The sequence below is a fragment of the Proteus sp. G2626 genome (genome assembly GCF_009915985.1).
Lineage (GTDB): Bacteria > Pseudomonadota > Gammaproteobacteria > Enterobacterales > Enterobacteriaceae > Proteus > Proteus vulgaris.
Genome location: NZ_JAABNH010000007.1, coordinates 57672 through 115342 on the forward strand (window position 1 = coordinate 57672; position 57671 = coordinate 115342).

Genomic DNA, 57671 nt, shown 5'->3' on the forward strand with positions numbered 1-57671 from the left:
ATACGTGTTTGAATAGCCATTTTCACCATATACTCGCAAGCGTAAAGAGAAAGCTTTTGTTTAGCGCGCGTTAAAGCAGTGTACAACAATTCACGGCTGACTACGGGCGAAAATTTTTCAGGTAATACCAATGCGGTGTGTGTAAATTCAGACCCCTGCGATTTATGTACTGTCATGACATACGCCGTTTCGTGTTGAGGTAATCGGCTAGGTTGAATAGCTTTCAAGGTACCATCTGGTAATTGGAAAAAGGCTTTCATTTCGCCTTCATCATTATTGAGCATAATTCCGATATCACCATTAAACAGCCCAAGAGTACTGTCATTTCGCTGGATCATAATTGGGCGCCCAATATAGTCACTCTGATAGCTATTTGTGGGGCGACGAATTAATCGTTGGCGATGCAATAGCATTTCAATTCGCTCGTTTAATCCGCTGACACCAAAAGGCCCTTCTCTTAATGCGCACAATAAACGATATTGGTTAAATGCGTTAAGAATAGCATCAGGAGAGGCTTTTTCTGCTATCAATGAGAGATACTGACGATAGGCTTGTGCCGCATCTTGTATCATCAGTAAATAGTTTTCATCACTCTCTAATGGAATAAAACTCACATCTTGAGTATCTAGTGCCATTTCAATTTGTTGAGGTGTAATTTTTGCTTTCTTTAACAGTGTTAGGGCTGTTTTGGTCTGTCCTTGGTTTACAGCAAAAGCAAGTTGGCCAATGCCTGAACTGGAGCCAAATCGATAACTTTTTCGTAATAAGCAAAGCGAATCACTGACAACTGAAACCGGTGTGTTAGAAACAGAAATTGCATTTGCTGATTTTGATAACTCACCTTGTGTTAAATAATCAATTTTTTCAAATCGCTTTTGGCTTAAACCATCATCCGCAAAACGACAAATATCCCCTAACACAGCCCCAGCTTCAACAGAAGCTAACTGATCTTTATCACCCAAAAAAATAACATGGCATTGCGTTGGAAGTGCATCAATTAAGCGAGCCATCATAGGTAAATCAACCATTGATGCTTCATCAATAACTAAGATATCAAGCTGTAATGGGTTATCTTTATGGTAACGCACTTGTTGACTTTCGGGCTGAGCCCCTAACAAACGATGAATAGTTTGTGCCTGTTTTGGCATCCATTTATTTTCTTCTTCGCTTAAAGCAAGTTGTGCAAGTGCTTTACCTAAAGATTCTGTTAATCGAGCTGCTGCTTTTCCAGTTGGTGCGGCTAGTTGAATAATGGGTTTCTCATTTGAAGTAAGCATCACAAAAGCAGCTAAAATTTTAGCCACGGTTGTGGTTTTCCCTGTTCCTGGCCCTCCTGAAATAATAGCGATAGGACTCGTTATAGCAACACTGGCAGCTACTTTCTGCCAATTGGTTTCTTGATTTTCTTTTACTGTTGGAAAAAGCTGATTGAGGGCTACAATTAATGCCTTTTCATCATTATCGACAATGGGGTGTTCTCGCCTAAAAAATTGAGCCACTTTTTCTTCGTAGCTCCACATTCTTTGTAGATAGAGAAGCCCATTATCTAAAATGATAGGTGACGGAGAATTATCGTCACCTTGTGTCACACAATGACTATGCATTAACGCTTCTATTATTTGATGAGTCGAAGGCTCCCCCATTCTTTGCCAAATTTCACGGGAAAGCTCTTCTTGTCTACCATCAAACAATTGATTTTCTTTGATAATATTTAATGGTAAACAAACATGCCCCGCCCCTGTTTGAGCACTTAAATAGGCAAATATAAACAGTAAAATCGGATTTTCATCTTCCACCAGCATTTGTGCAAATCGAAGATCTAACGGGCGTAATACATTTTGTGTAATCGCTTGTTCTAATAGTTTGATCATTTTGATTTCTCATCGACTACATCAGAAGTACTACTTTTCATACTTTTTCCTGTAAATAGTGCATCTAGCGCTAAAACAAACGCTTCATCAGGTAAATAGGCATAAACTCCATTTCCAGGGTGTGCTTTATCTATACCACGTAAAAAAAGGTAATAAATTCCCCCAAAATGTTTTTTGTAATCATAATCTGGAATACGTTGCTGTAAAAAACGATGTAACGCTAACGTATAGAGTTGGTACTGCAAATCGTAACGGTGATCTATCATTGCATTAACCATCGCTTCTTGAGTATAGTCCTCACTCGATTCACCTAGCCAATTCGATTTATAATCCACCACATAATATTTCCCTTCCCAACAAAAAACTAAGTCAATAAAGCCTTTTAACATGCCTTCTACTTGCTGAAATTGTAAAGGTGCACAACGCTTTGATAAGGGATCAAACTGACTTATTAATTGAGTCAACTGAGATGATGAGACTGCTTGTTCAATCGGTAAATAGAATTGCAATTCATCAAGTTGTTGTGTATTAGGGATATCAGCAAGGCATAACCCATCAGCATTAAGAGGGGTATGAAACAGGGTTTCCATCCAGGTTACTAATAATGGTGCCCACTTTTCATCAAAGCCTTGAGCCATTAATTGCTCTTGCATCCATTGTTCATCAATGGGTTGAGAAAAATCCAAAACTTCAAGCAAACCATGTAAGAATGTTCCTGCAACTGCACCTCGAGGGAAATGATGAATCGAATGGGCTCCAACTTCTTCTCGTTGTTTCTCACCTTTGGCATCAGTATCCAGTCCTGGTGCAATAGACTGCACCAAATCCTCAATATCGCCAACATCAAAATGATATCCGCGATTTGAATGTTGATACGTTAATCCTGAATAGCTGGTTATGCGCCAATTATCATGAATTTTACGTTTAAATACCGCAGCCTCTAATTTTTCGTCACTGACTAACTGAGGTTGGTAACGATGTGCTGAAACACCATTAAGCGTGCTCACACTAATATTTTCATCGAGTAATGCATGGATGGATTGATGTAATAATTCACTATTTCCTTCTTCACCTTGCTGTAATAAATACCCTAAAGCATTTTTATGGAGATCGGTGTTCCCCGATTTACGTTTATTCCCTTTCACCAACGGTGCAACACCGACATAGCAACAAAATTTAGAACGTGTTAATGCCACATAAAGTAGGCGTAAATCTTCAGCTAAACGCTCTTCATCCGCTAAACGCATGCTTTCCGGTCGACTAAAAATATCTAACTTAGCGTAAAATTTTTCTCTGTCATGATAAAGCGCCCCTTTTTGCTCTTGATAATTACAAGCAAAAGGCAGGCAAACAATAGGATATTCAAGACCTTTGGATTTATGAATAGTACAAATTCGCACAAGATTTCGATCACTTTCCAAGCGCATTTGTTGACTTTCTGATTGTGCATCAGGATGAGAAATTTGTTGTGCTAACCAACGTATAAGCGCATGTTCACTATCAAGTTGTAATGAGGTTTCTTGTAATAATTCACCAAGATGCATAATATCAGTGAGCCTTCGTTCCCCCTCGATACTGGCAAGTAGATCCTCGGCAATATGATGATCCATCATAATTTTACGCAACATCGGTAAAACGCCACGTTTTTGCCATAAAACATAATAATCAGCAAATTGCTCTACATAACTATTCCAGCGCTGCTCATCATGATTTAAGCTATCAATTTCTCTTGCACTAAAACCAAATAACCGACTAGCTAAAGAGGCTCGTAAAACGCGCTCTTTCTCTGGCGTTACAACTGCTTGCAGTAACCAAAGCAAATCTTTAGCTTCATTCGTTTCAAATACACTTTCACGGTTTGATAAAAATACAGATTGTATAGAGAGTAAATTTAGTGCATCACGAATAAGTAATGCTTCTCTACGACTACGAACCAGCACCATGATATCGGCCGATGTCAGTGATTTTTTTTCACCTTGCTCTAGGAGCCATGCTTGCTGTTGATCGCCTGCTGATAACCAATCACGAATTTGAGCTGCACATTGCGTTGCCATCATTTGCTCATAATTTCCCGCTGATAGACTTTCACCTTCAGCAAGCCAAAAGTTAAAAGGTGAGATCGATTTACCATGATAAATAAAAGCCATGTCTTGGTTTTTTTCAGCAGAACTCACCTCAATAAAAGGAATATGCTCAAATAAAAACGGAGCACTGGAGCGCATAAAAAGTTTATTAACTGCATTCACCATCCCTGGAGCAGAGCGCCAGTTAGTGTTTAAAGTGTAATGGTGTGTTGTTTGTTTTCGTGCTTGAATATAAGTAAAAATATCAGCACCACGGAAAGCATAAATTGCCTGTTTAGGATCACCGATAAAAAGTAATCCACTGTTTTCATGCTCACCATAAATAGCATCAAAAATACGGTATTGTTGAGGATCGGTATCTTGAAACTCATCAATCATTGCAACGGGATAACGCTCACGTATAGCCTGCGATAACGCGTCTGCACCTTCGCGTTTTAATGCTCTGTCTAAACGTGTTAAGAGATCATCAAACCCCATTTCACCCCGACGCATTTTTTCATTTTCAATACCTTGGCGTATTTCAGGAATAGCGTTTACTAAAATAACATCACGCAGTGTTAAGCTTTGTTTTGTTAAATGCTCAATTTCAACAAAAAGAATATGTTCTGGAGCTGGGCCTTTGGTGGCTTTTTCATTTAAGGTTTCTTGAGAAAAACGAACCAAGCAATCAGGTAGTTGATAGCTTTTCGTTTCAAATGTTGCTGCCCACAGCGTGATTTCTTCAATCCATTTAGGTAAAAAACGGCTACTATAACTTCGTTTATCCACGCCTGAGGCCGTTATCCACGCTTCAACTTCATGATGATGTTCATTCCAGCGCGCTTTCACCTTGTTAATGGCTTCAATAACAGCCTGATGACGCTCTTTTACTGATTCATTTTCACTGTCTAATGCCACACCTTCAATTTCTGGCATTTCACCTTGTAAATAAGGTTGTATTTCATAAAGCAGTTGCTCTGGACCAGACCAAATCTGGCTAACCGCATTAGCAACATCATAAGAAAGGGGATAACAGTGGCGACGCCAAAAATCAGCACAAACACGTTTTTTCAGCTCATATTCATCTTGGATCAAAACTTGTTCAAACAATACACCTGACTCAAATGCATTGTTTGCCAGCATACGCTGGCAAAATCCATGAATAGTGTAAATAGCTGCTTCATCCATTTGACGCTCAGCTTCTAATAACCACTGCGCGGCTAACTCTTTATTCGGAATTTGTTTGAGTAACTCTTGGTATGTTTTGTCACCACTATCAACATCATGGCGGATACAGGCAAGCCTTAGTTCATGGATATTTTTACGAATACGTGCACGTAATTCATCAGTGGCCGCATCTGTAAATGTCACAACCAAAATCTCTTCAACGCTGAGAGGACGATAAAACGCAGAATCTCCCCCTAAGCCAAGAAGTAATCGCAAATACAGTAGTCCGATGGTATAGGTCTTACCTGTACCTGCAGAAGCCTCAATAAGGCGCCTTTGATATAAAGGAAGTGTATAAGGATTTAATGGCTGTGCCTGTATCACTTCACTCACTCTTTAATTTCCTCAATTGGTAACGTTTTTTGTAATTCACTGACGGTTGTATAACGTTTCCATTTTTTATTTTGCGCATAATCAGCATCTTTACCATCTTTGCCAATTATTTGAGAAACAAACACAAAACCATTTGGTTTTATTACTGCTTTTTCATAAAACTCAATAGCTTGTTTTAACGTCACTTTATTAAGCTCAGCTAAGAATTTCTCTCGTCCATCATATTTTAAATTATTACGATGGAAATCATTTCGATAAAGAGAGACTTCTTCATAGAAAGTTTGAGGTGGTTGTTTAACTTCAGTAATAATTGCTTGCTTATACTGATTAAAATCAGCCTCACTCATTTTTTTCAAACGTTCGTAGGCTTGCTGATAAAATGCGTTATAACGTTCATTTAAGTAAACTGGCGGTTTAGCATTACTTTGCAATAAGAAACCTAAGCCAGACTGTTCACCCATTGTGCCTTGATAAGCAAATACAGCATAACCGAGTTGTTCTTCTGTTCTTAATTGATCATAAAACCAAGGCTTAATAACCGAAGCTAATACAGAAGAAATAGCCTGACCTTCAAGGCGACTATACCCTGTAGGAATATAAAGCTCGCCTAAGGCATTATCCGTACTGTTCGATTTATTTTGAAATTCAACTGCATCAAATTTATTGAAAACTAATGTTTCACCAATCCAGTATTCTGTCCCTTGATTACCTAATAACTCATGCGCAGATTTCACAATATCACGGCTTTGCTCTGGCGTTAAATTACCAACAATCAACGCTTGAAGTGCGGCGTTTTTAATCACTTCACGACGATTATCAATAATATCTTGCAGTGTAATTGACTCTAATGCTTTGAGTTTGTCAGCTTCTTCATAATACGGGATCGTATTTAATTGGCGAGCGGGCAACATTGCTGCTTCAAATGCTTTTAGGTTATGAGTAACTTCAAGTTGTTCGCGATACCAAGATTTAGCCTGATCTAGCTCTTCTTGAGTCGATTCAAAACTCATATAGCTTTTTAATGTCGCATTCACTAACTCAGGTAAATGTTGAGTATAACCATTCATTGAAAAATCAATACCTTGTCCTGATGAGGATGAGATGTTCATACCTGCAACAGAGGCCTGGTAAGATAATTCACTGAGCGCTAAGCCCGCGAGATAATCTGTTAGAGCTTGTGTAACTTGCTGTTTAACCGTAATGTCTGATTTCTTATTTACCAAACTTAATGTCACACTGGCTTTTGGCTCATCAGAAAAATAGTGTGATGGCATATAGAACAAGCGAGCACTTTTATCTTGCCACAATAATTGTGGTTTGGTGATTTTACTATCTGCATCAATCAACGACAGATTATTGGGGATATAGGGATTAAGTGTTGGTAAAGATAATGAAATATCATCCGACAATATCTGCCATGTTTCTAATTGTTTAGCTGTGATTTTATCAACTTGATAAGGTGCATTAACAAAATAGGCTTGCTTGTTAGACGGTTCATTAGGACTTATCACCCAAATACGCGCTTTCTCTGGCGTAAGTGATTCTAGACGAGAAAGAATTGCTGAAGGCTCATAATTATCGGCAATATAATCTGCATTCAAGATATTTTTGATTGGATAACGCAACATCATATCTGAAATGCTTTCTATATAATTCATATCTCTAACAATCGAACCATAACGGAATGAGAGATCTAAAACATTCGCAATTTCATTAAAATAACGCTGACTAATACCTTGCGACTCTATTAATCGAAGGTATGAGAAAATAGCTGCAATGACTTTATCTTTTTGCGCTAAACCTTTATCTGTTAGCGCAACATAAATTGTAAATGAGCCTTGATTACGATCGATATAAGGCTCTGAAAATGCGCTGATACTTTCAGCTAAACCTTGATCTTGTAACCATGTTGCAAGTGTTCCTGAACTACGATTACTGATTAAATAACCAATATACGCATCAGATTTACTGCGAAATTCGGCAACATTATTATCAATATTAAATTCAATTTGTAAGGTTTTTTGTGGTAAAGCGGGCACCAGATGGATCATTAACCCTTTTTCTTTATCCGTCATCGCAGGCACCGTGGTTACAGGGATATCTGCTTTTTTATTTGGAATACGAGCAAAGGTTTCTGCGGCTAATTTAGATAATTCATCAAGTGATTTATTACTATAAATCACCCCATTCATTAAGTTGCCAGAATAGTGCGTTTGATAGAATTTAATTAATTCATCTTGAAGTTTACTATTTGGCTTGTCACTCAGCGTTTCTAAATTTCCGCCCATAAAACGAGAACTTGGATGTGCTGGGTTTAAGGTTTCTGCTCTAACCTGCCAAAAACGCATACCATCACGTGCACGCGCCATGGTTAATTCAGCATTAACCGCATTACGTTCGCGATCTGCATTTTTAGGATCAAGTAAAGGTTCAGCTAAGGCATCAGCAAGACGATCAACGGCTTCATTAATGGCACTATTTTCCACTTCTAAATAAAAAGCAGTACGATACGTTGTAGTACTCGCATTATGAGATCCCCCATTCTTTTGTAAGAACTCTGACATACTGCCAGATTGAGGATATTTCACCGATCCCATTAGCACCATATGTTCCAAATAGTGCGCCAGCCCTTGCTGACTATCAGGATCTTCTAATGCGCCAACAGGTAACGCAACTGCCGTTAATGATTTAACTGCTTTTTCGTCAGAAACCAGTAATACAGTCATATCATTAGGCAATTTAATCGCTTGATATTGCCGTGGATCACTTTCACTTTTTTCAATACTATCTGGCAATACTTGCCAAAGAGGATCAGCAGCAAAGCTGTTGATACTCACTAGCATCAATAGCAACATGATCCATAGTTGCGATAAGTATTTTCTCATCTGATATGAGCTCCCTTATTTTTTTAAAAATGGAATTATTGGTTTAAATATCGTTAATGCCGTCTTTTTTACTGTTTGTAAAAAATGCTCGTCTAATTGAGAAAAAGCACGCTGAACATACATATCGCTCATTTCACCATCTCGATTATAGCTATCCGTTAAATGTTGTAGCAGCACTAACTCCGCTTTTGCGAGAGTCTCTTCATCATCCAGTAAAAATTCTTGTGTTTTTTTATCATAGCAAGCTTGTAGCCAAGCCCAGCCACTTTTTGCAAACAATGCTAATGGGCTATTTAGCCCTTGTTTATAATCGTGAATTAAATTATCTAAAGTTGAATAGGCAAATTCAGGCTCAACCGGTAATAAACACCATTGCGTCTCTTTTCTGCCATAAAACCGACTTTCGCCAGTCCCCTCTTTCAAACAATAAACCAGATGTTCAATCCACAGTTGCAATAAGTCATTAGCCGTTAAGCTCGCAGGTCGCCAACGTAGTAAGCCATCTGCTTGCACTTCATTTAAACGTCCAATCAACGGCATCGCACTAAAGCGTTGCTCTAGTGTGACAGAATGCGTAGCTAATCGTTCACTTCTCACCTTTTCCGCTAAAGGAAGTAGCTCTTCTATTTGTTGTTCCCAATAAATTTGACCAAATGCACTTGCTGGAAGTTGCCCTGCTGCTTTAATACGCTCAAATAACGATTCCGTTGACGTTTGATCAATCAAAGCTTTCAATAGCCATTGATTTAATAAATAACGTTGAAGTGCATTTATCACAAAAGGCTCTTCTTCGGGCAATTCTGTTTCTTCAATAACAAAGTTGGTTTTTAATCTTTGTTGGAAGAAAGCGCGGATAGGATGGCGATAAAAACGAGAAAGTGCATCAACGGAGACTTTATCTATTGATGCATCATCATCTAGTGATTCCGTAAAACCTTGATGAGCAGCCCCTTGTCCACGGGCTGCTGGTAACCATTCTGAGGCATAAGAACGAGAAGATGCCTCAATGTGGAAGTTTTCTTGAGCAAAAGGAACCCTGCTATGCTGTGTTAATAAATGCTGGTTAATGCGAGTTGCACTGTCATCAACATTAAGTTTTCCATCATCAGGTAGGCGGAAATTTTGGCCAATATAATCTTGTAGCTCTTTGATTAAGACGGACGGGTTACACTCACGATCGTCACGGATTGATTTACCGATGTAGCTGATATAAAGGTATTTTTCGGCCGAACTAAGCGCCTCAAGGAATAAATAACGGTCATCATCACGGCGTTTTCTGTCACCACGACGGCGCTTTTCTGCCATTAAATCAAAACCTAACGGCTGTATATTACGAGGATAAACACCATCGTTCATTCCTAATAAACACACTGCTTTAAAAGGAATTGAGCGCATAGGCATTAACGTACAAAAGTTCAAGCTTCCTGCCAAAAAACGCTGGCTGATCTTTTCATCATCAAACCGTACTGTTAATTCATCGCGAATAAGCACTAATGGAATTTCATTTTGATATCGTGCTTTTAATCCGTTCTCAATCACTTTTTGCCACTGTTGTGTTATCAACGCTAAAACTAACTCGGTCTCTCCATCAGCTTCAAAAAAGGCATCAACCAATTGTTGTCCAATTTCTAACCACGCTTCTAAGGAACGTGTTTCACTTAAACGTGTACGCCATTCACTTAATGTGTAAAGAAAATCAGCAAGATGCCCTGCAAGTTCTGCAACTAGACCGCTGGATTCATCATAAGGAAGTACACCTTTCCAAGGGCCATTTTCGCTTTCCATTGCGTAACCAAGCAACATACGCAATAAACCAAATTCCCAGGTATTTTTACCAGTGATAGGGAGTAAAAATGAAGCTACGTTTTCATCATCCAATCCCCAACGTATACCTGATTCATCGACCCATCGGCGTAGTAATTTTAATTCACTTTCAAAAATAGAAAAATGTCCTGCTAATGCAGGCACTTCAAGTAAAGCTAATACTTGTTCTGCGGTAAAACGACTTTGAGGAAGTTCTAATAGTGTAATAAAGGCTTGTAATACAGGGTGTGCTTGACGTGCTTTTCTATCAGAAATCGCAAAAGGAAGATAGCGTTCAGCAGGTGCATTACCAAAAACAGCCTGAATATAAGGCGTATAACTATCTATATCTGCAACCATCACAATAATATCTCGTGGTAGTAATTCAGGATCTTGCTCTAGCAAATGCAATAATTGATCTTGCAATACTTCCACTTCACGTTGTGGGCTATGACTTGCATGAAAGGTCAGAGAGTGATCATCAGGCGAAATAACACGTTTTTTCTCACTACATTCATAAGTTTTAAGAGTTGTGCCTAATTGTGAAAAATCGTCTAAATCAAGGATATCTGCTTGTAATTGATGAAGTAAGCAATCTCTTGGAATATCAACAAAAGCATCCAACACATCAGTATATTCAAGCTCAGAAAGAAAATAGAGGTTATCTTTACCCAGCTTTCCCCATGAGGCTAATAGCGGATTACCGATATTTTGCTCTCCCTCTTCATTAAATAATAAAGAGGCATTTTTTTCATCTTTAAACCAAGGCGATTCATGTAATTGCTGATAATGACGAGGTTTTCGACTATTAAGACGAGCAAGAAATTTAGGATCTTGAATATCTCCCCAATAGTAACGGCAAGGGTTTGTAAAAAGTAAATAGATCTCTGTATGACGCCCAATTGCTTGCAGTGCCTGCAAATAGACTTGAGGTAATGCAGAAATTCCACAAATAAAGATACGAGGTGGAAAACAGTGCTGAAGTTCTCCTTCTTTTGCACCATTTAATGTCGAAATAAATTGTTGATAAAGATTAGAACGATGCCATTGAGGCTGATTGAGATCTTTGGTGTATTGCTGTAATGCTACCCACAATATTTTTTGCCAGTGCTGATTTTCACTCAACCCTTCTATCAATTCATCGTTTTCCCATGCGGCCAACCAATCTGACCGATACACTAAATATTGGTCAAATAAGTCAGCAACACGTCCCGCTAATTGGTGTAATTTACGTTTATCTTCATCATCATCAAGATAATGAAGTAGTGGCTTAAATGCTTCATGGACTAAATATTCAGGTAGTAATGCCATTAATTTCCATGTCATGGCATCTTTAGAAAAAGCACTTTCTTTAGGTATACCTGATAGTACTCGCGTAAACATTTCCCAAATAAATGTTGCAGGTAATGGATAGCGAATATTTGCTGCAATTCCTAAACTTTCAGCAAGCTGAATTTGCAACCACTGGGACATTCCAGGGCTTTGTACTAAGATCACTTCTTGTTCAAAGGGAGAAGAGAGTGGCCTGGTCTGCATAAAGTGCACCATAAGTGACTTTAATAATGACAACTGATTTGAATGATATATATGAAACATCAGACCCTCATCTTATGGATTGCATGACCAGTAGTATAGGCTTATCGCAGGTAAAACATTATTACCAACATAACCTTCTATTTGCTGACAACCTTCAGAATATGAAAGAGAACGTGTCATTATTTTCTGGTTATAAGCAAAATAATAAGGTGATTTATCAGGCAATATTTCAAATAAAACAAAAATCCCTTGCCCTGTTTGCTGTAATTGAATTAACCGCTGAAAATCAGCTTTTAATGATTGACTATACCCTATAATAGCGACAAAACTAATATTAAAAAATAGTAATACAAACATTGTATTAAGTAAGATGGACCCCTTTTCTGATCTATTTTGACCTTTTTTTATGATACACACTCCTTATGCACAAATGGGCAATAATCTAACCACCCATTTGGTTCAGTAACAATCACTTTATTTTTTCCCTTTTTAAAACTAACCCATTGATAATGATATATTTTATAACCTAATAAGCTTTCTGCTTGTCCTTGAAGTAAAGCCTTATCTGTAGAGATTAAAAATAAGCAGCTCTTTATTTTGGGATCGGCATAAAAATGACGGCATTGCCATTTGTTTAATTGTATTGATGAAAGATCCCAATCCTGTGTTATTCCCCATTTCAATGCAGATTCAGCAAATAAAAAGGCCTGTCTTGCTTGTAACTCTTGCATCACTATTTGTTCAGATTGCCTGTAATGGTAAGAAAAATTTCCAAGCATAGATAAACTCATGCCAATAAAACCTATCACGACAAATATACCCGCTAAGCCCTGTTCATTGCTCCTGTGAGTGAAATAAATATTCATAGTGCAGTCACATTCCTTAAACGGATGGTATTTTGATAATGTGATTTTATTTCAGGCTTTTGTTTTAAATGAAATTTTAAAGAAACAGAAAGATAAAAATACGGATTTGCTTTCACAGAATAAATTTTTGTATAGGGCTGTAAGATAAACTCTGTTACCTCAATCTCATTATTTTCGAAAAATTGTTGCCAGCCTGAAGAATCACAATCTTTTACGCCTCTTAATTGCTCTAATTGACCCTTTTTAAGGCGATACCCAAAATAATCACTCTCTTTTGACGAAGGTGGCTCCCATCGACCATTACTGTTGATGTCGTAAGCAAAAATAATGCAGGAATTTTTTTCTTGATGAGGATATTGCCCTAACTTTAGAGGTGATACCTGCAACTGATTTGACTTCAACCCATTAACACAGTCACCATAACAATATCCTGTACGCCTTAACTGCGTTTCAAGTACCAATAATCGTTCTCTTAAAAAAACATCTAATTGATATTGTTGATAGGAATAGAACAATGTATTCATTATTTGAGGATAAGCTCGACTGATACAAAGGAATAATATGCCACTTATCGCGATAGCGAAAAGGCATTCCATCAACATCATTCCTGATGAAAAAGAAAATACAGAGCGCTTTAACATGATGCAAATACCTTTATTTTCTGACTACATGCTCTTATCCGTCCTAACGATGAAATAATAATTTTTACTTCCCCCTCTTCACTTTGAAGTACAAAACTCATGGGTCTTAACGTTTGACGAATTCCACCAAACGTAACATTTGAGATTGTTGATTGCTTAAGTTGAATGCCTGGAGCTAAAGAGAAAATTTCTTGTTGCACAGGCAAATAATGAAGAGGTGTCGCCATTATTTTATTATGAGGCGATAGCCAAAATACTATTTTAATTTTGACATTAAACAGTAACGCTTGCTGTCGCTGATAAGAAAGAAAAGCGATGGTTTCTCGCACATTCTGTATTAAATGGCGTTGTTTGATAACATGTTGATAAGAAGAGATTGATAGATAACTTAAAATAGACACTATCAACATCACGATAAGTATTTCAAGTAAGCTAACACCTTGCTCACTTTCTTTCTGAAGCGCTTTATTTAGGCTTATTTCCCTGTTGTTGTTCATTTGTTTCTCCTTTTAGCCTGCGATGAGCATGCAGATGACAAGCTTAAAGGTAAACAAAGATAAACGTTTTTCTCGAACAGCTACGCAATAATAATATTTTCAGAGAAAATACAAAATAAACGTATTTATAATTAATAAATAGTGACAACACTTTAATTTTAAAATAAAAAGCCCTTGCTTATGACTAAACAAGGGCTTTAAAAGCAATAGGAGGAATTATACTGTAAATGGGTATTTTATCGCTTCATGGCATTGATAGCCTTCAACAGTAAAATCATCCGTTGTTACCCACGTTTCGATATCTTCCAATGTTTTGATTTTGGGATTGATATGCAACGTTGGTAACGGTAATGGCTCCCTTTTTAACTGTACATCGCGCATTAGAGGTAATTGATTTTCATAGATATGTGCGTTGATTATCTTATGAAATGCCTTACCTGGTTTATGTCCTGTGATTTGAGCCACTAGCGCTAATAAAACAAAGCACTGAATTTGGTTAAAATTTAAACCTAATGGCACATCACAGCTGCGCTGATAAGAGGTTAAATAAAGCGTATCACCGACAAGTGAAAAAGTATGCGTATGCATACAAGGACGTAAACACCCTAGTTCAGTTTCACCCGGATTGTAAAACGTGATGATTTCACCACGATCATCAATACCTTTAGCCAAGTTATCTACCACTTTACGCAGTTGATCAAAATGAGAACCATCAGGACGTTGCCATTGGCGTCCTTGAACGCCATAAACACGCCCCATATCGTCTTCACCTTTGCGATAAGGGTTATTTAACCATGCACTATTTTCATTCGCATTGGCATTCCATGTATTACAACCAATTTCACGAAATTGTGCAGCATTATCATAGCCACGCAAATACCCTAACAGTTCTGCTATTGCGGCTTTATAAAAACTTTTTCGTGTCGTTATCAGCGGAAATTGGTTATTCGCAACATCATATTCCAGATCGGCATTAATCACCGTTAAACAACGGGTTCCTGTCCGTTTATTATCAATCCATTGTCCTTCATCGATAATGCGTTGACACAATGCCAGATACTGCTTCATGTTGTCTCTCTCGTTAATTAGCTAATAATAAAAAATTCATCTCACACTATTTGTGAGCAGATGTTGAGTTTTGTGGTGCTCTTTTATCTTGACGATAAGCCCATACCATAAAAATAATACCCAACAAAATCATTGGAATTGAAAGTAATTGCCCCATACTCACACCACTAAATAACCCTAATTGCGCATCAGGTTGACGGAAGAATTCAACAATAATACGGAATGCACCATAACCTATCAGGAATAGACCCGATACACTGCCTACAGGGCGATTTTTGCGTACAAAAATATTAAGGATAATAAATAGCACCACACCTTCTAACAGCATTTCATAGAGCTGTGATGGGTGGCGAGGTAAAACCCCATACTCTTGAATAATAGGCAATAGCGTTGATGGATCTTGAGCAACAAGCTGAAGATCTTCTGAACGAGAGTTTGGAAATAAGAAGGCCCAAGGCGTATCTAATGTGACGCGTCCCCATAATTCGCCATTAATAAAGTTACCAATTCGGCCTAAACCTAAACCAAATGGAATTAAAGGCGCAACAAAATCAGCCACTTGAAAAAATCTACGTTGAGTGCGTTTTGCAAACCAAATCATGGCACAAATTACCCCAATTAAGCCACCATGGAACGACATACCGCCATCCCAAACTTTAAAGAGGTAAAGAGGATCATTTAAAAAGACAGGCAGATTATAGAATAAAACATAACCTAAGCGCCCTCCGATAAACACCCCCACAAAACCGACATAAAGTAATGTTTCAACTTCATTTTTATTCCAACCACTATTCGGTTTTGCCGCTCGTCGGTTTGCAAGCCATAAGGCAAAAACAAATCCAACTAAATACATCATACCGTACCAGTGTAATGACACCGGCCCGATAGAAAACATAACGGGATCAATCTCTGGAAATTTAAGGTAGCTTATACTCATTATTCCCTACTTCACTTAATTAATAATTTCTGTGTTTGCTCTTTATCACTAACACAGAAAAGGCTTATACAAAGGCATGTCAGATGCCTCCGCGAATTAATCCACCTAATCCCTGCCTTTCCATAAATTCAGAAGACAATTTTTTGATTTCTGTTGCTGTTTCAGCTTGCAACACTTGTTGCATAAAAGGCTGTAACACCACAGGATCAAGATGGCGTAATAAGTATTTTACCCTAGGTAAACTACGTCCACTCATGCTTAACTGCCTAAAACCAAGCCCTATTAACAGCAATGCCCCGATAGGTGTTCCTGCCATTTCACCACAAACACTGATGGGTAACTGGTAATATTGGCATTGTGTCGCAATCAAACTCAGTGAACGTAATAACGCAGGATGCAAATTATCATAGAGTGATGCAACATGGGTATTATTACGATCGACAGCAAGCAAATATTGAGTTAAATCGTTTGTTCCAATAGAGATAAAATCAACCCGATGAACTAATTGTGACAGCATAAACACCAACGAAGGGACTTCAAGCATAATACCTAACGGTGGCAAAGCACATTCACATTTTAATTCTCGACTCACTTCATCACATGCGCGTAATAACAATGTTCTCGCTTCGTCAATTTCATCAATACTTGTCACCATCGGCAACAATATTTTCAAATTTTTAAATTCGAGGTTTGCTTTTAGCATAGCACGGAGCTGAATAAGGAAAATTTCAGGTTGATCGAGTAATATTCTTATTCCTCGCCAACCTAAGCAAGGGTTTTCCTCATTAATGGGCATGTAAGGAAGTTGTTTATCTGCGCCAATATCTAAAGCTCGTAACACAACGGGTTTATCGGGGAAGAAAGAGAGTATTTCACGATAGCGATTTTTTTGTTCATCTTCTGATGGAAAACCGCTTTGTAACATAAATGGAATTTCTGTTCGATATAAGCCAACACCGTCTATTCCGAGACTAATACGTTGCTCATATTTAATATTCAAACCCGCGTTCAATTGAACGCTAACCGCTTCACCATTTTTTAAAACTGCCTGCTGTTCTAGCTGATCTTCTGCAATCTGACTTAATACACTCTCTTCATCAATAATTTGTTTGTACTCTTGAGTAATAAAAGGCTCTGGTTCAATAAAAATCTCACCACGATAACCATCAAGAATAAGCATTCGATTATGTAAAAGCTCAGGTTGGATATCCGCCCCCATAATCGCGGGGATCCCCATTGCTCTAACAAGAATGGCAGAATGTGAGTGTGTCGCACCATCTCGCACAATAACACCTGCGAGTTGTTGTTCGGGTAATTCTGCCAATAAACTCGCACTCAGTTCATCTGCCACTAAAATAAAGCGCTCAGGCCAAATATTAGTTGAGCTTACTTCATCATCTAAATGAAATAATAAACGCCGTCCTAATGCTTTAAGATCAGAGGCTCTTTCTCGCATATAGCCATCTTTCAAACTAGAAAACTGTGCCGAAACTTTCTCAACAACCACTTTTACAGCCCACTCCGCAACATATCCTTGAGTGATAATCGCTGTCATTTTGTGTTTAAGCTGGGGATCGTTGAGTAAATGCGAGTAGAGATCAAAAATGGCAGCACTCTCTTTTTGAGCATTCGCCATAAAACGTTTACTAAAACGGCGACATTCAGCAGTAGCCTCTTCTAAAGCCACTGTAAGTCGATTTAATTCTGCTTTTATATCAAGGGCACTGGCTTTAAAGACATTTTCAAGGATAGGTTGAGAGACTTCTTGCCAACCATAGGCCATGACTACGCCAGTGGATACCGAAAGAGCTTTAATACGACTTTGACGATATTGTCCAAAAAGCCCTTTAGTTTGTACTTGTGACAATGTGGCACCAAGCTGTGTTGCCAGCGTCACCATAAAAGACTCTTCGCTTTCGTTAAATAAGCGACGCTCTTTTTGTTGAACCACTAAAATACCTAGGAGTTGGCGACGATAAACAATGGGCACTCCAAGGAAAGCGCGGAGGTCATCTTCTTTAACTTGAGGGAGATATTTAAAACTAGGATGCTCACGAATATCTGCGAGATTAATAAGCTCAGAAAGGCGTCCAACTTCACCAACAACACCTTCATCAAATGAAAGGCTAACAGCCCGCCCTCTGGGTTTTTTAAGCCCTTTTGTGGCCATTAGATAAAAACAACGACGTTGCTTATCGGCAAGATAAATAGAACACACATCCGTGTGCATTGCCTGACACGTTTCCTTGACTAAGAGTTCAAGTGCTTCTGGAAGCCCGGCTGCCATAGCCACTTTTTCTACAATTTCTCGCAAACGTGTCAGCATAGTGTTATCTAATACCTTTTACGCCGATATCCATACGATGGACGAGGTAAAGACACTTGTTCTTGCAATGGCATGACTACTGGTGCGAACTCTTTCATTACACGACGATAGACATCACGTTTAAAAGAGACGACTTGTCGAACGGGATACCAATAGCTCACCCAACGCCAACCATCAAATTCTGGCGTTTTGCTTTGTTGAACGTTAATGTCCTTATCATTACTTGTTAACTGCAAAAGGAACCAACGCTGTTTTTGTCCAATACAAACAGGTTTTGTGTCCCAACGCACCAAACGCTTAGGTAACTTGTAACGTAACCAGTTACGCGTGGAAGCAAGAATTTTAACATCCTTGCGACTTAACCCAACTTCTTCGAACAACTCTCGGTACATTGCCTGCTCTGGCGATTCTCCAGGGTTAATTCCTCCTTGAGGAAACTGCCATGAATGTTGCCCATAGCGACGAGCCCAAAGCACTTGCCCTTGCCGATTACAAATTACAATCCCTACATTCGGGCGGTAGCCATCATCATCGATCACTAGACTACCTCAATAACCAAATTTGAAAGATAACTCATTGTTTCATACTACTCACAGACGGTAAACCTCTATCAACAGACTTTGCACAACGCGTGGATTTATCTACAATGGGAAAGTCTCAACGGGGTGCCTTTTTAGGCTGAGAAAAACCCGTGGAACCTGATCCAGATAATACTGGCGTAGGGATTTGAGTCAGGATGTTGCAATATTTATTGATTTGCCATCCTCACTCCTCAGATCCTACCTGACTTTTTACTGAGGAATTAAATGTGTTAACTACATCACTTCGCTTTACTTTCTTACTGGGTGCACTGGGTATAATAAGCTCTTTTTCAGCGCAAGCTGCCCCCCAAAAACCGACACTCACGATATATACTTATGATTCATTTACCGCAGATTGGGGCCCAGGACCTGCTATTAAAAAAGCATTTGAACAGCAATGTGATTGTGAATTAAAGCTTGTCGCACTTTCTGATGGTGTTTCTTTGCTTAATCGCTTACGTATGGAAGGTAATAAAAGTAAGGCCGATATTATTTTAGGGTTAGATAACAATCTGATCCACGCAGCCAAAGAAACGGGGCTTTTTGCACCTAGTAATATCGATACATCGAAACTCGCCTTACCTGAAAAATGGACTGACGATACCTTTGTGCCTTATGACTACGGTTACTTTGCGTTTATTTATGATAAAAACCGCATTGCTAACCCGCCCAAAAGCATGGCTGAACTGCTAAACAGTCAAGAAAAATGGAAAATACTGTATCAAGATCCTCGCACTAGTACACCAGGCTTAGGTTTAATGTTATGGATGCAATCCCTTTATCCTGAAAATACCGCGACACAATGGAAGAAACTGTCCGAGAAAACCCTTACAGTGACAAAAGGTTGGAGTGAATCTTATGGCCTATTCTTAAAAGGGGAAGGTGATTTTGTACTCAGTTATACCTCATCTCCGGGTTATCACATTTTAGCGGATAAAAAAGATAACTATGCAGCTGCTATTTTCTCTGACGGGCATTATTTACAAGTAGAAGTTGCAGCAAAACTCAAATCAAGCAAACAACCTGAGTTAGCTCAGCAATTTATGCAATTTATGCTAACCCCAGCTTTCCAAGAAACTATCCCTACCACCAATTGGATGTATCCCGTAATAGATATGCCATTACCTGAAGTCTACTCTGCGATGCCTAAACCAGAAAAATCACTACAATTTGATGCTGAAATTGTTGCAAAAGAGCGCCAAACCTGGACTCGTAACTGGCAATCAGCGGTTAGTCGCTAATGGGAAGATGGCTTATCCCGGGGCTATGTGCTTCGGGTTTACTGCTTATTGTGGCATTGTTGTCATTTGGCGCACTGTGGTTTAATGCGCCAAGTGACGAGCTGTCCTCTATTTTTGCTGATGATTATTTATGGCATGTTGTCCGTTTTACTTTCTGGCAAGCCTTTTTATCTGCCCTGTTTTCAATATTACCCGCCATTTGGCTCGCAAAAGCACTTTATCGACGTCAATTTAGAGGAAGAACCCTCTTCTTACGTTTATGTGCCATGAGCCTTGTATTACCCGTTTTAGTGGCACTTTTTGGGATTTTAACAGTTTATGGCAGAGTGGGGTGGATTGCTCAAATTTGTGAGTGGTTAGGGATTCATTACCAATTTACCCCTTATGGTTTACAAGGCATTTTATTGGCACACATATTTTTTAATATGCCATTAGCAACCCGAATGCTATTGCAAGCACTCGAAAGTATCTCACCAGAGCAACGTCAATTAGCCTCACAATTAGGTATGAATGGCTGGCAACGTTTCCGCTTTCTTGAGTTTCCCTATTTATGGCGACAAATACTCCCCACTGCATCACTAATTTTTATGCTCTGTTTTGCAAGCTTTGCCACGGTACTGGCATTAGGTGGTGGCCCTGCGGCAACAACGGTTGAACTCGCGATTTATCAAGCATTAAGTTATGACTACGACTTACATAGAGCAGCTCTTTTAGCCCTTATTCAGCTTTTTTGCTGTTTAGGTTTAGTGCTGATTAGCCAAAAGTTAAAAGGCTCACTCTTTGTCGGGAATAGCCACAAACAACATTGGCGTGATCCATACGACCCTCTCTTTAGCAAAATCACAGATACTCTAATTATTACGCTCGCAATCCTCTTTTTAGTGCCCCCCATTTTAGCGGTAGTAACTGATGGTCTTAACAGCGAATTAATACGAGTCATACAACAACCCATACTTTGGCAAGCCTTTACAACGTCTCTCATTATTGCCGTCGGTGCAGGTATTGTCTGCGTTGTACTAACGATGATGTTGCTATGGAGTAGCCGAGAGCTTCGCCTACGCCATTTTAAAAAAGCAGGGCAAGCCATGGAAATGAGTGGTTTGATCATTCTGGCGATGCCCGGCATTGTGTTAGCAACCGGCTTTTTCTTGTTATTAAACAATACAACTGGCCTCCCTGAATCACCGTATGTATTAGTCATTTTAACCAACGCATTAATTGCCATTCCGTATGCCTTAAAAGTGCTCGAAAATCCAATGAATGATATTGCTTCACGTTATGGTCTTTTATGCCAATCACTTAATATTCAGGGTCTCAATCGACTACGTTGGATAGAGTTACGGGCATTAAAAAAACCGATTTCACAAGCGCTTGCTTTTGCTTGTGTTATTTCTATTGGTGATTTTGGGATTGTTGCTCTATTTGGTAATGAAACATTTAGAACATTACCCTTCTATCTTTATCAGCAAATTGGGGCTTATCACACACAAGATGGTGCTGTCACAGCCATGATCTTATTACTACTTTGCTTCTCTCTTTTTAGCCTAATAGAACGATTGGCAGGAAAATCTCATGATTAAATTAGAGCACCTGGCTTATACCTATGAACATCAACACCTTATGTTTAACTTAACCGTAAACGCAGGTGAACGTATCGCCATATTAGGCCCCAGTGGCGCAGGGAAAAGCACCTTACTCAGTTTAATTGCTGGTTTTTTGCCTTCTGAAAAAGGAACCCTTTTTCTTAATGGTCGCGAACACACTAAAACCGTCCCCGCCAAACGCCCTATTTCCATGTTATTTCAAGATAATAATTTATTCCCTCATTTGACCGTTAGGCAAAACATTGGCTTGGGGTTAGATCCCGGTTTAAAACTCTCAGATACACAAAAAAACCTGTTAGAAAACCGAGCCAAGCAAGTTTCTTTAAATGACTATCTTGACCGTTTACCTTCACAATTATCAGGCGGTCAGCGTCAACGTGTTGCCATTGCACGTTGCCTTGTACGAGAACAACCTATCTTATTGCTCGATGAGCCTTTTTCTGCACTCGATCCTGCTTTGCGTATTGAAATGCTGGCCTTACTAGAACAACTTTGTGATGAAAAAAACCTGACCTTACTGATGGTGTCACATAGCTTAGAAGATGCTGTTAAGATTGCATCAAGAGCGATTGTGATTGATAACGGAACAATTGTGTATGATGGGAATACACTGTCTTTGATAAATGGTGAAGTGGATCAATCACTTATTTTAGGCATTCCCTTCAATTAAACCTGACTTAAATTAACTGTATAAAAAACCACTATTTGACTATAATAAATGCATCTTTAGCGAATTTTTTGTGTTTATTAGGTGTTCATGATGGGTCATACCGAACAAGGCTTTATTCTTACCCGCCATTGGAGCGACACCCCAAAAGGTATTGTCGTCTCCTATTGGCTTGCAACGGATAATGGTCCTCGTAAAGTCACTGTTCCTATACAACACGCTATTGGTTTTGTTGCTCGCCAACATGAAACCATTTTACGTTCTCTCATTAATAAAAATCCTGATATTGAAATTCGTCCTCTTGATTTAAAAGACTTTGAAAGACAGCCTGTTTTTGGTGTCTACTGCAAACAATACCGACAACTCGCTCAACTTGAACAACAACTTAAAGAGCACCAGATTCGCCTTTATGAAGCCGATATACGCCCTCATGAACGTTACATGATGGAGCGTTTTATCACCGCACCAATTTGGTTTCGTTACCAACAAAACAATACCGTGACATTAAAACCTGCACCAGATTATCGTCCTACACTGCGAACGGTATCTTTAGATATTGAAACCAGTGAATATGGTGAACTTTACTCTATTGGCCTTGCGGGTTGTGGCGATAATGTCGTATTTATGCTGACCGATGATTTACCTATAGGGCATGAAAGCCAGCAATTCAAAGATTATCGATTATGTTATGTCAGTAGTCGATTACGTTTAATTGACAAACTTAATGAGTGGATACAGCATTACGATCCCGATGCTATTATTGGCTGGAATTTAATTCAATTCGATTTACGTATTTTACATACCCATGCTCAACGCTATGGTGCAAGCCTGTTACTTGGCCGTCAAAACAGCCCACTAGAGTGGCGAGAGCATGGATTTAAAAAAGGACATTTTTTTGCCTCTGCACAAGGCCGTTTAATTATTGATGGTATTGAGGCACTGAAAATGGCCACATGGAATTTTCCCTCATTCAGCCTAGAATCAGTCGCGCAAACACTGTTGGGTGAAGGTAAAGCCATTGACACACCTTATGCCAGAATGGATGAAATTAATCGCCGTTTTAAAGAAGATAAGCCCGCATTAGCCTACTATAACTGGCAAGATTGTGTCTTAGTTAACCGTATCTTTGATGCCACATCTCTTATGGCATTCTTATTAGAAAGAGCTTGTGTCACGGGGCTTTCTGTTGATAGAAGTGGTGGCTCTGTGGCCGCGTTTACACACCTTTATCTTCCTTCTATGCATCGCATTGGATATGTCGCGCCTAATCAAGGTGAAAAACCAGAAGAGCATAGCCCTGGAGGCTTTGTTATGGACTCTGCTCCCGGTTTATATGATTCAGTTGTTGTACTTGATTACAAAAGCCTTTACCCCTCCATTATTCGTACCTTTTTAATTGATCCAGTAGGAATGATTGAAGGAACACATCAACCCGATGAAAAACGGGCTATCCCCGGGTTTCGCCAAGCGTGGTTTTCACGGGAGCAACACTGTTTACCTGCTATTGTGTCGCAAATTTGGCACGAAAGAGATAACGCAAAGTTACATAAAAATGCCCCACTTTCTCAAGCTCTCAAAATTATTATGAATGCTTTCTATGGTGTTTTAGGCTCGGTGGGATGTCGTTTTTTTGATCCTCGTTTAGCTTCTTCAATTACCTTACGCGGTCATGAAATTATGAAAAAAACTAGGGAGTTAATTGAAGCTAAAGGCTATCAAGTTATTTATGGTGATACAGACTCTACTTTTGTTTGGCTTAAATCGCCACACACTGAACAACAAGCACAACAAATTGGGCATCAGCTAGTACAAGACGTTAACCAATGGTGGAAAACACACCTTTTTGAAACTTACCAACTTGATTGCAAATTAGAGCTTGAATATGAAACACATTATCGTCGTTTTTTAATGCCAACCGTTCGAGGTATGGAAACGGGAAGTAAAAAACGTTATGCGGGGTTAAGCAATGATAAAATGATATTTAAAGGATTAGAAACCGTTAGAACAGATTGGACTCCCCTCGCCCAAAAATTTCAACAAGAACTTTATACGCGGATTTTTCATCAACAACCGTACCAGCAGTTTATTCGTGATTATGTCGCAGATACGCTTGCGGGAAAATATGATGATAGATTAGTCTATCGTAAACGGTTACGTCGAAAATTATCAGAATATCAGCAACACGTCCCTCCTCATGTCAAAGCAGCGCGTAAAGCTGATGAATATAATTTATCCAAAAATAGACCTCAACAATATCAGCAAGGCGGTTGGATTAGTTATATAATTACTCTCCTGGGACCTGAACCATTAGAGCACATGACCGCTGCACCTGATTACGAACACTATATCAATAAGCAGTTAATGCCGATTGCAGATGCTATCCTGCCTTTTATACAAGATGATTTCTCAACCTTGTTAAATGGACAAATGACACTCTCATTTTAAGATGTGTCATTTTGCAGGTGACGGTTTGCTTTGCATCTATTAACATAACGCCCCTTTGGTGATAATTAACTTTTCTTTTTTAGAGAACAGACACTTTTTATCCCACAAATTTTAATGACAACACCGCAATACTGCATTCATTAATAATTCCTAAATTATATATTTGAGAGCTGAGTTTATATATATGCCTTTTACTCTTGGTCAACGTTGGATTAGCGATACAGAAAGCGAGCTTGGACTGGGTACTGTTGTGGCCGTTGATGCCCGCATGGTCACCTTACTTTTTCCTGCCTGTGGCGAAAACCGCCTTTACTCCCGTCATGATGCACCAATAACACGGGTGATGTTCAATGCAGGAGACACTGTCACCAGTCACGAAGGTTGGAAACTCGCCATCGATAACGTTGTAGAAGATAATGGCCTTCTTATCTACCATGGTGTCCGTCTAGACACCGAAGAACCAGCACAATTACGTGAAGTGTTCTTAGATAACAAACTCACTTTTAATAAACCGCAAGATCGCCTCTTTGCAGGCCAAATAGATCGTATGGATCGCTTTGCATTGCGCTACCGCGCACGTAAATTCTTAAGCGAACAGTTTAAGCAAGCGCAAAGCGGTTTACGTGGTATTCGCGCAAGCCTTATTCCTCATCAGCTTTATATCGCCAATGAAGTCGGTAAGCGCCATAATCCTCGCGTTTTATTAGCGGATGAAGTGGGCCTGGGTAAAACTATTGAGGCAGGGATGATTATCCACCAGCAACTAATGGATGGTCGTGCAGAACGTGTGTTAATTATCGTGCCTGAAAGCTTACAACATCAATGGTTAGTTGAAATGTTACGCCGTTTCAATCTGCGTTTTTCACTATTTGATGATAGCCGTTATAGCGAATCCTTATTAGATAGCGATAACCCATTTGAAACTGAACAGATGATTATCTGCTCTTTAGATTTTGTGCGTAAAAACAAACAACGTTTTGAACACCTCGTTGAAGCAACATGGGATATGCTGGTTGTCGATGAGGCGCATCACCTTGTGTGGAGCGAAGATGCTCCAAGTCGTGAATACCAAGTAATCGAAGAATTAGCCGAATCTATTCCTTCTGTATTGCTATTAACCGCAACCCCAGAACAGTTAGGTCAAGAGAGTCACTTCGCCCGTTTACGTCTGCTTGATCCAAGTCGTTTCCATGACTACAACGAATTTATTAATGAGCAACAAAAATATCGCCCTGTTGCCGACGCCGTTACTATTTTACTCTCAGAAGATGATTTAAATACTGAACAACAAAATATCATTAGCGAAATGATTAGTGAGCAAGATGTTGAGCCATTACTAAAAGCGGCAAATACACAAGGCGAAGAACGCACTAAATCACGCCAAGAGCTTATTCATATGTTAATGGACAGACACGGAACGGGCCGTCTGTTATTCCGTAATACTCGCTCTGGTGTTAAAGGTTTCCCTAATCGCTTACTTCATGCGATTAAAATGCCTCTGCCAACACAATATCAAACAGCGATTAAAGTTGCTGAAATTATGGCTGCGAAAAAGAGTCTCGAAGTTCGTGCTAAAGAGATGCTCTATCCTGAACGTATTTACCAAGAATTCGAAGGTGAAAACGCAACATGGTGGAACTTTGACCCTCGTGTTGAATGGTTGCTCAACTTCTTAACTGCAAATCGTAATGAAAAAGTACTAGTTATTTGTGCTCAGGCGGCAACAGCCTTGCAATTAGAGCAAGTTTTACGCGAGCGTGAAGCTATTCGAGCTGCCGTATTCCATGAAGGAATGTCTTTACTTGAACGCGATCGTGCTGCAGCTTATTTCGCATCTGAAGAAGAAGGTGCACAAGTTCTATTATGTTCTGAAATCGGCTCTGAAGGACGTAACTTCCAGTTTGCGAACCAACTGGTTATGTTTGATCTACCATTTAACCCTGATTTATTAGAACAACGTATTGGTCGTCTTGATCGTATTGGTCAAAATCGTGACATCGATATCAGTGTTCCTTATCTTGAAGGCACAGCTCAATCAGTCTTGTTGCGTTGGTATCACGAAGGATTAGACGCCTTTGAACATACTTGCCCTACTGGCCGTACTATTTACGACAGTAAATATAATGCATTAGTTAATTATCTTGCTCAACCTAATGAATTAGCTGACTTTGACGAGTTTATTGCTACATGTCGTCAACAGCATGATGAAATGAAACTTAAACTTGAGCAAGGCCGTGACCGCCTATTAGAAATGCACTCTAATGGTGGCGAAGTGGGCGTTGAATTAGCGGGTGAAATTGCAGCACAAGATAACGATCCTGAATTAGTGAATTTTGCACTGAACTTATTTGATATCGTCGGTATTAATCAAGAAGATCGCAGTGATAGCTTAATTATTTTAACACCATCTGACCATATGTTAGTCCCTGATTTCCCAGGATTACCACAAGATGGTTGCACTATCACATTTGATAGAGAGCAAGCGCTATCTCGTGAAGATACCCAATTTATTAGCTGGGAACACCCCATTATCCGTAATGGTCTAGATTTGATCCTGTCCGGCGATACTGGTAGCTGTGCAGTGTCTTTATTAAAAAATAAAGCATTGCCAGTGGGAACACTGTTAGTTGAACTGATTTATGTCGTAGAAGCTCAAGCGCCTAAACATCTGCATTTAAGTCGTTTCTTACCGGCAACACCAGTGCGCTTATTACTTGATCTAAAAGGTAATAACTTAGCCTCTCAAGTTGAGTTTGAAAGTTTTAACCGCCAATTAAATGCGGTTAACCGCCATACTTCTAGCAAACTGGTCAATGCGGTACAAAGCGAAGTACACCATGTACTCAAAGCCTCTGAACCGTTAATGGAAGTCGAAGCGAAAGGGCTTATTCAAAAAGCGAAAGAAGAAGCTGATCGCGTATTAACACATGAATTATCACGCCTAGAGGCTTTACGCGCTGTAAACCCGAACATTCGTGATGATGAAGTTGAAGCAATTGAAAATGAACGCACCCATATTCTTAATCATTTAGATGAAGCAAACTGGCGTTTAGATTCAATTCGTTTAATTGTTGTTACCCACCAATAATCAATGTTAAAGCGGGGGGTATTTTACTCCCCGTTGTTTTGATGAGATATCCACTATGATGGAAGTGTATAACCCGCCAACCGATCCCTGGTTACATGTTTTATATCAAGATGAGCATATTATTGCTGTCAATAAACCCAGCGGATTACTGTCAGTACCAGGTAAAGCACCAGAGCATAACGACAGTATTATGTCGCGCATTAAGACAGAGTTTCCTAATGCCGAATGTGTGCATCGTTTAGATATGGCAACCAGTGGGGTCATTGTTGTTGCGTTAAACAAAGAGGCAGAACGTGAACTAAAACGTCAGTTTCGTGAGCGTGAACCGAAAAAAACCTATATTGCTCGCGTATGGGGACACCTCGAAAAAGAAGAAGGATTAGTTGATTTACCTTTGATTTGTGATTGGCCCAATCGACCAAAACAAAAAGTCTGTCATGAAACAGGGAAAGCAGCACAAACTTTTTATGAAGTACTGGAGTATGAAGAGAATGCAACAAGAGTAAAACTCTCGCCAATTACGGGGCGTTCACATCAATTGCGGGTACACATGTTAGCGTTGGGGCATCCTATTTTAGGGGATCGCTTTTATGCATATCCGCAGGCAAAAGCGATGGCACCTCGCCTGCAGTTACATGCTCAGGAATTATTTATTACTCATCCTGCTTTTCGATCCCCGATACATTTTGAATGCCTTGCCGATTTTTAATGTCTTATGACACTAAAACAGTCACTGAACTCAATGAAGCAAGGAGCAGGCAAAGCGCTAATCCCATAACCCCAACAAGAACACGGACGTTTGACATGGATATAGTTCCTTTTTTAAGAGAAGAGAGAATGAAATAATTAATTTCACTTATATTTTACCGTGATAAATAATAAACTCAACTCAACCTAAGTTATCTCTATCACGAAATAATTCTCTCTTTTCTCATCTTTATTTACAAGATGTTAACGAAATCCTTTTTCTTTCTTAATCAAATCATAAGCAACTTGTATAGACTGTGCTTTTTGTTTTGCAATTTCCATCATTTCCGGTGGTAAACCTTTTGCAACAAGTTTATCTGGATGATGTTCTCCCATTAATTTTCTATAAGCTCTTTTTATGGTTTTAACATCATCGCTCTCATTAACACCAAGTACCTTACATGCGTCAGAGAGTGTTGGGCCTTGAGGTTGAGGCTGATAGCCCTGCCTATTTTGATAATGAAAATTTTGGCCAGCCTGCATCATTGCTAATATATGTTCAAAATGTGCCCGCGAAAAACCCAACTCATCAATAATGATAAACAGCATTTTTCTTTCATTCGGATGCAATTGACCATCGGCAAAAGCAGCTTGTAACTGAATTTCCAGAAACATCTGAAGCAAGTCTCTACGCCCCGCACAAATTTGTCGAACACGTTGTAAAGTCGCTCTTAAGGGAAAATCGGGTGATTTACCTTCTCTGAAAGCTTGTTGAGCAGCTTGACGTCCAACTCCATGCAAATTCATCCGATCCATCAATTCAGTTGCAAGCGAAATATCTGTTTGAGTGACTCGCCCTTTTGATTTTGTCAGGTGTCCTAAAACTTGAAAGGTTGCAGCAAAGAAAAACGCTTGTCTATCACGTGTATAGCGCCCACCACTTCCTAATTTACCTCGTTGCATGTCATAGAGATGCCCAAGAAAAACACCAATAACAATGCCCCAGAAGCCTACCCCCGCAAAACTCCCGATGATAAGGCCTAATAATTTTCCCCAATAGCGCATAGACTCCTCAAATCTTCAATGCTCTGCCTGCAATTTTGCATTATCATACTATTCATTTGCTTACACACCTAACACCAAGCGACGTCTAAATAGACTTTTTCTTAAAATGAAGAGATTTACTGTTTCTCTTTGGACTGAGGTAATGCTGTTTTCGTTTAAATTGTGTTAAAGTAAAATGAGTGACCAAACGAATAACTTTAGCGTTGTTATACAGCACGAAATACCGCATCAGCGCGGTGTTTTTTTGTTTCTAATAAGGCTATAACCCTATTTCAACACAGAAACATCGAAAAAATGAGGCTTATGCCTGTTTTTCGGTTACCGTTAGAACAATGTTCAGAACGTTGGGCTGGTGTCGCATAACTCCCTGCGTTAGTTTCTGGCTGTTTATCAGCATGAAGCCACTGATGACGGAAGCACATAAATACTTATGAAAAAAAGTTATCCCACACTGCTGGCCACCTTAGTTTGGGCCACAATATACGGTCAGCCCGCCTATGCTGACCTTGCCTCCCAATGTTTACTGGGAGTTCCCGTTTATAACAAACCATTAGTACAAGGCGATCCTAATAGCTTGCCCGTCACTATCACTGCAAATGATATGCAAGGTGAATATCCTCGCATGATCAAATATAAAGGTGATGTTGATATTAAACAGGGGAACCAAACCTTAAGTGCAGACAGTGTTGAACTGACACAAACTGAGGGAGAAACACCATTAAGAATGGTGACAGCTACGGGCAATGTCTCTTATGATGATCCTCAAATCATCTTAAAAGGCCCTCGTGCTTGGTCTAATCTTAATAATAAAGATACGGATATTGAACAAGGTGATTACCAGATGGTTGGTCGCCAAGGCCGTGGTTACGCCGATAAGATGCAAATGCGTGGCGAGAACCGCTATACCATTATGGATAAAGGGATGTTCACCTCATGTTTACCTGGCGATGATAGCTGGAGCGTTGTCGGTTCTGAGGTTATTTTAGACCGTGAAGAACAAGTTGCTGAAATTTGGAATGCACGCTTTCGCGTCGCTAATGTCCCTATTTTCTACAGCCCTTACCTTCAATTGCCTATCGGTGATAAACGTCGTTCTGGTTTCTTAATACCAAACGGGAGCTATTCCCGTAGTTCAGGTTTTGATTTCCAACTCCCTTACTATTGGAATATCGCTCCTAATTATGATGCCACTATTACAACCAACTATATCAGCCGTCGTGGTTTAAAATTAGATAACGAATTTCGTTATTTAACAACGCCGGGGCGCGGTACCATCGCTGTAGATTGGATTAATCACGATAGCCAATACAATAAAGATAAAGCAGAAAATAAAGCTGGCTATCTTCCTCGTGATACCGCTACACGTTGGTTATTCTATTGGGGTCATAGTGGTGTGATGAACAATGTGTGGCGATTTAATATCGATTACACCAAAGTCAGTGACAATAAGTATTTCACTGACTTTACCTCACAATATGGTAATACCACTGATGGTTATGCTACTCAGAAATTTAGTACAGGTTATGCACAACAAAATTGGAATGCGACCTTAACCACTAAGCAGTTCCAAATCTTCTCTGATAATAAAGATGCAAGAGCTTATCGTGCAGAGCCACAGCTTGATCTCAATTATTATAAGAATGATGTAGGACCATTTGATTTTCGGACTTACGCTCAATTTGTGCGTTTTACTAGTGTGGGGGAGAATACCCCCGAAGCGAATCGTTTCCATATTGAGCCAACAATTTCACTCCCAGCCTCTACAGGATGGGCAAGCTTTAATAATGAGTTGAAAATCATGGCAACTCATTATGATCAAGACATTCCAGATGGTTATAAAGCCAAACCCAATAATCAAAAATTAGATGACAGTGTTAATCGTGTATTGCCACAGTTTAAATCTGATATGAAAGTGGTCTTTGAGCGTCAATATCAAACCAAAGATATTACTCAAACCCTTGAGCCACGAGTGCAATATCTTTATGTTCCTTATAAAGATCAGTCTAATATCAATAACTTTGACTCCGCGTTATTACAGTCAAACTATGGCGGACTTTTCCGCGACAGAATGTATGGTGGCTTAGACCGTATTGCGTCTGCAAACCAATTAACAACCGGTATAACTTCGCGTTTTTATGATAGCGAATTAGTTGAACGTTTTAACGTTTCTGTGGGTCAAATCTACTTCTTTGAACGTCCGAAAACAGGTTCATCAAACGAAATCATCAATAGCAAAGATGAAACAGGTTCAATGGTATGGGCTGGTGATGCCTACTGGCGGATCACTGATACCGTGGGTATGCGTGGTGGTTTACAATATGACCGTCGTTTAGGTAGCGTATCGATGGGTGATGCAATTATGGAATATCGCGCCGATAGTGATCATCTACTACAGTTGAGCTATCGTTATGTTGATCGTGATTATATCCAAGCAACACGTGTTCGCCCTTATGATGGAAAAATGAACCCTCTACCTGAATACCAAAAAGGTATTTCACAAGTGGGTGTTGTAGGCAGTTGGCCATTAGCAGAACGTTGGGGCCTTGTGGGTGCCTATTACTTTGATACTAAAGAGTCCGAACCTGTTAGCCAGATGGTTGGTTTACAATATAACACCTGTTGTTGGGCGGTAAATGTAGGTTATGAACGAAAAATTGTTGGCTGGAAAGTTGACCACAGCGATATTGATAATAAATGGTCTATCAATGTGGAACTCAGAGGCCTAAGTAACAATCATAGTTTGGGTAGCCAGAAAATGCTTGAACGCGGTATCTTACCTTATCAAAGAGCATTCTGATTTAATCAGACTACGGAATTGGCTGAATAAATATGTCAACCCGCAATAAGATGCGGAAAATACATAATGGGAAACTTATGAAAAATTGGAAAACGCTGTTTATCGGCTTAATGATCACGGTCGGTGCAGCTACCAGCTCAACAACGTTTGCTGCACAAGAATTAAACCGTGTATCGGCTATCGTCAATAACGGTGTCGTTCTAGAAAGTGACGTCAATAGAATGCTACAGACTGTCAAAATGAACGCAAAAAATGCCGGACAGGAAATGCCTGATGAGCAAGTTCTTCGCCAACAAATTCTAGAGCGTTTGGTAATGGATAACATCATTTTGCAAATGGCACAACAAATGCAAATTGATATTCCTGATGCAGCAGTGGAATCTACTATTCAAGGTATTGCTGCTGAAAATAAAATTTCACTTGATCAACTGAAAAAGCGTCTCGCTGCTGATGGTATTTCTTACAACGATTATCGCCAAGATATTCGTAAAGAAATGATGCTAGCAGAAGTACGCAACAATGAAGTTCGTCGCCGTATTACTATCTTGCCTCAAGAAGTTGATTCTCTTGCTAAGCAAATTGAAGATCAAGCAAGCCAAAGTATTGACCTGAATCTGAGCCATATCTTAATTCCATTATCTGAAAATCCAGCGCCCTCAGAAATAGAAAAAGCGAAGCAAGTGATCGCTCGGATTATGAATCAACTAAAAAATGGTGCTGATTTTGGTAAGTTAGCTGCAACTTATTCTGCTGATCCACAAGCATTAAATGGCGGTAATATGGGTTGGGCATCTATTGATGAATTACCAACACTATTTGCTAAAGAATTAGCAAATGCACAAAAAGGTCAAATCGTAGGACCTCTACACTCTGGTGTCGGTTTACACATTATCAAGGTAAACGATATTCGAGGCGCATCAAATACACTCTCTGTTACCGAAGTTAAAAGTCGTCATATTCTGCTAAAAAGCTCTCCAATCATGAATGATGAGCAAGCCTATGCCAAACTACAGCAGATCTCTGCCGATATTCGTAGTGGTAAAATAAGCTTTGCTGATGCAGCAAAAGAGTACTCTGAAGATCCAGGTTCAGCACTACGTGGCGGTGAGTTAGGATGGTCAATGCCTGATGTTTACGATCCCGCATTCCGTGATGCGTTAATGCGCTTAAATAAAAATGAATTAAGCCAACCTGTTCGCTCAAACTTTGGCTGGCATTTAATTGAATTAGAAGACACGCGTAGTGTTGATAAAACTGATGCTGCAAATAAAGAACAAGCATACCGTTTACTCTTCAATCGTAAGTTTAATGAAGAAGTGCAAAATTGGATGCAAGAGCTACGTGTAGGGGCTTATGTGAAAATAATGAACGAGAATAATGCAAACTAAGCAAATAAAACCACTTGTTATCACCCCCGGCGAACCAGCCGGGGTTGGTCCTGATCTGATTATCTCATTAGCACAAATGAGTTGGGATTTACCTTGGGTTGTTTGTGCTGATCCTCAGTTACTTAAAACAAGAGCAGAATTATTAAATCTGCCTCTTTCATTAGTTGAATACAATCCAGACAAGCCACCTCAAGCACACACACCTAGTCAAATTTGTGTACTCCCTATCACACTTCACTCTAATGTCATTCCAAGTACATTAGATACGCGCAATGGATTATACGTTGTAGACACATTAGCTCGTGCTTGTGATGGTTGCCTAAACGGTGAATTTTCAGCACTCGTGACGGGACCGGTTCATAAAGGTATTATCAATGATGCAGGTGTGCATTTTACAGGACACACCGAATTTTTTGCTGATCGGAGCCACTGCGAACGTGTTGTCATGATGCTGGCAACAGATACTTTAAGAGTCGCACTTGCAACGACACATTTGCCTTTACGTGATGTGGCGGATGCAATTACAGGTGAGCTACTGCATGAAATTATCACCATTTTAAACCACGATTTAAAAACAAAATTTGGTATAGCAGAACCTCAAATTTACGTTTGTGGTCTTAATCCTCATGCAGGAGAAAGCGGTCATATGGGACGTGAGGAAATTGACATTATTGAGCCTGCGTTAACACAATTACGTCAGCAAGGTATTTGTCTCCATGGGCCTTATCCTGCTGATACCCTTTTTCAGCCTAAATATTTAACACATGCTGATGCTGTATTAGCGATGTATCACGATCAGGGATTACCTGTGCTAAAATATGAAGGTTTTGGTCGTGCCGTGAATATCACTCTTGGCCTTCCTTTTATCCGTACTTCTGTTGATCATGGCACCGCCCTTGAGCTTGCAGGTACGAAAAGCGCAGATGCTGGCAGTTTTTGCACCGCATTAAATTTAGCCATTAATATGATACAAAATTGTAATGAATAATAGAGTCCATCAGGGGCACTTTGCCCGTAAACGCTTCGGGCAGAACTTTTTAACAGACAGCTATATTATTGAAAGTATTGTTGAATCTATTTATCCACAACCCGGCGAGGCTATTGTTGAAATTGGCCCCGGTTTAGGTGCTATCACAGAACCCGTTGGCGCCAGAATGGATAAAATGACAGTCGTTGAAATCGACCGTGATTTAGCTGCTCGTTTAGAAGTTCATCCTACATTAAAAGACAAGCTGACCATCATTCAGCAAGATGCAATGACGATTGATTTTGCACAATTAGCAAAAGAACGTCAGCAGCCTCTGCGTGTCTTTGGTAACTTGCCTTATAATATTTCGACACCACTTATGTTCCATCTTTTCAGTTTTGCCGACGCAATTTCTGATATGACCTTTATGTTGCAAAAAGAAGTAGTTAATCGCCTTGTTGCAGGTCATGGTAGCAAAACTTACGGTCGCTTAAGTGTAATGGCGCAATATTATTGCCAAATCATTCCTGTACTTGAAGTTCCACCAACTTCATTTAAACCGGCCCCCAAAGTTGATTCAGCGGTTGTTCGCTTGATCCCTTATAAAGAAAAACCTTATCCAGTTACGGATATTGCGATGCTAAGCCGTATTACTTCACAAGCCTTCAACCAACGTCGAAAAACATTACGTAACAGTTTAGGTGGATTGCTAACAGCGGAAGATATGGTGGCACTAGGTATCGACCCGACTGCTCGCGCAGAAAATATTTCTGTTGAGCAATATTGTAAAGTGGCAAACTGGTTATCGCAAAAGCAAGAGACACAAGCATAAGATAAAGCCAGAGACAGGAGGCATTATGTTCACCTCATCAAAAGTGGCGATACAAGTACAAAGTGTTTACATTGAAAGCCAATCATCTCCCGAAGATGAACGCTATGTATTTGCTTATACTGTATCAATTCATAATTTGAATAAATGTGCAATTCGCCTCCTGCGCCGTTACTGGTTAATTACTAATGCACTAGGTAATACGACGGAGGTTCGAGGTGAAGGTGTTGTCGGTGAGCAACCATTAATTGAACCAGGTACTCACTACCGTTATACCAGTGGTGCTGTTCTTGAAACACCGATGGGAACAATGGAAGGCCATTATGAAATGATTGATACTGACGGGCGATTATTTCAAATCGAGATCCCTGTTTTCCGCCTTGCACTTCCAACATTGATAAATTAATTATGGCAACTTATTTAATTGGTGATATTCACGGGTGTTACTATGAACTGCGCCACCTTCTGGATAAAGTGAGTTTTGATCCTACAAAAGACACATTGTGGTTAACGGGTGATCTTGTTGCTCGAGGCCCTCATTCACTTGAAGTGCTACGTTTTGTAAAAAGCTTAGGCTCGTCTTTAAAGCTTGTTTTAGGTAATCATGATCTTCATCTTCTAGGTGTATTTGCAAAAATAAGTCGAAATAAACCAAGAGATAAACTTAATGAATTACTCAGTGCCCCAGATGCCGATGAATTAATTAATTGGTTAAGACGCCAACCAATACTACAAGTCGATGAAGAAAAGAAAATGATTATGGCGCATGCTGGGATCACACCGCAGTGGGATTTAGAAACCGCTAAGATGTGTGCCCGTGAAGTGGAAGCCATTTTAAGCAGTGATAGTTATCCTTTATTCATTAACTCAATGTATGGCGATCTCCCCAATAATTGGTCATCAGAACTCACAGGTTTAGCACGACTACGCTTTAGTACCAATGCATTCACTCGAATGCGCTACTGTTTTCCTAATGGTCAGTTGGATATGATTTGTAAAGACAAACCATTAGAAGCCCCTGCACCATTAAAACCTTGGTTTGATTTACCGAGTCAGCTTCCTGAAGGTTATAGCATTATTTTTGGCCATTGGGCCTCTCTTGAAGGAAAAGGCACCCCTGATAATGTATATGCTCTCGATACAGGGTGTTGCTGGGGAGGAAACCTCACTTGCTTGCGCTGGGAAGATAAACAATATTTCACTCAAGCTAGTCTATCTGCACCTAAGTAACCCTTTTCATTATCTTCATTTCAAGCGCAAGAAATAAATGCTCTATTTTTGCGCTTTGCCATTCCGCTTTATTTCTTTTTACCTAATTTACTTTTTTTGATACTAAAGAGAACATTTTTCATACAAAAACGAACAACACAAAAAAAGACAAGAATAAAACCTTACTAATCAATAAATTATTTTTTTTCGACAATAAATAAGTAGGAAAAATTACAATATTAAGAATAAAAAATCTCTATATTGATTAATATCTCATATATTATCCTTATAAAATGAGTTTATTAAAATATAAATAATGATTACCTTTAAATAATGTTTTTTTATAAATAAAATTCTTAGTTAGAATAATAAATCTTATTTCTTATAATTCTTATATTAATAAGATAGGAATAATAAAAAGGGAGATATTTAATCTCCCTTTTTATTTAATTCTTGTTATTTTCTTCTTTTTAATATTTCGAAGCAGTAGTTATGAGAATTGTTTTCATCTGCTTCATGATATTCCATAAAGGTAGAATCCCATTCATCAGGCTCATAATCAGGGAATGTTGTATCACCAATTACTTCAGCATCGATGTGTGTTAGATAAAGTGTATTAGCCATAGGTAAAAATTGCTCATACACTTTACCACCACCGATTACCATAATTTCATCATAATTTTCAGCAGCTTGTAAAGCTTCGTCTACAGACTTAACCCAAACAACGTCACTATCTGTTCCTGGTTGGCTACTTAAAACAATATTAAGACGATTTGGTAGAGGACGTCCAATAGATTCATAAGTCACCCGGCCCATAATAACGGGTTTATTTAACGTATTCTTTTTAAACCATGCGAGGTCACCTGGTAATGTCCAAGGCATTGCCTTTTCCATACCAATAATGCGATCCATCGCTAATGCTGCGATTAAACTAATATTCATTTACACACCTACGGGTAAAGATGGGAAAAAAACTGCTCACACTATACGTAAAGCTAAAACCTGAGTCGATACAAATTATGCTTCCTTGATAATAAATAATTGCTTTATACTCGAAGTGTTAACTTAATCATATAAGATTCAATCATTATAATATTGTTATATACAAGGCGCTATTATGCTTGAAACTTCTTTAGTCGTTTTTACAATAGCTTTACTTGGCATGATCTCACCAGGTCCTGACTTTTTTCTCGTTGTAAAAAATGCGGCACGTTATCAACGATCTGCAGCAATGATGACAGCAATGGGCATTGTGGCGGCATTGCTTGTGCATATGTCATATTGTGTTGCAGGTATTGCTGTTCTGATTACAACAACACCTTGGCTCTTTTCTATTTTGAAATATGCAGGTGCCATCTACTTACTATGGATTGGTTTTCAGAGCTTACTCTCAAAATCTAATCATTCGATTAATGAAAAAACTGATAAACATTCACAAGTCAGTTTTAAGAAAGCCTTTATGCAAGGTTTTCTCTGTAATTTGCTTAATCCTAAAGCAACCTTGTTCTTTCTTGCCGTTTTCACTCAAGTATTAAGTGTTGATTCCAGCATCGGCGAAAAGTTGTGGTATGCCTTTATTATTTGGGGATTAGCCGTCGTTTACTGGCCATTATTGGTTTTATTAATTCAAAGCGCACCAGTAAGAAAAGTGCTTAACAGAGTCCAAAAAAGCATTGATAAAGTACTGGGTGTGGTACTGATTGGATTAGGCATTAAAGTGGCATTGAGTTAAATAAAAAATCCTCTTTAATAATATTTATTAAAGAGGAATAACCTATTTATACAAAATTGAAACTCCAATCATTATCACTCTTTAAATAATCAATAACATCCAATAAAACCCTTTCATTCTCAAGATAATTAGAATTGTTTTTCATTTTATTTAAAATTACCTCATAATTATCTCTAATAATATTGGCAATATTATTTTTCATTTCATCACTGTTTTTATTCTTACTAAATAAATTTTTCATCTTTCTATTATACTCAGATATAAAACATTCATCCCCTGCTGTTTTTTCTTCCTCTTTAACAATATTATCGTATTCTAATAATCCCGAATTAAGCATATTATCTATAAATTTATTGACGCATTCATTATTTTTCAATTTATTTGTTAACAGGTTTAATATATATTTTCTAAAACTACTATTATTATAATTTCCAACATTATACTTGACTGCTTTATCAATAAAACACTTAGTTATATTGATAATAAAATTTTTCTCCATCTCCATCGAGTAAATATCATGCATTGTATTAACTAAATACATTATTGAATTATCTATTTTTTTATATTTTTTTCCATCAAGCTCCTTACAAGCATAATCTATTGCAGTATCAATATACTGCCTATAATTAAAGTTAATATAATTTAGCATACTAGCGCATTCTGAACTATGTCTACTCAACTGTTCAAATTTTTCTCTTTGATAATTATTAATCACATCCAGAGAGATGCTCATTATAGTAATAAAGTCTCCTTTCGTTTTAGATTTTTCATAGAGATAATTTTGTATTAGTTTTTTAGCATTATCATGACAATCATTTTTTATTGCCGTATTTAAACTTAAAAAAAACGAATCTAATGATGCTCTCTTAAAACTAATAAAATCAGAGTTTATTAATCTACAATTCTTATATTTTATCTTTTCACCTCCAGCAAAAAGAGTGAATAAATCATTTACCTTAACATGTTGATGTTTATCTAACAAAAAAGTCAAATCAGTTTTTAAATTAAATATTTTCTTTATAAAAAAAGATATCTTAGATGAAAAGCTTTTATTTTCCATTCCTACATAAAAACAACTAAAACTGTTTAACACACTATTAATTTCATTTTTTATTTTATATTTTTCTTTTTGAATTACATCGATATTTTTTATCGAGTTAGCTTGAAAACTAATAGACTTCACATTCATAATGACTCCTTATTTCATAGTCAAACAATCCTTTATTTGCCTACTTTTTCATACAAAAAAAGACCCTTATCACTAAGGGCCTTTTATAGAAAACAACCTAAATAAAATTAGAAATTAACTTTTAGTGTTGCATTAATACCACTTGAACTTACATCACTATTATATTGGCCTTGGTAAGAAAGCCCGAAAGTCGTTGATTTACTTAATTGCGCATCAACACCTAAACCAACACCAAACAGATTATCCAGTTTGCCACCACGTAAAGTTGCATCTCCGGAATGAGATAAGAAGAGGCGTGATTCAGGGCGGTTATCACCAAATAAATGACTTGCAGAAATATCGCCTTTTAATGCCATATTAACGTTACCAGCCATAAATGGATATCCACCACGTAAACCAATAGTACCTACTTGAATATCTTGTGAATCAGTCTTAGTGGTAAATTTCATATTACCAACATTTTCATTGATATCATCGGTTGATACACGTAACCAACTGAATCCTGCATATGGCTCAATAGAGTACTGATTAGTATTAAATTGAGTATAAGCACCTTCTAAGAAAATTTGAGTAATTTTTGCATCATAACTTGTAGAGTTATAACCTGCATTTTGTCCTACCCAAAGTGTTCTTTTAGCATCTCTATCTTGGTGAGTATGTGTAAAACCATAATTTAATGAAGCCACATCAAGTAGATTAGACACACCATAAGCACCAATATGGATATCGTTGCTATCTATTTTACCGTGTTCATTCCCTTTATATTTGGTTGAACCTGCACCAAAGAAGAGGCCTGCTTTGGTATTTTCGGTCACATCTATTTCTGCACCTAATAAACCGACATAAAAATCAACATCGATATTACTATGACCATAATCAGCATTGCCCCATTGTCCAATACCCGTCATCCAAATACGTGCATTACTATTATCCAATTTAGCATAACGGCCTTGCCCAATCCCCATTGCTTGATCTTTCACAGTGCGTGTTAAACCTAACACATTCACTACACTTGCACTGTTAGCATTAAGGTACATATCACTGCCCAATGATCCATAAGTCTTATTCAGATCTTTTTCATTCATTGGTAATACAGCATTGAATAAATCGCCACTGCCTGTGTTATCTAACGTATTAGCAATAGATCGCCCATTTTCATTATTCGCAAATGTGGCTAAAGAGGTATTTTCTTTCTTACTTAATGTACCTGTAATTGTGTTGTCTTTTACGGAAATATTTTTATCAAATAACGCATAATCATTATTCGAAGTCACTTCGTTATTCGCTAACATTTTCGTTTTAGTGCGATTATCAACTAAATTGTCAGCATTAACGGTGCCTGTCGCGACAGTGTTATTAAGGTAGATATCTTTTAATTGACCTTCACTATCAGCACCAATATCTAAACTTGCCCCTTTATTTAAGGCCATATCTCCGACATTAACATCATGCCCAACAGTCACTAAGTACGTGCCTTTATCGTTGATATTAATATTGGCTTTGTGGCTTTCGTTTGATGCTAATTGGCCTTGTTGTGTAAAGGTATCGTTGTAACGATCAATCACACTTAATTTGCCACCATTAACATTAACTGCTTCTGTACCAAATGATTCCGTAAAGCCATATAAAGTCCCTTGCTCAACTGTTGTACCACCGCGATAAGTATTATCGCCAGTCATCACTAATGTACCTTCACCTTTTTTAACGAGAGAACCATCATATAAACCCGCGTTAATTTTAGCCTGAATAGCATCAGCACGTTTTTGGTAATACTCTTTACGCCATTTTTCAGCATCTTCTTTGCTAATAATATGGGAAGTTGGATCTGGGTTACCATCGTTGATAACAAAATCCGTACCTAGATTGTAATCCCCGCCAGCTGCAATGCCTTTATCTGTATATTCCTTAAACCATGCAAGATCTTCTTGTTCACGTAAATCTAATGCGGTCTGTGAAATATCATTTGTCCAAACATCAAGTGGAGTCATGCTTAGGTTATATTCAAATTTACCTAAGAATTGGCCTGGACCATACATCCCTTTATCTAAATCCGGTGTACCCCAACCATAACGTATATCTGGCGTCCCTTCTGCTGCCGTCCAGCTATCATATAAAGAGCCATCTGGATTACGGTGATTGGCTGTTGTAAACATCACATCACGTATTTGCATCGCATTCATCGACTCGTAACGTGACATCAATACGCCCATAGCACCTGTCACGTGGGGCGCTGCCATTGATGTACCACTAAAGGTATCCCAACCTGCATTTCCCTCTTCATCAACAATTGACGAATAAATGTAACGACCTGGTGCAACAACCGTCCACCATTTCGCATTACCCGCTTCATTGAAGATTTTTTCTAATTCATAACCCGATTTGTCCGCATTCTGTTTCAGTCCCGCAACCGCAATCCAATGTTTTTCTGCTTCAGGATTAAAGTAAGGATAAAGAGGGCGATAATAAGGTTGAGCAAAGTCACGGTTACCGGTTGTAAAGACTTGTACAACGTTAGTGCCTTTTACTGCGTCATAAGCCGCATCAACAAAGGAAGGTTTATCGCCATAGACTTTTTTAAAGTAGAAATATTCATATTCCGTTTGCGCAGTCGTATCTACTGGCATATGAACGGTTGTATTACCACCATCTGGGCCCAACGTTTTATCTTGATTAATAATACGAGGGTTGGTTCCCCAGCTATTATTAATTACCTGAGCCCCTGCATCGACCATGGCTTTCCAGCCCGTATAGAAATAGGTGTAATCTTGGTAAGGCCCATAGTTATTACTATCTGTTGCGCCTGTATTTCCTAAATAAACATCAGCACCCCATGCAACCCCATGCATACCATTACCGTCACGGCTTGCGCCTACGGTGCCTGTAACATGTGTTCCGTGTGTATCATTCACACCTTTGATCCAACCTCCATCAACATCAAAGACCTGACCTTTTTCATAATGTCCCCCCATTTCCTGAGGATAACGCATGCCAGTTGAACCATATTGGCCTTTGGCTTTCACAGCATGAAACCGAGCATCATTCAATTCGGGATGTGATAATAATGCACCAGAGTCCATTACACCGATTTTGGCACCTTGCCCATGAAAACCAAGTGCATAAGCATGAGAGGCATTCATAGCCGCCAAGCCCCAGTCTTTTTGATATTCTTGGCTTTCCCAACTTTTTGTATCACCTAATTGTCCAGCTTCTGAATATGCAATGGAATATCCAGAAAAAAGTAACGCGGATGCAACAAGGGAGAGTTGAAATATATTTTTATTTATTCTATTTTTTTTATTCATTTTGTGATGATGACTTAAAGCTATTTCTTTGTTCATTCTGTACCTTCAGTTATATTAAAATTAATAACGTTTATTAAGGATCAAAAACAAAAGACGCAAAGATTCTCTTGTTTCTAGAGAAATAATTACTTGAAGGGCATCTCAAAAATATGATTTTATGCCAGAAAAATAGATAGATTGACTAGTCAATCACAAATTAACAGATAGATTAAACAGATTTAGATCGCAATACATTATATTACAAAAAATTAAAACTAATTTTAATCAACATTATTTCTATTAATATCAATATTTAAATCAATTTAATAAAGAGAATGTAGATAAAAAAACAATCACACCAAATTAATTAACAAATTAAACATAAGAATATTATTCTCTATTTAACTTTAGTCGAAAAAATATAATCTGCATTATTTAGATATAAAAAAAACAGTATTTTATTTTAAAAATACTGTTTTTCTTTTAATTTAATTTAGCGCTATTGCTAAGCTGTTATTCTACAGGCGTGATTTCCATTTGTCCTACCATTCCTTTATCTGCATTTTCTAGTAACTGGCTGTAATACAAGAAAGGAAAGTGGGAATAAGAAGGCTGTTTTAACTCCACTAGTAACTCACTCTGACTTTCAATCCAAACCGTATCTTTCCAACCAAAATCCGCAGGTACAGGTTTCTGACCATTATGGTTAATTACTTTAAAACGGGCACCTTCAATATGGAAAGGTTGCGGTGTTGGTACGGTGACAAGCCAACGTTCCCACCCATTCTGCTTGCCAACTAAATCAATTCTTGAAAGCTCCCAACGAGCATTATTTATTCCCGGAGGACTGTTATGCAGTTGAATAGTTCTAGGCTGAATAGAGGTGGTGATTTGTGTGTCATCTACTGCTAATTGCGCAGGTGCCTTGTCTGTCACTAATGACATTAATCCGGTCGGCTTAATAGTGAGTACATTGGCATTACGTAGTAAATCAGAAGGTTCAAAAATACCACGAAGTCTATCCATAAAACCAGCACTTTGCCCTGCTGTAATGATGACTTCGCCCCCTTCAGACATATCAATCAATATTTCACGCCGCTCACCCGGAGCCATTGGTACGGATTTCAATTCAACCGGAGATGTTAATAAACCTTGATCCGAGGCGATAAGGTAAAGTGATCGACCATCATTTGCAGTTAATTCATAACGACGAGCATTAGATGCATTCACTAAACGTAAACGTATCCAACCTCTAGAAACTTCAATATAAGGATCTTCACGCCCATTCACTAGCAACGTATCACCATAAAAACCGTCACTTGCGGCTTCTTTGTCATATTGCGGTGTACCAAAATTATCAATTCGTTTATCTTGAATTATCAGCGGAAAATCATTCACACCATAATCTTTGGGTAAAGGTAGGGAGCGACTTTCGTCATCTTCCACAATCCACATTCCCACCAGCCCGTTATAAACGTGAGGCGCCATTTTAAAGGGAGTATTGGCGTGATACCAACACGTTGCAGCTTTTTGTCGAATAGGTAATACCGGCGACCAATAAGCGCCTGGCGACATTAATCTGGCTGCGCCTCCGACTTGTGTGCCGGGAACTAATAAACCACTTACCGTCATGGATACAGCTTCATTAAGACGGTTACTATAAATAAGTTTTATATCATCGCCACTTTTAACTTTGATTGTTGGTCCTGGAGTTGAGCCATTAATGCCCCAAACCTGCACTTTTTGCGTACCATTAAACGCCCAATGCACGTTTTGCAAAGTCAAAAAAAGTGGCTGACCATGGCGAGATTCGAGCAATGGCGGTATTGGCAATTTTTTATCATTAACTGATTCAGCACGAACAGAAGAAGATATTGAGCCCAGACATACCGCTAAGCCTGAAGCCTGAATAAACTGGCGACGACTAAATGACATACTTTCTCCGCAACAAAATACAAATATTCCTATCACACAATTAAAAAAAACGGACAGGAAAAAAGCTGCTGTGATTTAAAGACAAAAGGACTTAAATGAAATTATGGGAGCATAATAGCGCGGATGTGACATAAATCCTAAAAATAGTTGATAACAGAGTGTATTTTCATCAATTAGAAACAATATAAGCCTGTCTTCAGGCTTATATTCATAGAATAGAGAAAGATAAGAAGCGTTAATTTAATTTACCAGGGAAATCACGTTTATTCATTTCTTCAACTTCTTTATCTAACTCTTCAATTTTCGCTTTCATTATTTGGCGACAATCTTCAGCTAATTCTCGTACTTGATCTTTAGTGTATTTTGAAACATCAATCGGAGGCAACATTTCAACAATCACGTAGCCGTTGTTCCAGCGATTAAGTTTTATTTTACCTTGGGTTGTCGAGACACAAACCGGGATAATAGGGACGCCAGCTTGAATGGCTGCATGAAAAGCCCCTGTCTTAAACGGTAATAATCCGCGACCACGGCTACGCGTTCCTTCAGGGAACATCCACACTGAAATTTTCTTCGCTTTAATTTGATCGGCAACTTGTGAAATTGTGCCATGAGCTTTAGAGCGATTTGCTCTATCAATCAAAATATTACCGGTGATCCAATACAACTGACCAAAGAAAGGAATAAAAATTAAGCTTTTTTTCCCCACTGTTACCGTATTGGGTTGTACCGCATTCGACATTGTCACCATATCAAAATTATTTTGATGGTTTCCAATATAAATACTTGGGCCATAACTTTTTGCTTCTTTTGGAAATCGTTCAACCAATTTAATGCCAAATACATGTGACAATTTGCCGAATAGGCGACCATATGTCATAACATGTTTAGGATTTCTTGGTGAAAACATGCAATAAATCATTCCAAAAGTCACCACTAGGATCGTGTAAAGAATGACAATGATGCCTCGAATAATGGCTAACATAAATTTTAGCGTCCTAAGTCCTAAATAGAAGTGGGTCAACCGACCCACTCAATATTATTAAGTATTAAATTTAATTCGACTCAATATCAATATGATCAATAACTTGAGCTCCACGAGGTAAAGAAGTACCTCGGCGCCCTCGTTTTGCTTTGAAGCCAGCAAGTTCAGCCATCGACATAGTCAGCTTACGTTTACCAAAGTGCAGTGTTACTGACGCATTTTCAGGTAATACACGTAACCAAGCGACATTATCCTCACCACTTGCAGCTTGTGAAGCTGGAATTGAAACCATCTGATTTCCTTTTCCTTTGACCATCGTCGGTAATTCTGAAGCCTCAAAAATCAGCATCCTACCGCCTTTAGTAATGATCATAATGAGATCACTAAGATCATCATTCAAGCGTTGTGGCGGTAATGGTAGTGCATTTTCAGGTAAAGTCAGTAGTGATTTTCCTGCTTTATTTTTAGAAGTTAAATCATCAACCTGACAAATAAAACCATAACCCGCATCCGATGCCATTAAGATCTTATCGGTACTTTCGCCCATTACAATATGACGTAGCTGTGCACCTTTCTGAACTTTTAATCGTTCAGTTAACGCATCACCTTTGCTACGACCAGAAGGCAAGGCATCAACATCAACGGTATAGCTTTGCCCTGAGGTATCAATTAAGTGTACAGGTTGATTACTCATGCCTTCTACGGCATCAAAATAATCATCACCAGCTTTAAAACCAGCAGATTTAGCATCAATATTATGGCCTTTTTGGCAACGAATAAGCCCTTTTTCAGACATAATGACTGTAACAGCTTCAGGATGTAGATGTTTTAACGGAATAGGTTCATCACCCGCATTACCGCTAAAATAGTTGATTTCTTCTGCTTTAAGCACTTCCTGTTGACCATCAACAGTAAAGATTAATGCTTCATCTTTAGGTACTAACAGTGTTTGCTCAACCACATCACCTTGCTCTTTGCCTAACGCAACTAAACGAGTCCCACGTCCTTTTTTGTTCATTTCATTCAGTTGTTCTGCTGAAATGGCTAAAATACGTGTTTTATCCGTGATGATAATAAGCCAATACCGGTTATTCTTTTTCTGTGGATCAACTAAGAATGGCTCAAGTAATTCTGTTTCTTGCGAAACGGTCAGCAACCCTTTACCTGTTTTATTTTTTGTTTCCATCTCATCATAAGAGAGAACAGAACCGTAGCCTTCTTTTGTTGCCAGTAAATATTCCTGCCCTGCACTGCCAGCTAACATGTATTTCACGCTAGCCTCTGGTGGGAAGGTTAATTTGCCTGTTAATGGCTCGCCTTGACTTCGCCCAGAAGGCATATCATTCGGACTTAACGTGTAGCTTCTTCCTGTAGAATCAAGGAATAGAACAGGTTGATTACTCATACCACGTACAGCACTATGATAACTATCCCCAGCACGATAACTCATACCTCTAGGATCAATATCATGACCTTTAGCGTTACGTACCCACCCCATTTCAGAAAGCACAATAGTCACTGGCTCTGATGGCAACATATCTTGTTCATTCACTACTTTCGCCTCTTCTTGAGGGCGAATTGGCGAACGACGATCATCACCAAATTCTTTTGCGTCTGCTTCAATCTCTTTTTTCAGTAACGTATTTAAACGACGTGGTGAACTTAGTAATTTCTCGATACTATCGCGTTCTTTTTCAAGTTCATCACTTTCGCCTTTTAATTTCATCTCTTCAAGTTTTGCTAAATGACGCAAACGTAACTCTAAAATAGCCTCTGCTTGAATATCAGATAGCTCGAAGCGACGCATCAATTCTACTTTTGGCTCATCTTCATGACGAATAATCTCAATGACTTCATCAATATTGAGATAAGCAATTAATAAGCCTTTAAGAATTTCTAAGCGACGTAACACTTTTTCTAAACGATGATTCAGACGATTTGTGACTGTTTGGCGACGATAAACTAACCATTCGTTTAAAATAGTCAGTAATCCTTTTACTGCCGGTCGGTTATCTAACCCAATCATATTCAGGTTAACGCGATAACTCTTTTCTAAATCAGTATTCACAAACAAGTAGTACATGACTTGTTCTAAATCAACACGATTACTACGAGGTACAATAACAAGTCTTGTCGGATTTTCGTGATCAGATTCATCACGTAAATCTTCAACTAAAGGTAATTTTTTTGCTCGCATCAGTGATGCGATTTGCTCAAGCACTTTGGCACCAGAGACTTGATGAGGTAACGCAGTGATAACCGCGCATCCTTCTTCTTTTTGCCAAATAGCTCGCATTCTGACAGAGCCACGCCCTGTTTTATAAATCTTTTTGATATCGTCTTGAGCCGTAATAATTTCCGCTTCAGTCGGATAGTCAGGGCCTTGAACATGTTGCATTACATCAGATAATCCTGCATCAGGATTATCTAAAAGCATCACTAAGGCTTGCCCAATTTCGCGCGCATTATGCGGCGGAATATCTGTTGCCATCCCAACAGCAATACCTGTCGTACCGTTAAGAACGATATTGGGTAAACGTGCTGGCAACATTTTCGGCTCTTGCATTGTGCCGTCAAAGTTAGGGATCCAATCTACCGTTCCGTGTCCTAATTCACTCAATAAAGTTTGTGAATATTTAGAAAGGCGTGATTCGGTATAACGCATGGCTGCGAAAGATTTTGGATCATCCGGTGCCCCCCAGTTACCTTGCCCGTCAATCAACGGATAACGATAAGAGAAAGGCTGAGCCATAAGTACCATTGCTTCATAACATGCGCTATCACCATGTGGGTGATATTTACCTAGCACGTCACCAACAGTACGAGCTGATTTTTTAAATTTGGCACTATTATTTAAACCGAGCTCAGACATCGCATAAACAATACGACGTTGCACGGGTTTTAGCCCATCTCCAATAAAAGGTAATGCACGATCCATAATGACGTACATGGAATAGTTGAGATAGGCATTCTCTGTAAATAAGTGGAGCGGTTGACGCTCTACACCATCATGAGTCAATTCACTCATTCAATATTTTCCTCAGACTCTTGTGGTATCCATTACACTTCGATGTCAACTTCATCGCCTTTTTCTTGTAACCAATTTCGGCGATCTTCAGAGCGTTTTTTCGCTAACAACATATCCATCATGCCTAAGGTTTCTTGATAATTTTCATCATCAATCACCAATTGCACTAAACGACGCGTATTAGGATCAAGCGTTGTCTCACGCAATTGAAGTGGGTTCATCTCCCCCAATCCTTTAAAGCGCTGTACGTTAGGTTTTCCTTTTTTACGACTTAATCGTTGTAAAATGGCATTTTTCTCTGATTCATCAAGGGCATAATGAACTTCTTTACCTAAATCGATACGATAAAGTGGTGGCATTGCCATATAAACATGCCCTTCCTTAACAAGTGCAGGAAAATGACGCACAAATAACGCACATAATAGTGTTGCAATATGCAAACCATCGGAGTCCGCATCCGCAAGAATACACACTTTACCGTAACGTAATTGGCTTAAATCATCACTATCAGGATCCATGCCAATGGCTACAGAAATATCATGTACCTCTTGTGAAGCAAGCACTTCATCAGAAGAGACTTCCCATGTATTTAGAATTTTACCTCGCAGTGGCATAATCGCTTGGTACTCACGATCTCGCGCTTGCTTAGCAGAACCTCCCGCAGAGTCCCCTTCAACTAAAAAGAGTTCGGTATACCGTAAATCTTGAGATGTACAATCTGCTAATTTTCCGGGTAGTGCAGGTCCAGAGGTGAGTTTTTTTCTCACCACTTTTTTTGCCGCTCGCATACGACGCTGAGCACTACTAATGGCCATGTCAGCGAGTAATTCACCAACTTGAACATTCTGATTTAACCATAAGCTAAAAGCATTTTTTACAGCACTTGCAACAAATGCACTGGTTTGTCTTGAAGAGAGTCGCTCTTTGGTTTGCCCTGCAAATTGAGGATCTTGCATTTTGACTGATAATACATAAGCGCAACGCTCCCATGTATCGTCAGCAGTTAATTTAATGCCTCTTGGGAGTAAATTACGGAATTCACAGAATTCACGCATTGCATCTAACACACCTTGGCGTAAACCATTAACGTGTGTCCCCCCCTGAACAGTCGGGATTAAGTTAACATAACTTTCAGTGAGTAAATCGCCACCTTCTGGTAGCCATAACATAGACCATTCAACAGCCTCATTATCCCCTTCAAATTTTCCAGTAAAAGGCTCTTCAGGAAGGCGAATAAATTCAGCAACAGCTTCACTTAAATAATCGGTTAAACCATCAGCATAGCACCAATTTTCTTGTGTTTTATTCACTTTATCAACAAAAGAGACATTAACTCCGGGGCATAATACGGCTTTTGCTTTTAGTACATGAGATAAGCTTTTAGACGAAAAACGGGGAACATCAAAGTAAGAGCCATCAGGCCAAAAATGTACACTCGTTCCTGTATCTCGTTTTGCACAGGTGCCAATCTCGTGCAACTCTTCGACTTTATCGCCATTTTCAAAGGCTATTTGATAAATCTTACCATCCCGACGAACAGTCACTTCAATACGCTTAGAAAGTGCGTTAACAACCGAGATCCCTACACCATGTAACCCACCGGAAAATTGATAGTTTTTATTAGAGAATTTTCCTCCGGCGTGGAGGTGAGCAAGGATCAACTCGATAGCAGAGACGTTAAGTTCAGGATGGATATCGACAGGCATTCCTCGCCCATTATCGATAACTTCGATAGATTGATCTTCATATAAAATGACATCGACCTTCGACGCGTGTCCCGCAAGCGCCTCGTCCACGCTATTATCTATCACTTCCTGTGCCAAATGGTTCGGCCGAGTCGTATCCGTGTACATACCAGGACGGCGACGTACTGGTTCTAGACCATTAAGAACCTCAATATCCTTTGCGTTATAACTTGATTGAGTCATTGTTTTAATCTGCGGTTCGCTGTTAGAAAATGCTGTTTATAATAACAGGTGTTTGCGGCAATATGATATTAATTTTCGGGTAAATGCATCAACCTACGTTTTACAGGTTAATTGACCGAAAGGCTAAATTATCTTTAAAAATTGAATAATTTTCGGAAAAAAACGTTCAAAACCCACAAATGCGTGATTTCCATTCGATTCTACGGTTTGCCTACACGCGCCAAGATATGAGACAGCTTGACGATAATCAAGTATTTCATCTCCAGTTTGTTGAAGCAACCAAATAAGTTCGGGTGATGTAATTGCAGGAATACGCAAAGCAAGTAACTCATCCATATGATGAAGTTCTAATCTATACCTTTGATGTGTATAGGGATTTTCGTTTTCACCTAAGAAGTTTTGTAATAATTCAAAAGGACGAATAGCGGGATTAATAACAACCGCAGGTAAATTAAAACGCTGAGATAACCAAATAGATAAATAGCCACCTAATGATGAACCAATTAACCCAAGCTTATCATCTACACTCTCTTTGACTAGTGTTTCAATGAGTTGAGCCGCTTCTTTGGGATAAGGCGGCAATTGAGGTATTAATAGTTCAATTTCAGGATGTGCTACTTCTAACCATTGCCGAAAAGCTTGAGCTTTAGCCGATTTGGGTGAGCTATTAAAGCCATGTAAATAGAGAATACGAGGCATAACTTAATAGCCATCCGCATCAAGATCAGGGCAAAATTCAGTACCTGCTAACCGATAGACCTGCGTCTCAACTTTCCCTTTTTCATCCGATGAGAGCGACATTTCTAAATAGCGCCAACCTGGAGAAACAGTATCTAATGTAAAATTCGTACAATGAGGTCGAAACTGGATACAAGTGGACGGTGTTGCCAGCATACGAATACCATTCCACATTTCATCCATTTCTTGATGAATATGACCACAAAGCATCATTTTCACCTGAGTGTGACCTTTTAAACGTTCCGCCAATTCTTGAGAGTTTCTTAAACTGTGTTGATCTAGCCATGTACACCCAGAAGGCATAGGATGATGATGCAACAAAATAATTGTATCTCTGTGTTTTTGGCTTTCAAGACAGCGTGTTAGCCAATCTAGCTGACAATCCGATAACTCCCCATGAGGAACCCCTTGAATTTGGCTATCTAATAATAGCATTTGCCAACTATCACCAATCAACACTTGTTTTGCCGACAAAATACCTGCTTGATTTAATGCATCAATCATCGCAGGCTGATAGTCATGATTACCTGGCAACCAAACACAAGGCGGTGTTAGCGTCGCAATGCCATCAGCAAAATGCTGATAAGCATCAAAGGTTTGATCTTGGACTAAATCACCTGTCGCAACAATCAAGTCAACCTCAAGGCCCTGTTCTCTAATTGCATTTAATACAGCATGATAACTACGATAGGTATTAATGCCCAGCAGAGTATCTTCCACATTAGCGAAGAGGTGGGTGTCTGTGATTTGTAATATTCTTACGGTGTTTTTGTGTTTCACCGATAATTCAAACTGGCTTTCCAAAAGGTTTCCTTGTTTCACTCTCATTAGCCGTTATGTTAACGTATTTTCGTAGTAAAGATCTGCCAACTAATACACATTTCAAAAGATTAGTGAGAAATATTCTCGCTTTCAATCACGTTTTTTTCACTTCATTTTACAATTTAATTCATTTGATATCGTATACTTAGAGATAATTACTCTACTTGATAATATTATTAAAAACACCCCTTAATGATTGATTAATGCATTAAATGGCTAACCAACGCGTCCTTAACGCGACATGATGAAGTTGTAACCATTGAATCGCAATAACGGATGCAGCATTGTCAATAGTGCCTTCTTCAACCCAAAGATAAGCTTGTTCTCTGCTGACAACATGAACGCGAATATCTTCATTCTCACAAGCTAATCCATGAATGCCTTTTGCGGTAGTTGCATCAACTTCGCCTACATAAACATACATTCTTTCACTGGTGCCTCCAGGGCTAGAGAGGTAACTGATAATGGGCTCACACCGCCCCACTTCAACACCAGCTTCTTCTAGGGCTTCACGTCTAACAACATCTTCTGGGCTTTCGCCTTGTTCAACCATACCTGCAACCACTTCAAGTAACCAAGGTGTCTCGCTAGTTTCATACGCAGGAATACGAATTTGCTCAATTAATACGACTTCATCACGTTTAGGATCATAAGCTAACAAAACACCCGCATTGCCTCGCTCAAATACTTCACGTTTGACTTCTTCACTCCACCCTCCTTCAAACAAACGATGCTTAAAGCGATATTCAGTCATACGGAAAAAGCCTTTGTATAAATCTCGTTTACCTAACAATTTCACCGCATTCTGACCGTATAAAAATGGTATATTTTCCCTTTTCTTCATACAATGTTCCTTAAGTTATATTTAAGAGTCTTTTTTATCGCTTACGTTTAATACAGATTTAAAGAAATTTGCCAACAATTCATGTAAAGTTAATCTAAAATAAAAGGATATGGCACAAATGGCTACCCCTACTTAGGGAAACAATCTGCTAGAATTATCCCCAATCAAGATTAACAGAGGCAACTCAGCGAAACTGTTGCAACAAGGAATTAAAATGAAAAAACTGCTCTCTCTTTTGATCACGATGAGTTTGGCAGGATTCAGCTCTGCAAGCCAGGCTGAGGATCTGCTTCAAGTTTATCAAAAAGCAAAGGACAGTAACCCTGAGTTACGTAAGTCATTAGCGGAACGAAATCAAGCTTTTGAAAAAATTAATGAAGCTCGTGGCTCATTATTACCACAGTTAGGATTAGGTGCATCTGCTGATTATAAAAGTGGCTACCGTGATGCAAGAGATACCGAATCTAATTCTATCGGGGCAAGCTTAACGCTGACTCAAAGCGTGTTTAACATGTCGTTATGGCGCCAATTAAACCTGCAAGAAAAAACAGCGGGCATGAGCGATGTCACTTATCAAACTAGTCAGCAAAAACTGATTTTAGATACAGCTACTGCTTATTTTGATGTTTTGCGTGCTATCGATTCATTATCATTTATCGAAGCGCAAAAAGAACAAGTCTACCGCCAGTTAGATCAAACAACACAACGTTTTAACGTAGGGTTAGTGGCTATTACTGACGTACAAAATGCGCGTGCAAATTACGATAGCGTACTGGCACAAGAGGTCGCTGGCCGAAATCAATTAGATAATGCATTAGAAAAACTACGCCAAGTCAGTGGCATCTATTACATAAATCTTGCATCTCTAAACATCAGTCGTTTTTCAACAACATCACCAGACTCTATTGATAAACTACTAAAAGATGCGGAAGAACGTAACTTAAGTTTATTAAGTGCACGTTTGGGCCAAGATTTAGCACGCGAAAATATTCGATTAGCCCAAGCTGGCCACTTACCAACTGTCGATTTAAATGCATCAACAGGTGTATCAAATAGCCGTAGCCATGACCATAGATCTGACGCAATAGTTTCTCATAGCAATAGTTACAGCGGTCAAAATAGTATTGGTTTGTCTGTTAGCATTCCGCTATATACCGGTGGCAGAACAAGCTCACAAGTTGAACAAGCACAATATGGATTTACCAGTGCAAGTGAACAATTAGAATCTGTTTACCGTTCTATCGTTCAAATTGCGCGTTCTTCTTATAACAATATTTCTGCATCAATCAGTAGCATCAAAGCGTATCAACAAGTCGTTGTTTCTGCGCAAAGTTCATTAGATGCAACCGAAGCTGGCTACCAAGTGGGAACTCGTACTATCGTTGATGTGTTAAATGCCACTACCACGCTTTACGATGCAAAACAGAAATTATCAAACGCACGTTATGACTATTTAATTAACCAATTAAATATTGAATATGCACGTGGCACATTAAACGAAAATGACTTAATTCAGCTCAATAATGCACTAGGGGAAGAAGTTTCAACTTCACCAGATAGCATTATTCGCCCGTTAACAAATCCTACGCTAAACGTGAGACCTTAAGCTTTAAATTAATCAATTAGTCATATTAAAAAACCGCTTTCAGCGATAAACTGATAAGCGGTTTTTTTTATGTTGTATTTTTACAATAAGATGTTGAGTTATGTATTAATTTGAATTGTCGACAATATTTATCTTCTTGTATTACCCAATACCTTAATCACAATTAAGTTAAAAAGAGAAGATTTACCTAATTCCATAACACTTAACCTTATAAAGATCACAAATTTCTGGTTATCCCTGATGATTAGGCGTTTCTTATTTATTTTCTAGACTATTTATCCTATCCTAGCTTTTATTTTGAACGTTTTACCTTTTATGGATCTTATCAATATGCCAATGAAACGTACCAAATCGATTAATCGTGATGCTTTCCGTAAAGCATTTCGTCCTTATCGTCTGGCGCCTGTTGCAATCGCCATCACTGCTGTATTCGCGCTTTCAGGATGTGAAGAGAGTGATGAAACAGTTTCACTGTATATGAATGCACAAGAATGTGCTCAAGCCAATCCTTCACAAGCAGCGCAGTGTGAAGACTCTTATCGTACAGCATTGCAAGAAGCACAGCGTACAGCACCTAAATACGCAACATTAGAAGACTGTGTCGCTGAGTTTGGTGATGCACAATGTACGCAGACAGCCTCAATTGATGGGCAACCTGTTAGTACTGAAAATGCAAATAATTTAAATCCAGATAGCTCGCAAATGGCACAAGCTAACTCAGGTGGTAGCTTCTTTATGCCATTAATGGCAGGCTATATGATGGGACGCCTTATGGGCGGTGGCGCACCAGCGCAACCTTTATTTAGTTCACGTAATCCAACAAGCCCTGCAAATGGTAAATTTGTGGATGCGACAGGCCGTAACTATGGTCCTGCTGTGGGTGGCCGTCAGATGAACGTCCCCAAAACAGCTATGACCCCAAAACCTTCAACAACTTCAACCATTACGCGTGGTGGCTTTGGTAATACCGTATCACGACAAGCAGCAGCTCAACGTACCAATGCAACAAATAATAACCGTAGCTCAACCGGCTCATCTTCTTACCGTTCAGGTGGTTAATTAACGCCATGAAACGTGAAAATATTATTGAACGCCCGGATTGGCGTGAAAAGGCGACTGAATTTGGTTTTAACTTTCATACCATGTATGGCGAACCTTATTGGTCTGAAGATGCTTATTATCAATTCTCAATGGAAGAGGTGGAAACGTTAGAAGAAACCACGGAAGAGCTTCATCAGATGTGCCTACAAGTCGCGGATAAAGTCGCCAATAGTGAAGAGTTATTAACACGTTTTCAAATCCCGCGTCACTGTTGGGATTTTGTGCGTGACTCTTGGAAATCATCTCAACCTTCACTCTATTCACGTCTTGATTTAGCCTATGACGGTAAAAGTCCAGCAAAACTGTTAGAAAATAATGCAGATACTCCAACCTCACTGTATGAATCTGCTTTTTTTCAATGGATCTGGCTTGAAGATCAAGTTAACGCAGGCCGTTTACCGCAGAATGCTGATCAATTTAATAGTATTCAAGAAAAGTTAATTGATCGCTTTGCTGAGCTACGTGATCAATATGGAATGCGTTATCTGCATATGTCTTGTTGCAAAGACACTGACGAAGATCGCGGTACCGTTCAATATTTACAAGATTGTGCTGAAGAAGCTCAAGTCACGACTGACTTTGTCTTTATTGAAGATCTGGGTTTAGGCGAACGTGGTGAGTTAACCGATCTACAAGATCAAATCATCAGCAATATGTTTAAACTTTACCCATGGGAATTTATGTTCCGCGAAGACTTCTCAACTAAATTAGCTGATGCAGGTATTCGTTGGTTAGAACCATCTTGGAAGAGTATTATTTCCAATAAAGCATTATTGCCAATGCTGTGGGAAATGTTCCCTAAACACCCTAATCTTCTACCTGCTTATTTTTATGATGGCAAAGCGCCTGAGTCATTATCACGCTATGTTATCAAGCCATTGTTTTCACGCGAAGGTGCAAATATTCGTATTGTTGAAAATGGTAAAGATATTGCTGTCGCAGATGGTCCCTACGGTGAAGAAGGCTTTATTGTCCAAGATTTCCACCCACTGCCGAAATTTGGCGATAGCTATACCTTAATTGGTAGCTGGCTGGTTAATGATCAATCTGCGGGTATTTGCATTAGAGAAGATAAAGAGCTTATCACGCAAGATCTCTCACGCTTCTATCCACATATTATTTTAGATTAATAGAAATCTTAAAATCATGTTGAGCACCTTATTGCTTATAAGCGGTAAGGTGTTTTTTATTCAAAATAGGTTTCGTTATCAGTAAAAAAGGCCAAATTCCATAAAAGGAATTTAGCCTTTTGCTTATATCAATAGGTTTTATTGGGTGATTTTATCCAATTTGAAACGTCATCATACTTAGTGATTTATTCACAATATCATTATTCAGCACTGTTACCTTTTCACCCGTTTGTTTTAAACTTAATAGATACAACGCAGGTAAAAAATGATCGGGAGTAGGATGTGCCAATCGCCCTTCTTCTGTTGATAAAATCGTAAATAGTACTTCTGGTACTTTATCGCTTCGTAAGCTGTTTTCGATTGCCTCATTAAAGGCTAATGCCCAAGGATAAGGCGTTGCATTGCTATTTTGCCAATCCATCATTCTTAAATTGTGAACGATATTACCGCTACCAATAACCAAAACGCCTTCTTTGCGTAATTCAACCAGCTTTTGCCCTAACTCATAGTGCCATTGCGCTGATTGGTGTGCATCAATACTTAATTGAACAACAGGAATATTCGCGTTGGGATACATTTTTTCGAGTATTCCCCAACTTCCATGATCTAATCCCCATTGGTCCATATCGAGTTTTAATTGAATCGGATCAATCAGATCTTCTATCAATGCAGCTAAACCTATCGAGCCTCGTGCCGGGTATTCTATTGCGTATAACTCAGCTGGAAACCCA

The 57671-nt window shown here is 38.9% G+C and carries 40 protein-coding genes, 1 pseudogene and 1 riboswitch (2 of these 42 cut by a window edge); of the genes and pseudogenes, 17 read left to right on the top strand and 24 right to left on the bottom strand.

Features of this window, described 5'->3' with window-relative positions:
• The 4 genes in view from recD to recC are tightly spaced (at most 15 nt apart) and all read right to left on the bottom strand, a layout consistent with a single transcriptional unit that may run on beyond the window.
• On the bottom strand, positions 1 to 1871 hold the 5' portion of the coding sequence (gene recD, locus GWJ05_RS02805; RefSeq protein ID WP_036934082.1) for an exodeoxyribonuclease V subunit alpha. Its footprint begins 40 nt before the window's first position; the window shows 1871 of its 1911 coding nt (coding positions 1-1871); the start codon lies at positions 1869 to 1871; its stop codon lies beyond the left edge, outside the window.
• On the bottom strand, positions 1868 to 5494 hold the full coding sequence (recB, locus tag GWJ05_RS02810) for an exodeoxyribonuclease V subunit beta (protein WP_161681039.1): 3627 nt from the start codon (positions 5492 to 5494) through the stop codon (positions 1868 to 1870). Before recB ends, recD begins: the two co-directional genes overlap by 4 nt.
• A complete protein-coding gene (gene ptrA, locus GWJ05_RS02815; protein ID WP_087803506.1) occupies positions 5491 to 8379 on the bottom strand; it encodes a pitrilysin in 2889 nt (962 codons plus the stop codon). Before ptrA ends, recB begins: the two co-directional genes overlap by 4 nt.
• Before the next feature lie 15 nt (positions 8380 to 8394).
• Entirely contained in the window at positions 8395 to 11778 is a 3384-nt protein-coding gene (recC, locus tag GWJ05_RS02820; RefSeq protein ID WP_036934087.1) for an exodeoxyribonuclease V subunit gamma, read from the bottom strand.
• On the opposite strand from recC, the gene GWJ05_RS02825 reads away from it, so the two are divergent.
• Positions 11745 to 12035: a hypothetical protein gene (locus GWJ05_RS02825; RefSeq protein WP_163826587.1), complete on the top strand. Its 291-nt coding sequence runs from the start codon at positions 11745 to 11747 to the stop codon at positions 12033 to 12035. The genes recC and GWJ05_RS02825 overlap by 34 nt on opposite strands.
• An 87-nt stretch (positions 12036 to 12122) precedes the next feature.
• On the opposite strand, the gene GWJ05_RS02830 is transcribed toward GWJ05_RS02825, so the two are convergent.
• From GWJ05_RS02830 to rppH, 7 genes are all read right to left on the bottom strand, one after another.
• A complete protein-coding gene (locus GWJ05_RS02830; protein ID WP_161681041.1) occupies positions 12123 to 12584 on the bottom strand; it encodes a DUF2509 family protein in 462 nt (153 codons plus the stop codon).
• Entirely contained in the window at positions 12581 to 13225 is a 645-nt protein-coding gene (locus GWJ05_RS02835) for a prepilin peptidase-dependent protein (protein WP_036934090.1), read from the bottom strand. The genes GWJ05_RS02830 and GWJ05_RS02835 overlap by 4 nt, the downstream gene beginning before the upstream one ends.
• Entirely contained in the window at positions 13219 to 13722 is a 504-nt protein-coding gene (locus tag GWJ05_RS02840) for a prepilin-type N-terminal cleavage/methylation domain-containing protein (protein WP_052038425.1), read from the bottom strand. Before GWJ05_RS02840 ends, GWJ05_RS02835 begins: the two co-directional genes overlap by 7 nt.
• A gap of 216 nt (positions 13723 to 13938) precedes the next feature.
• Positions 13939 to 14790: a thymidylate synthase gene (locus GWJ05_RS02845; protein ID WP_087803502.1), complete on the bottom strand. Its 852-nt coding sequence runs from the start codon at positions 14788 to 14790 to the stop codon at positions 13939 to 13941.
• 46 nt (positions 14791 to 14836) lie between these two features.
• Positions 14837 to 15727, bottom strand: a complete 891-nt coding sequence (gene lgt / locus GWJ05_RS02850) for a prolipoprotein diacylglyceryl transferase (protein ID WP_087803500.1) — start codon at positions 15725 to 15727, stop codon at positions 14837 to 14839.
• 79 nt (positions 15728 to 15806) lie between these two features.
• Positions 15807 to 18053, bottom strand: coding sequence for a phosphoenolpyruvate--protein phosphotransferase (gene ptsP / locus GWJ05_RS02855; RefSeq protein WP_036934094.1), 2247 nt, complete (start codon positions 18051 to 18053; stop codon positions 15807 to 15809).
• A gap of 8 nt (positions 18054 to 18061) precedes the next feature.
• Positions 18062 to 18592, bottom strand: coding sequence for an RNA pyrophosphohydrolase (gene rppH / locus GWJ05_RS02860; protein WP_036934096.1), 531 nt, complete (start codon positions 18590 to 18592; stop codon positions 18062 to 18064).
• 112 nt (positions 18593 to 18704) lie between these two features.
• Positions 18705 to 18796: riboswitch (TPP riboswitch) on the top strand.
• A gap of 65 nt (positions 18797 to 18861) precedes the next feature.
• On the opposite strand from rppH, the gene thiB reads away from it, so the two are divergent.
• The 6 genes from thiB (at position 18862) to rluA (ending at position 28388) form a co-directional block, all read left to right on the top strand.
• Positions 18862 to 19875, top strand: a complete 1014-nt coding sequence (gene thiB / locus GWJ05_RS02865) for a thiamine ABC transporter substrate binding subunit (protein WP_036934097.1) — start codon at positions 18862 to 18864, stop codon at positions 19873 to 19875.
• Positions 19875 to 21455, top strand: coding sequence for a thiamine/thiamine pyrophosphate ABC transporter permease ThiP (thiP, locus tag GWJ05_RS02870; RefSeq protein ID WP_036934099.1), 1581 nt, complete (start codon positions 19875 to 19877; stop codon positions 21453 to 21455). Before thiB ends, thiP begins: the two co-directional genes overlap by 1 nt.
• Positions 21448 to 22149: a thiamine ABC transporter ATP-binding protein ThiQ gene (gene thiQ / locus GWJ05_RS02875; protein WP_036934101.1), complete on the top strand. Its 702-nt coding sequence runs from the start codon at positions 21448 to 21450 to the stop codon at positions 22147 to 22149. Before thiP ends, thiQ begins: the two co-directional genes overlap by 8 nt.
• A gap of 90 nt (positions 22150 to 22239) precedes the next feature.
• Complete coding sequence (locus GWJ05_RS02880; protein WP_373369226.1) at positions 22240 to 24591, top strand: DNA polymerase II; 2352 nt, start codon at positions 22240 to 22242, stop codon at positions 24589 to 24591.
• Positions 24592 to 24775: 184 nt separating this feature from the next.
• Positions 24776 to 27679 (top strand): RNA polymerase-associated protein RapA, encoded by a 2904-nt coding sequence (gene rapA, locus GWJ05_RS02885; RefSeq protein ID WP_036934104.1) that lies wholly within the window; start codon positions 24776 to 24778, stop codon positions 27677 to 27679.
• A 55-nt stretch (positions 27680 to 27734) separates the two neighbouring features.
• A complete protein-coding gene (rluA, locus tag GWJ05_RS02890) occupies positions 27735 to 28388 on the top strand; it encodes a bifunctional tRNA pseudouridine(32) synthase/23S rRNA pseudouridine(746) synthase RluA (RefSeq protein WP_036934106.1) in 654 nt (217 codons plus the stop codon).
• A gap of 242 nt (positions 28389 to 28630) precedes the next feature.
• Here rluA and djlA read toward each other — a convergent pair whose 3' ends face one another.
• Entirely contained in the window at positions 28631 to 29431 is an 801-nt protein-coding gene (djlA, locus tag GWJ05_RS02895; RefSeq protein WP_036934107.1) for a co-chaperone DjlA, read from the bottom strand.
• Positions 29432 to 29861: 430 nt separating this feature from the next.
• Here djlA and lptD point away from each other — a divergent pair, with 430 nt between their 5' ends.
• From lptD to apaH, 6 genes are read left to right on the top strand one after another with little or no spacing between them, the layout of a single operon-like run.
• Positions 29862 to 32228, top strand: coding sequence for an LPS assembly protein LptD (gene lptD, locus GWJ05_RS02900; RefSeq protein WP_036934110.1), 2367 nt, complete (start codon positions 29862 to 29864; stop codon positions 32226 to 32228).
• Positions 32229 to 32278: 50 nt separating this feature from the next.
• Complete coding sequence (surA, locus tag GWJ05_RS02905) at positions 32279 to 33616, top strand: peptidylprolyl isomerase SurA (RefSeq protein WP_072024191.1); 1338 nt, start codon at positions 32279 to 32281, stop codon at positions 33614 to 33616.
• Positions 33606 to 34604 carry a 4-hydroxythreonine-4-phosphate dehydrogenase PdxA gene (gene pdxA / locus GWJ05_RS02910; protein WP_161681043.1) on the top strand — a complete coding sequence of 333 codons (999 nt, stop codon included), beginning with the start codon at positions 33606 to 33608 and terminating at the stop codon, positions 34602 to 34604. Before surA ends, pdxA begins: the two co-directional genes overlap by 11 nt.
• Positions 34597 to 35415 (top strand): 16S rRNA (adenine(1518)-N(6)/adenine(1519)-N(6))-dimethyltransferase RsmA, encoded by an 819-nt coding sequence (gene rsmA / locus GWJ05_RS02915; protein ID WP_036934119.1) that lies wholly within the window; start codon positions 34597 to 34599, stop codon positions 35413 to 35415. The genes pdxA and rsmA overlap by 8 nt, the downstream gene beginning before the upstream one ends.
• A gap of 25 nt (positions 35416 to 35440) precedes the next feature.
• Entirely contained in the window at positions 35441 to 35818 is a 378-nt protein-coding gene (gene apaG / locus GWJ05_RS02920) for a Co2+/Mg2+ efflux protein ApaG (RefSeq protein ID WP_036934121.1), read from the top strand.
• Between the two features lie 2 nt (positions 35819 to 35820).
• The gene (gene apaH / locus GWJ05_RS02925; protein ID WP_036934124.1) at positions 35821 to 36642 is read left to right on the top strand and encodes a bis(5'-nucleosyl)-tetraphosphatase (symmetrical) ApaH; all 822 of its coding nucleotides are present in this window, start codon (positions 35821 to 35823) and stop codon (positions 36640 to 36642) included.
• A 435-nt stretch (positions 36643 to 37077) separates the two neighbouring features.
• Here the strand turns inward: apaH and folA are convergent, their stop codons facing one another.
• Positions 37078 to 37563 carry a type 3 dihydrofolate reductase gene (folA, locus tag GWJ05_RS02930; RefSeq protein WP_036934126.1) on the bottom strand — a complete coding sequence of 162 codons (486 nt, stop codon included), beginning with the start codon at positions 37561 to 37563 and terminating at the stop codon, positions 37078 to 37080.
• A 175-nt stretch (positions 37564 to 37738) separates the two neighbouring features.
• Here folA and GWJ05_RS02935 point away from each other — a divergent pair, with 175 nt between their 5' ends.
• The gene (locus GWJ05_RS02935) at positions 37739 to 38353 is read left to right on the top strand and encodes a LysE family translocator (RefSeq protein WP_036934129.1); all 615 of its coding nucleotides are present in this window, start codon (positions 37739 to 37741) and stop codon (positions 38351 to 38353) included.
• Positions 38354 to 38399: 46 nt separating this feature from the next.
• Here the strand turns inward: GWJ05_RS02935 and GWJ05_RS02940 are convergent, their stop codons facing one another.
• From GWJ05_RS02940 to nudF, 10 genes and pseudogenes are all read right to left on the bottom strand, one after another.
• The gene (locus tag GWJ05_RS02940) at positions 38400 to 39542 is read right to left on the bottom strand and encodes a hypothetical protein (protein WP_036934131.1); all 1143 of its coding nucleotides are present in this window, start codon (positions 39540 to 39542) and stop codon (positions 38400 to 38402) included.
• 107 nt (positions 39543 to 39649) lie between these two features.
• Positions 39650 to 42880, bottom strand: a complete 3231-nt coding sequence (gene pta / locus GWJ05_RS02945; RefSeq protein WP_036934132.1) for an autotransporter Pta — start codon at positions 42878 to 42880, stop codon at positions 39650 to 39652.
• A gap of 456 nt (positions 42881 to 43336) precedes the next feature.
• Complete coding sequence (gene ftsP, locus GWJ05_RS02950) at positions 43337 to 44758, bottom strand: cell division protein FtsP (protein ID WP_036934133.1); 1422 nt, start codon at positions 44756 to 44758, stop codon at positions 43337 to 43339.
• A 235-nt stretch (positions 44759 to 44993) separates the two neighbouring features.
• Positions 44994 to 45743, bottom strand: a complete 750-nt coding sequence (locus tag GWJ05_RS02955; protein ID WP_036934135.1) for a 1-acylglycerol-3-phosphate O-acyltransferase — start codon at positions 45741 to 45743, stop codon at positions 44994 to 44996.
• Between the two features lie 70 nt (positions 45744 to 45813).
• Positions 45814 to 46539 carry a DNA gyrase C-terminal beta-propeller domain-containing protein gene (locus GWJ05_RS18765; RefSeq protein ID WP_413686703.1) on the bottom strand — a complete coding sequence of 242 codons (726 nt, stop codon included), beginning with the start codon at positions 46537 to 46539 and terminating at the stop codon, positions 45814 to 45816.
• A 51-nt stretch (positions 46540 to 46590) separates the two neighbouring features.
• Positions 46591 to 48771 (bottom strand): annotated as a pseudogene (parC, locus tag GWJ05_RS02960) (DNA topoisomerase IV subunit A); the annotation flags it as partial.
• Between the two features lie 32 nt (positions 48772 to 48803).
• A complete protein-coding gene (parE, locus tag GWJ05_RS02965) occupies positions 48804 to 50699 on the bottom strand; it encodes a DNA topoisomerase IV subunit B (protein WP_036934139.1) in 1896 nt (631 codons plus the stop codon).
• Positions 50700 to 50822: 123 nt separating this feature from the next.
• Entirely contained in the window at positions 50823 to 51398 is a 576-nt protein-coding gene (gene yqiA / locus GWJ05_RS02970) for an esterase YqiA (protein ID WP_087803494.1), read from the bottom strand.
• A 3-nt stretch (positions 51399 to 51401) separates the two neighbouring features.
• Entirely contained in the window at positions 51402 to 52241 is an 840-nt protein-coding gene (gene cpdA, locus GWJ05_RS02975) for a 3',5'-cyclic-AMP phosphodiesterase (RefSeq protein WP_036934143.1), read from the bottom strand.
• 226 nt (positions 52242 to 52467) lie between these two features.
• A complete protein-coding gene (nudF, locus tag GWJ05_RS02980) occupies positions 52468 to 53103 on the bottom strand; it encodes an ADP-ribose diphosphatase (RefSeq protein WP_036934145.1) in 636 nt (211 codons plus the stop codon).
• Between the two features lie 214 nt (positions 53104 to 53317).
• Between nudF and tolC the strand changes: the two genes are divergently transcribed.
• The 3 genes from tolC to GWJ05_RS02995 all read left to right on the top strand — a co-directional run bounded on the left by tolC (position 53318) and on the right by GWJ05_RS02995 (position 56940).
• Entirely contained in the window at positions 53318 to 54709 is a 1392-nt protein-coding gene (gene tolC, locus GWJ05_RS02985; protein ID WP_036934147.1) for an outer membrane channel protein TolC, read from the top strand.
• 330 nt (positions 54710 to 55039) lie between these two features.
• Positions 55040 to 55768: a DUF1190 family protein gene (locus tag GWJ05_RS02990; RefSeq protein WP_036934149.1), complete on the top strand. Its 729-nt coding sequence runs from the start codon at positions 55040 to 55042 to the stop codon at positions 55766 to 55768.
• A gap of 8 nt (positions 55769 to 55776) precedes the next feature.
• Positions 55777 to 56940, top strand: a complete 1164-nt coding sequence (locus GWJ05_RS02995) for a glutathionylspermidine synthase family protein (protein WP_087803492.1) — start codon at positions 55777 to 55779, stop codon at positions 56938 to 56940.
• A 151-nt stretch (positions 56941 to 57091) separates the two neighbouring features.
• On the opposite strand, the gene ygiD is transcribed toward GWJ05_RS02995, so the two are convergent.
• Positions 57092 to 57671 carry the 3' portion of a 4,5-DOPA dioxygenase extradiol gene (ygiD, locus tag GWJ05_RS03000; protein ID WP_161681047.1) on the bottom strand. 206 nt of this gene lie beyond the right edge of the window, so the window shows 580 of its 786 coding nt (coding positions 207-786); its start codon lies off the right edge, out of view; the stop codon is at positions 57092 to 57094.

Excerpts from the sequence above, each read along its gene's own strand:
- GWJ05_RS02880 (WP_373369226.1), top strand. The coding sequence starts at position 22,240 with ATGGGTCATACCGAACAAGGCTTTATTCTTACCCGCCATTGGAGCGAC.
- surA (WP_072024191.1), top strand. The coding sequence starts at position 32,279 with ATGCGGAAAATACATAATGGGAAACTTATGAAAAATTGGAAAACGCTG.
- nudF (WP_036934145.1), bottom strand. The coding sequence starts at position 53,103 with ATGAAGAAAAGGGAAAATATACCATTTTTATACGGTCAGAATGCGGTG.
- GWJ05_RS02995 (WP_087803492.1), top strand. The coding sequence starts at position 55,777 with ATGAAACGTGAAAATATTATTGAACGCCCGGATTGGCGTGAAAAGGCG.
- rluA (WP_036934106.1), top strand. The coding sequence starts at position 27,735 with ATGATGGAAGTGTATAACCCGCCAACCGATCCCTGGTTACATGTTTTA.
- lgt (WP_087803500.1), bottom strand. The coding sequence starts at position 15,727 with ATGAGTATAAGCTACCTTAAATTTCCAGAGATTGATCCCGTTATGTTT.
- pdxA (WP_161681043.1), top strand. The coding sequence starts at position 33,606 with ATGCAAACTAAGCAAATAAAACCACTTGTTATCACCCCCGGCGAACCA.
- tolC (WP_036934147.1), top strand. The coding sequence starts at position 53,318 with ATGAAAAAACTGCTCTCTCTTTTGATCACGATGAGTTTGGCAGGATTC.
- rapA (WP_036934104.1), top strand. The coding sequence starts at position 24,776 with ATGCCTTTTACTCTTGGTCAACGTTGGATTAGCGATACAGAAAGCGAG.
- apaG (WP_036934121.1), top strand. The coding sequence starts at position 35,441 with ATGTTCACCTCATCAAAAGTGGCGATACAAGTACAAAGTGTTTACATT.
- thiQ (WP_036934101.1), top strand. The coding sequence starts at position 21,448 with ATGATTAAATTAGAGCACCTGGCTTATACCTATGAACATCAACACCTT.
- GWJ05_RS18765 (WP_413686703.1), bottom strand. The coding sequence starts at position 46,539 with ATGTCTGAAAAAGGGCTTATTCGTTGCCAAAAAGGCCATAATATTGAT.
- djlA (WP_036934107.1), bottom strand. The coding sequence starts at position 29,431 with ATGCGCTATTGGGGAAAATTATTAGGCCTTATCATCGGGAGTTTTGCG.
- parE (WP_036934139.1), bottom strand. The coding sequence starts at position 50,699 with ATGACTCAATCAAGTTATAACGCAAAGGATATTGAGGTTCTTAATGGT.
- ptrA (WP_087803506.1), bottom strand. The coding sequence starts at position 8,379 with ATGAGAAAATACTTATCGCAACTATGGATCATGTTGCTATTGATGCTA.
- thiP (WP_036934099.1), top strand. The coding sequence starts at position 19,875 with ATGGGAAGATGGCTTATCCCGGGGCTATGTGCTTCGGGTTTACTGCTT.
- GWJ05_RS02845 (WP_087803502.1), bottom strand. The coding sequence starts at position 14,790 with ATGAAGCAGTATCTGGCATTGTGTCAACGCATTATCGATGAAGGACAA.
- GWJ05_RS02940 (WP_036934131.1), bottom strand. The coding sequence starts at position 39,542 with ATGAATGTGAAGTCTATTAGTTTTCAAGCTAACTCGATAAAAAATATC.
- lptD (WP_036934110.1), top strand. The coding sequence starts at position 29,862 with ATGAAAAAAAGTTATCCCACACTGCTGGCCACCTTAGTTTGGGCCACA.
- yqiA (WP_087803494.1), bottom strand. The coding sequence starts at position 51,398 with ATGCCTCGTATTCTCTATTTACATGGCTTTAATAGCTCACCCAAATCG.
- GWJ05_RS02955 (WP_036934135.1), bottom strand. The coding sequence starts at position 45,743 with ATGTTAGCCATTATTCGAGGCATCATTGTCATTCTTTACACGATCCTA.
- rsmA (WP_036934119.1), top strand. The coding sequence starts at position 34,597 with ATGAATAATAGAGTCCATCAGGGGCACTTTGCCCGTAAACGCTTCGGG.
- ftsP (WP_036934133.1), bottom strand. The coding sequence starts at position 44,758 with ATGTCATTTAGTCGTCGCCAGTTTATTCAGGCTTCAGGCTTAGCGGTA.
- GWJ05_RS02835 (WP_036934090.1), bottom strand. The coding sequence starts at position 13,225 with ATGTTAAAGCGCTCTGTATTTTCTTTTTCATCAGGAATGATGTTGATG.
- GWJ05_RS02990 (WP_036934149.1), top strand. The coding sequence starts at position 55,040 with ATGCCAATGAAACGTACCAAATCGATTAATCGTGATGCTTTCCGTAAA.
- ptsP (WP_036934094.1), bottom strand. The coding sequence starts at position 18,053 with ATGCTGACACGTTTGCGAGAAATTGTAGAAAAAGTGGCTATGGCAGCC.
- GWJ05_RS02840 (WP_052038425.1), bottom strand. The coding sequence starts at position 13,722 with ATGAACAACAACAGGGAAATAAGCCTAAATAAAGCGCTTCAGAAAGAA.
- apaH (WP_036934124.1), top strand. The coding sequence starts at position 35,821 with ATGGCAACTTATTTAATTGGTGATATTCACGGGTGTTACTATGAACTG.
- pta (WP_036934132.1), bottom strand. The coding sequence starts at position 42,880 with ATGAACAAAGAAATAGCTTTAAGTCATCATCACAAAATGAATAAAAAA.
- folA (WP_036934126.1), bottom strand. The coding sequence starts at position 37,563 with ATGAATATTAGTTTAATCGCAGCATTAGCGATGGATCGCATTATTGGT.
- GWJ05_RS02830 (WP_161681041.1), bottom strand. The coding sequence starts at position 12,584 with ATGAATATTTATTTCACTCACAGGAGCAATGAACAGGGCTTAGCGGGT.
- recC (WP_036934087.1), bottom strand. The coding sequence starts at position 11,778 with ATGTTTCATATATATCATTCAAATCAGTTGTCATTATTAAAGTCACTT.
- GWJ05_RS02935 (WP_036934129.1), top strand. The coding sequence starts at position 37,739 with ATGCTTGAAACTTCTTTAGTCGTTTTTACAATAGCTTTACTTGGCATG.
- GWJ05_RS02825 (WP_163826587.1), top strand. The coding sequence starts at position 11,745 with ATGACAACTGATTTGAATGATATATATGAAACATCAGACCCTCATCTT.